At 60.7% G+C, this 56,281-nt stretch carries 57 protein-coding genes, 1 tRNA gene and 2 riboswitches (2 of these 60 running past the window's edge); of the genes, 24 read left to right on the forward strand and 34 right to left on the reverse strand.

All coding sequences use genetic code 11. The features are described 5' to 3' along the window. Window positions 1-524, forward strand: partial view of an aldehyde dehydrogenase gene (locus tag Q1A91_RS18750; protein WP_299881402.1) — the 3' end only. The gene continues 961 nt to the left of window position 1, outside the view; the window shows 524 of its 1,485 coding nt (coding positions 962-1,485); the start codon falls outside the window, past its left edge; it ends in the stop codon at window positions 522-524. A 21-nt stretch (window positions 525-545) separates the two neighbouring features. Next, entirely contained in the window at window positions 546-1,778 is a 1,233-nt protein-coding gene (locus tag Q1A91_RS18755) for a Tm-1-like ATP-binding domain-containing protein (RefSeq protein ID WP_299881216.1), read from the forward strand. Between the two features lie 29 nt (window positions 1,779-1,807). Here the strand turns inward: Q1A91_RS18755 and Q1A91_RS18760 are convergent. Continuing rightward, window positions 1,808-1,883 (reverse strand) — tRNA-Lys (locus Q1A91_RS18760). A gap of 107 nt (window positions 1,884-1,990) precedes the next feature. Here Q1A91_RS18760 and dapF point away from each other — a divergent pair. The 3 genes from dapF to Q1A91_RS18775 are packed head-to-tail and all read left to right on the forward strand — an operon-like array spanning window position 1,991 to window position 4,748. Beyond that, window positions 1,991-2,827: a diaminopimelate epimerase gene (dapF, locus tag Q1A91_RS18765; protein WP_299881219.1), complete on the forward strand. Its 837-nt coding sequence runs from the start codon at window positions 1,991-1,993 to the stop codon at window positions 2,825-2,827. Then, entirely contained in the window at window positions 2,824-4,077 is a 1,254-nt protein-coding gene (gene mtaB, locus Q1A91_RS18770; protein ID WP_299881223.1) for a tRNA (N(6)-L-threonylcarbamoyladenosine(37)-C(2))-methylthiotransferase MtaB, read from the forward strand. The genes dapF and mtaB overlap by 4 nt, the downstream gene beginning before the upstream one ends. A 5-nt stretch (window positions 4,078-4,082) precedes the next feature. Continuing rightward, a complete protein-coding gene (locus Q1A91_RS18775) occupies window positions 4,083-4,748 on the forward strand; it encodes a Crp/Fnr family transcriptional regulator (RefSeq protein ID WP_299881226.1) in 666 nt (221 codons plus the stop codon). A gap of 347 nt (window positions 4,749-5,095) precedes the next feature. Here the strand turns inward: Q1A91_RS18775 and Q1A91_RS18780 are convergent, their stop codons facing one another. The 5 genes from Q1A91_RS18780 to Q1A91_RS18800 all read right to left on the reverse strand — a co-directional run bounded on the left by Q1A91_RS18780 (window position 5,096) and on the right by Q1A91_RS18800 (window position 9,334). Continuing rightward, on the reverse strand, window positions 5,096-5,884 hold the full coding sequence (locus tag Q1A91_RS18780) for a cytochrome c1 (RefSeq protein ID WP_299881229.1): 789 nt from the start codon (window positions 5,882-5,884) through the stop codon (window positions 5,096-5,098). Between the two features lie 11 nt (window positions 5,885-5,895). Next, entirely contained in the window at window positions 5,896-7,239 is a 1,344-nt protein-coding gene (petB, locus tag Q1A91_RS18785; protein ID WP_299881232.1) for a cytochrome b, read from the reverse strand. Window positions 7,240-7,251: 12 nt separating this feature from the next. Further along, window positions 7,252-7,836 carry a ubiquinol-cytochrome c reductase iron-sulfur subunit gene (gene petA / locus Q1A91_RS18790; protein WP_299881235.1) on the reverse strand — a complete coding sequence of 195 codons (585 nt, stop codon included), beginning with the start codon at window positions 7,834-7,836 and terminating at the stop codon, window positions 7,252-7,254. 178 nt (window positions 7,837-8,014) lie between these two features. Next, window positions 8,015-8,626 carry a glutathione S-transferase gene (locus Q1A91_RS18795; RefSeq protein WP_299881237.1) on the reverse strand — a complete coding sequence of 204 codons (612 nt, stop codon included), beginning with the start codon at window positions 8,624-8,626 and terminating at the stop codon, window positions 8,015-8,017. Between the two features lie 78 nt (window positions 8,627-8,704). Continuing rightward, the gene (locus tag Q1A91_RS18800) at window positions 8,705-9,334 is read right to left on the reverse strand and encodes an FMN-binding negative transcriptional regulator (protein ID WP_299881239.1); all 630 of its coding nucleotides are present in this window, start codon (window positions 9,332-9,334) and stop codon (window positions 8,705-8,707) included. Between the two features lie 61 nt (window positions 9,335-9,395). Then, a riboswitch (FMN riboswitch) is annotated at window positions 9,396-9,539 on the forward strand. Window positions 9,540-9,627: 88 nt separating this feature from the next. On the opposite strand from Q1A91_RS18800, the gene Q1A91_RS18805 reads away from it, so the two are divergent. Next, window positions 9,628-10,062, forward strand: a complete 435-nt coding sequence (locus Q1A91_RS18805) for a 6,7-dimethyl-8-ribityllumazine synthase (protein WP_299881405.1) — start codon at window positions 9,628-9,630, stop codon at window positions 10,060-10,062. 51 nt (window positions 10,063-10,113) lie between these two features. Here the strand turns inward: Q1A91_RS18805 and Q1A91_RS18810 are convergent, their stop codons facing one another. The 4 genes from Q1A91_RS18810 to Q1A91_RS23720 form a co-directional block, all read right to left on the reverse strand. After that, window positions 10,114-10,806 (reverse strand): ATP-binding cassette domain-containing protein, encoded by a 693-nt coding sequence (locus tag Q1A91_RS18810; protein ID WP_299881242.1) that lies wholly within the window; start codon window positions 10,804-10,806, stop codon window positions 10,114-10,116. Next, window positions 10,793-12,349 (reverse strand): thiamine/thiamine pyrophosphate ABC transporter permease ThiP, encoded by a 1,557-nt coding sequence (locus Q1A91_RS18815; protein WP_299881244.1) that lies wholly within the window; start codon window positions 12,347-12,349, stop codon window positions 10,793-10,795. The genes Q1A91_RS18810 and Q1A91_RS18815 overlap by 14 nt, the downstream gene beginning before the upstream one ends. Further along, on the reverse strand, window positions 12,325-13,311 hold the full coding sequence (locus tag Q1A91_RS18820; protein ID WP_299881247.1) for a thiamine ABC transporter substrate binding subunit: 987 nt from the start codon (window positions 13,309-13,311) through the stop codon (window positions 12,325-12,327). The genes Q1A91_RS18815 and Q1A91_RS18820 overlap by 25 nt, the downstream gene beginning before the upstream one ends. A gap of 34 nt (window positions 13,312-13,345) precedes the next feature. Next, window positions 13,346-13,446: riboswitch (TPP riboswitch) on the reverse strand. Window positions 13,447-13,505: 59 nt separating this feature from the next. Further along, window positions 13,506-13,619 (reverse strand): SEC-C metal-binding domain-containing protein, encoded by a 114-nt coding sequence (locus Q1A91_RS23720; protein WP_367278698.1) that lies wholly within the window; start codon window positions 13,617-13,619, stop codon window positions 13,506-13,508. 261 nt (window positions 13,620-13,880) lie between these two features. Here Q1A91_RS23720 and aroC point away from each other — a divergent pair, with 261 nt between their 5' ends. Further along, window positions 13,881-14,984: a chorismate synthase gene (gene aroC, locus Q1A91_RS18825; protein ID WP_299881250.1), complete on the forward strand. Its 1,104-nt coding sequence runs from the start codon at window positions 13,881-13,883 to the stop codon at window positions 14,982-14,984. Between the two features lie 16 nt (window positions 14,985-15,000). Here aroC and Q1A91_RS18830 read toward each other — a convergent pair whose 3' ends face one another. Further along, window positions 15,001-15,594, reverse strand: coding sequence for a TetR/AcrR family transcriptional regulator (locus Q1A91_RS18830; RefSeq protein ID WP_299881253.1), 594 nt, complete (start codon window positions 15,592-15,594; stop codon window positions 15,001-15,003). A 146-nt stretch (window positions 15,595-15,740) separates the two neighbouring features. Between Q1A91_RS18830 and Q1A91_RS18835 the strand changes: the two genes are divergently transcribed. The 4 genes from Q1A91_RS18835 to Q1A91_RS18850 are packed head-to-tail and all read left to right on the forward strand — an operon-like array spanning window position 15,741 to window position 18,505. Next, window positions 15,741-16,121: a DM13 domain-containing protein gene (locus tag Q1A91_RS18835; RefSeq protein ID WP_299881256.1), complete on the forward strand. Its 381-nt coding sequence runs from the start codon at window positions 15,741-15,743 to the stop codon at window positions 16,119-16,121. A gap of 40 nt (window positions 16,122-16,161) precedes the next feature. After that, window positions 16,162-17,139, forward strand: a complete 978-nt coding sequence (locus Q1A91_RS18840; RefSeq protein WP_299881259.1) for a DMT family transporter — start codon at window positions 16,162-16,164, stop codon at window positions 17,137-17,139. An 11-nt stretch (window positions 17,140-17,150) separates the two neighbouring features. Then, window positions 17,151-17,750 (forward strand): cob(I)yrinic acid a,c-diamide adenosyltransferase, encoded by a 600-nt coding sequence (cobO, locus tag Q1A91_RS18845; RefSeq protein WP_299881262.1) that lies wholly within the window; start codon window positions 17,151-17,153, stop codon window positions 17,748-17,750. After that, window positions 17,750-18,505 carry an SDR family NAD(P)-dependent oxidoreductase gene (locus Q1A91_RS18850; RefSeq protein WP_299881265.1) on the forward strand — a complete coding sequence of 252 codons (756 nt, stop codon included), beginning with the start codon at window positions 17,750-17,752 and terminating at the stop codon, window positions 18,503-18,505. The genes cobO and Q1A91_RS18850 overlap by 1 nt, the downstream gene beginning before the upstream one ends. A gap of 573 nt (window positions 18,506-19,078) precedes the next feature. Here Q1A91_RS18850 and Q1A91_RS18855 read toward each other — a convergent pair. Further along, on the reverse strand, window positions 19,079-19,948 hold the full coding sequence (locus Q1A91_RS18855) for a branched-chain amino acid aminotransferase (RefSeq protein WP_299881268.1): 870 nt from the start codon (window positions 19,946-19,948) through the stop codon (window positions 19,079-19,081). 163 nt (window positions 19,949-20,111) lie between these two features. Between Q1A91_RS18855 and Q1A91_RS18860 the strand changes: the two genes are divergently transcribed. From Q1A91_RS18860 to dxs, 5 genes are all read left to right on the forward strand, one after another. Next, window positions 20,112-20,624: a MarR family transcriptional regulator gene (locus Q1A91_RS18860; protein ID WP_299881271.1), complete on the forward strand. Its 513-nt coding sequence runs from the start codon at window positions 20,112-20,114 to the stop codon at window positions 20,622-20,624. Beyond that, complete coding sequence (locus Q1A91_RS18865) at window positions 20,621-21,322, forward strand: response regulator (protein ID WP_299881274.1); 702 nt, start codon at window positions 20,621-20,623, stop codon at window positions 21,320-21,322. The genes Q1A91_RS18860 and Q1A91_RS18865 overlap by 4 nt, the downstream gene beginning before the upstream one ends. Before the next feature lie 109 nt (window positions 21,323-21,431). Beyond that, a complete protein-coding gene (locus tag Q1A91_RS18870) occupies window positions 21,432-21,674 on the forward strand; it encodes an exodeoxyribonuclease VII small subunit (protein ID WP_299881277.1) in 243 nt (80 codons plus the stop codon). Window position 21,675: 1 nt separating this feature from the next. Beyond that, a complete protein-coding gene (locus Q1A91_RS18875) occupies window positions 21,676-22,575 on the forward strand; it encodes a polyprenyl synthetase family protein (RefSeq protein ID WP_299881280.1) in 900 nt (299 codons plus the stop codon). Window positions 22,576-22,607: 32 nt separating this feature from the next. Continuing rightward, on the forward strand, window positions 22,608-24,536 hold the full coding sequence (gene dxs / locus Q1A91_RS18880) for a 1-deoxy-D-xylulose-5-phosphate synthase (protein ID WP_299881283.1): 1,929 nt from the start codon (window positions 22,608-22,610) through the stop codon (window positions 24,534-24,536). Here the strand turns inward: dxs and Q1A91_RS18885 are convergent, their stop codons facing one another. The 7 genes from Q1A91_RS18885 to Q1A91_RS18915 all read right to left on the reverse strand — a co-directional run bounded on the left by Q1A91_RS18885 (window position 24,537) and on the right by Q1A91_RS18915 (window position 32,905). After that, entirely contained in the window at window positions 24,537-25,322 is a 786-nt protein-coding gene (locus tag Q1A91_RS18885) for an ion transporter (protein WP_299881286.1), read from the reverse strand. 76 nt (window positions 25,323-25,398) lie between these two features. Next, on the reverse strand, window positions 25,399-26,253 hold the full coding sequence (locus tag Q1A91_RS18890; RefSeq protein WP_299881289.1) for an SDR family oxidoreductase: 855 nt from the start codon (window positions 26,251-26,253) through the stop codon (window positions 25,399-25,401). A 45-nt stretch (window positions 26,254-26,298) separates the two neighbouring features. Further along, window positions 26,299-26,991, reverse strand: a complete 693-nt coding sequence (locus tag Q1A91_RS18895; protein WP_299881292.1) for a YjbF family lipoprotein — start codon at window positions 26,989-26,991, stop codon at window positions 26,299-26,301. Further along, the gene (locus tag Q1A91_RS18900; protein WP_299881295.1) at window positions 26,988-29,189 is read right to left on the reverse strand and encodes a YjbH domain-containing protein; all 2,202 of its coding nucleotides are present in this window, start codon (window positions 29,187-29,189) and stop codon (window positions 26,988-26,990) included. Before Q1A91_RS18900 ends, Q1A91_RS18895 begins: the two co-directional genes overlap by 4 nt. 133 nt (window positions 29,190-29,322) lie before the next feature. Further along, window positions 29,323-31,218, reverse strand: coding sequence for a nucleoside-diphosphate sugar epimerase/dehydratase (locus Q1A91_RS18905; RefSeq protein ID WP_299881297.1), 1,896 nt, complete (start codon window positions 31,216-31,218; stop codon window positions 29,323-29,325). Between the two features lie 173 nt (window positions 31,219-31,391). Further along, window positions 31,392-32,048: a sugar transferase gene (locus tag Q1A91_RS18910; RefSeq protein WP_299881300.1), complete on the reverse strand. Its 657-nt coding sequence runs from the start codon at window positions 32,046-32,048 to the stop codon at window positions 31,392-31,394. Next, entirely contained in the window at window positions 32,045-32,905 is an 861-nt protein-coding gene (locus Q1A91_RS18915; RefSeq protein WP_299881303.1) for an NAD(P)-dependent oxidoreductase, read from the reverse strand. The genes Q1A91_RS18910 and Q1A91_RS18915 overlap by 4 nt, the downstream gene beginning before the upstream one ends. Before the next feature lie 131 nt (window positions 32,906-33,036). Here Q1A91_RS18915 and Q1A91_RS18920 point away from each other — a divergent pair, with 131 nt between their 5' ends. Further along, a complete protein-coding gene (locus tag Q1A91_RS18920; protein ID WP_299881306.1) occupies window positions 33,037-34,155 on the forward strand; it encodes a polysaccharide biosynthesis/export family protein in 1,119 nt (372 codons plus the stop codon). A gap of 11 nt (window positions 34,156-34,166) precedes the next feature. Here the strand turns inward: Q1A91_RS18920 and Q1A91_RS18925 are convergent, their stop codons facing one another. From Q1A91_RS18925 to Q1A91_RS18940, 4 genes are all read right to left on the reverse strand, one after another. After that, window positions 34,167-34,922, reverse strand: coding sequence for a class II aldolase and adducin N-terminal domain-containing protein (locus Q1A91_RS18925; protein ID WP_299881309.1), 756 nt, complete (start codon window positions 34,920-34,922; stop codon window positions 34,167-34,169). A 354-nt stretch (window positions 34,923-35,276) separates the two neighbouring features. Next, window positions 35,277-35,696 (reverse strand): VOC family protein, encoded by a 420-nt coding sequence (locus tag Q1A91_RS18930; RefSeq protein WP_299881312.1) that lies wholly within the window; start codon window positions 35,694-35,696, stop codon window positions 35,277-35,279. Between the two features lie 2 nt (window positions 35,697-35,698). Then, window positions 35,699-35,926: a BrnA antitoxin family protein gene (locus Q1A91_RS18935; RefSeq protein WP_299881315.1), complete on the reverse strand. Its 228-nt coding sequence runs from the start codon at window positions 35,924-35,926 to the stop codon at window positions 35,699-35,701. Continuing rightward, window positions 35,907-36,179, reverse strand: coding sequence for a BrnT family toxin (locus Q1A91_RS18940; protein ID WP_299881318.1), 273 nt, complete (start codon window positions 36,177-36,179; stop codon window positions 35,907-35,909). Before Q1A91_RS18940 ends, Q1A91_RS18935 begins: the two co-directional genes overlap by 20 nt. 74 nt (window positions 36,180-36,253) lie before the next feature. On the opposite strand from Q1A91_RS18940, the gene ade reads away from it, so the two are divergent. The 5 genes from ade (at window position 36,254) to Q1A91_RS18965 (ending at window position 41,569) form a co-directional block, all read left to right on the forward strand. Next, complete coding sequence (gene ade / locus Q1A91_RS18945; protein ID WP_299881322.1) at window positions 36,254-38,056, forward strand: adenine deaminase; 1,803 nt, start codon at window positions 36,254-36,256, stop codon at window positions 38,054-38,056. Further along, a complete protein-coding gene (locus Q1A91_RS18950; protein WP_299881325.1) occupies window positions 38,053-39,519 on the forward strand; it encodes an AMP nucleosidase in 1,467 nt (488 codons plus the stop codon). Before ade ends, Q1A91_RS18950 begins: the two co-directional genes overlap by 4 nt. A gap of 139 nt (window positions 39,520-39,658) precedes the next feature. After that, window positions 39,659-39,949, forward strand: a complete 291-nt coding sequence (locus Q1A91_RS18955; RefSeq protein WP_299881328.1) for an HU family DNA-binding protein — start codon at window positions 39,659-39,661, stop codon at window positions 39,947-39,949. Window positions 39,950-40,016: 67 nt separating this feature from the next. Further along, window positions 40,017-40,637: a cysteine hydrolase gene (locus Q1A91_RS18960; RefSeq protein WP_299881331.1), complete on the forward strand. Its 621-nt coding sequence runs from the start codon at window positions 40,017-40,019 to the stop codon at window positions 40,635-40,637. Between the two features lie 59 nt (window positions 40,638-40,696). Beyond that, window positions 40,697-41,569, forward strand: a complete 873-nt coding sequence (locus Q1A91_RS18965; RefSeq protein ID WP_299881334.1) for a DMT family transporter — start codon at window positions 40,697-40,699, stop codon at window positions 41,567-41,569. Window positions 41,570-41,652: 83 nt separating this feature from the next. Here Q1A91_RS18965 and Q1A91_RS18970 read toward each other — a convergent pair whose 3' ends face one another. Both Q1A91_RS18970 and Q1A91_RS18975 read right to left on the reverse strand, forming a co-directional pair. Continuing rightward, complete coding sequence (locus Q1A91_RS18970; protein WP_299881337.1) at window positions 41,653-42,294, reverse strand: class I SAM-dependent methyltransferase; 642 nt, start codon at window positions 42,292-42,294, stop codon at window positions 41,653-41,655. 24 nt (window positions 42,295-42,318) lie between these two features. Beyond that, window positions 42,319-42,843: a glutathione peroxidase gene (locus tag Q1A91_RS18975; RefSeq protein WP_299881340.1), complete on the reverse strand. Its 525-nt coding sequence runs from the start codon at window positions 42,841-42,843 to the stop codon at window positions 42,319-42,321. Between the two features lie 135 nt (window positions 42,844-42,978). Here Q1A91_RS18975 and msrB point away from each other — a divergent pair, with 135 nt between their 5' ends. Next, window positions 42,979-43,422 carry a peptide-methionine (R)-S-oxide reductase MsrB gene (gene msrB, locus Q1A91_RS18980; protein WP_299881343.1) on the forward strand — a complete coding sequence of 148 codons (444 nt, stop codon included), beginning with the start codon at window positions 42,979-42,981 and terminating at the stop codon, window positions 43,420-43,422. Further along, entirely contained in the window at window positions 43,419-43,931 is a 513-nt protein-coding gene (gene msrA / locus Q1A91_RS18985) for a peptide-methionine (S)-S-oxide reductase MsrA (RefSeq protein ID WP_299881346.1), read from the forward strand. Before msrB ends, msrA begins: the two co-directional genes overlap by 4 nt. Window positions 43,932-43,976: 45 nt before the next feature. On the opposite strand, the gene Q1A91_RS18990 is transcribed toward msrA, so the two are convergent. The 9 genes from Q1A91_RS18990 to Q1A91_RS19030 form a co-directional block, all read right to left on the reverse strand. Beyond that, entirely contained in the window at window positions 43,977-45,983 is a 2,007-nt protein-coding gene (locus Q1A91_RS18990; protein ID WP_299881349.1) for a hydantoinase/oxoprolinase family protein, read from the reverse strand. Window positions 45,984-46,022: 39 nt separating this feature from the next. Then, complete coding sequence (queG, locus tag Q1A91_RS18995; protein WP_299881351.1) at window positions 46,023-47,063, reverse strand: tRNA epoxyqueuosine(34) reductase QueG; 1,041 nt, start codon at window positions 47,061-47,063, stop codon at window positions 46,023-46,025. 70 nt (window positions 47,064-47,133) lie between these two features. Further along, window positions 47,134-47,799 carry a glutathione S-transferase family protein gene (locus Q1A91_RS19000; protein WP_299881354.1) on the reverse strand — a complete coding sequence of 222 codons (666 nt, stop codon included), beginning with the start codon at window positions 47,797-47,799 and terminating at the stop codon, window positions 47,134-47,136. A gap of 58 nt (window positions 47,800-47,857) precedes the next feature. Next, window positions 47,858-48,613, reverse strand: a complete 756-nt coding sequence (gene mtgA / locus Q1A91_RS19005; protein WP_299881357.1) for a monofunctional biosynthetic peptidoglycan transglycosylase — start codon at window positions 48,611-48,613, stop codon at window positions 47,858-47,860. Window positions 48,614-48,667: 54 nt separating this feature from the next. After that, window positions 48,668-49,585 (reverse strand): Hint domain-containing protein, encoded by a 918-nt coding sequence (locus Q1A91_RS19010; RefSeq protein ID WP_299881360.1) that lies wholly within the window; start codon window positions 49,583-49,585, stop codon window positions 48,668-48,670. 135 nt (window positions 49,586-49,720) lie between these two features. After that, window positions 49,721-54,250, reverse strand: coding sequence for a glutamate synthase large subunit (gene gltB, locus Q1A91_RS19015; protein ID WP_299881363.1), 4,530 nt, complete (start codon window positions 54,248-54,250; stop codon window positions 49,721-49,723). A 5-nt stretch (window positions 54,251-54,255) separates the two neighbouring features. Next, window positions 54,256-54,675 (reverse strand): GFA family protein, encoded by a 420-nt coding sequence (locus tag Q1A91_RS19020; protein WP_299881366.1) that lies wholly within the window; start codon window positions 54,673-54,675, stop codon window positions 54,256-54,258. Beyond that, a complete protein-coding gene (locus Q1A91_RS19025) occupies window positions 54,672-55,106 on the reverse strand; it encodes a GFA family protein (protein ID WP_299881369.1) in 435 nt (144 codons plus the stop codon). The genes Q1A91_RS19020 and Q1A91_RS19025 overlap by 4 nt, the downstream gene beginning before the upstream one ends. 126 nt (window positions 55,107-55,232) lie before the next feature. After that, window positions 55,233-56,281, reverse strand: partial view of an NAD(P)-dependent oxidoreductase gene (locus Q1A91_RS19030; RefSeq protein WP_299881371.1) — the 3' portion only. Its footprint extends 385 nt past the window's final position; 1,049 of the gene's 1,434 nt are visible here — the last part of the coding sequence; the start codon falls outside the window, past its right edge; its stop codon occupies window positions 55,233-55,235.

A 56,281-nucleotide genomic window follows, 5' to 3' on the forward strand; every position in this document is an offset into this window, starting at 1 on the left:
GAATCGCCGCTGGCATGCGGGTTGGCGATCCGCTGGACATGGACAGCCACATCGGAGCCGTACACTCCGAACAGCAGCTTTTGCAGAACCTCGGTTTCGTCGACACCGCCCAATCCGAAGGCGGCACACTGACCACAGGGGGCGACCGCCTGCTGAGCGAAACAGGCGGCTATTACATGGCCCCGACCGTTGTCACACATGTCACCCCGCAGGCCAGCCTGTCACAGCAGGAGGTCTTCGGCCCCATCCTCGCCGTGACACCGTTCACAAACGACGCCGAGGCCATCGGCATCGCGAATGCTACCCCTTACGGGCTGGCCGGCGGTGTCTGGACCTCCAACCTGTCCCGCGCACACCGCTTGGTGCGCGGCGTGCGCACGGGCGTGATGCACGTCAACACATACGGCGGTGCAGACGGCACGGTGCCCTTGGGCGGTGTCGGCCAATCCGGCAATGGTCATGACAAATCGCTGCATGCGCTGGACAAGTACATCAACCTCAAAACCGCCTGGATCAAACTCTGATCGCCACAACGGGAGCCCCTCATGTACGACAAGACCATTCTGATCATCGGAACCTATGACACCAAGGATGACGAGCTGACATTTATGGCGGATGTCATGCGTCAGCAGGGCGGGACGGTTGTCACGATGGATGTCTCCGTTCTGGGCGATCCTTCAGCCCCGACAGATTACAGCAAACATGACGTGGCCAGCGCGGGCGAAAGCTCCATTCAGGCGGCCATCGACAGCGGTGACGAAAATCACGCGATGCAGATCATGGCCAACGGCGCCGCCCTGCTGACAGCCCGGCTTTATGCTGAAGGACGTTTTGACGGGATGGTCGTTCTGGGCGGCACCATGGGCACGGATCTGGCGCTGGATGTCTGCGCGGCCCTGCCTCTGGGTGTGCCCAAGTACATCGTCTCCACCGTATCCTTTTCTCCCCTGATCCCGGCCGAGCGGCTGGCCGCAGACACGCAGATGATCCTCTGGGCAGGCGGGCTCTATGGATTGAACTCAGTCTGCAAAGCCTCCCTCAGCCAAGCCGCAGGCGCTGTGCTGGGTGCCGCCCGTGCGGTACAGGCCCCTGATCCCACCAAACCGCTGATCGGCATGACATCCCTGGGCAAATCAGCGCTCAAATATATGGTGACCCTGAAACCCGCCCTCGAAGAGCGTGGTTTCGAAGTGGCCGTCTTTCACGCCACCGGCATGGGCGGGCGCGCCTTTGAAAGCCTGGCAGCCCAGGGCGCGTTCGCTTGCGTCTTTGACTTTTGCACCCAAGAACTGGGCAATCATATCCACGGCTCCAACATCTCTGCCGGAGCGGACAGGTTGACCAACGCAGGCCGCAACGGCACGCCGCAATTGGTAGCGCCGGGATGCTATGATCTGGTCGACATCGTGGGGTGGAAACCGATCCCGGACAAATGGAAAGACCACCTCAGCCACGCCCACAACCGTTTGCTGACCTCCATCGTCCTGAACATCAAAGAGCGTAAAGCCGTCGCCCGCGCCCACGGCGCGCAGCTGGCCTCAGCAACCGGCCCGACAGCGCTTCTTTTGCCGCAGGACGGCCTTGGGGAATGGGACCGCGAAGGCGCGGATTTGCATGACAAAGCCGGTCTGGATGCCTTCCTGAGCGAGATGAGAACCGTCTGCCCACCTCAGGTCACCTGTCACGAGGTCGCGGGCCACATCAACGACGCGATCTTTGCCGAAACGGCACTGGCATTTTTTGACGATTGGTGTGCAACAGGGGTGGTGCAGGGGTAAGCACTGCTGGCGTATGTCGGGAAAGTCAGTGGTGAGCCGTGCAGGGTTCGAACCTGCGACCCACTGATTAAAAGTCAGTTGCTCTACCAACTGAGCTAACGGCCCACGAGGGGTGTATCTAGAAAGGAGTCCCATGGGGGTCAAGCCCCAAACGTCGGGAAATCTGCGCCGCCTTCTGGATAAGTATGACGCAGGCCGCTATATGCGCCAGAATGAGCAATTCATCGACCTCCGGGATGCCCTTCATGAAGATGCACGGGCTGGGCAACGACTTTGTCGTTGTTGATGCGCGTGCGCAGATGCAACCTGTGACATCCAAGCTGGCGCAAGCGGTGGGGCATCGGCACTTTGGCGTAGGATTCGATCAGCTTGCAGTGATCACCGCTGAGGGTGCGGGGGATGCGCATCTGACATTCTACAACGCAGATGGATCAAGGGCAGCGGCCTGTGGCAACGCGACGCGCTGTATCGCGCGCCATCTCATGGATGAAAGCGGCAAAACGGCTTTGCATCTGACCACCCAGCGCGGTGATCTGGCGGCGGAGGATCGGGGCAATGGCCTCACGGCTGTGAACATGGGTGCACCCCAACTTGCATGGCATGAAGTGCCACTGGCGCGGGAGATGGACACGCTGAGGCTGCCCATCGAAGGGGAACCAACGGCGACCGGCATGGGAAACCCCCATTGCACCTTCTTCGTAGAAGATCTCGCAGCGATTGATCTGGCGGCGCGCGGTGCGGCGCTGGAGCATCATCCGCTCTACCCTGAACGCACAAATGTGCAGTTTGCCCAGATCATTGGCCCGGATCACATCCGCATGCGGGTTTGGGAACGCGGCGTTGGGGTGACGCTTGCGTCCGGCTCCTCCTCCTGCGCGACCGCCGTTGCGGCGGCGCGGCGGGGTCTGACAGGCCGCAGCGTTCAGATTGATCTGGACGGTGGAACGCTTGAAATCGACTGGCGCGATGATGGCGTCTGGATGACCGGACCCAGCAGCCATGTCTTTACCGGCACCCTGACACCGGCCTTTCTGGACAGTATCGGATGAGCGCGCCTGTCTTCTCCAACCACGGCTGTCGTCTGAATGCCTATGAGGTTGAGGCGATGAAAGACCTCGCCGCGCAGTCCGGCCTGGGCGATGCTGTCGTGGTCAACACCTGTGCTGTCACCGCGGAAGCTGTGCGCAAGGCCAGACAGGACATTCGCAAGCTGCGCAAGACCCATCCAGACGCGCGCCTTATCGTCACCGGCTGCGCGGCGCAGACTGAACCCGAAACGTTCAGCGCCATGGCGGAAGTAGATGCCATCATCGGCAACACCGAAAAGATGTTGCCAGAGACATGGGCAGGGCTTGCAGCCGATTTCATCGGTGAGACGGAGCGCGTGCAGGTCGATGACATCATGTCCGTCAAGGAAACGGCAGGCCATTTGATTGATGGCTTTGGCACCCGTTCAAGAGCCTATGTGCAGGTCCAGAACGGTTGCGATCACCGATGCACCTTTTGCATCATCCCCTACGGCCGCGGGAATTCGCGATCCGTCCCGGCGGGTGTTGTGGTGGATCAGATCAAACGGCTGGTCGACAAAGGGTTCAACGAAGTTGTCCTGACGGGTGTTGACCTGACCTCCTGGGGGGCGGATCTGCCAGCGACGCCGCGGTTGGGGGATCTGGTGATGCGGATCCTGAAGCTCGTGCCGGATTTGCCCAGACTCAGGATCAGCTCCATCGACAGCATCGAAGTAGATGAAAACCTGATGCAGGCCATCGCGACCGAGCCTCGCCTGATGCCACATCTGCATCTGTCCCTCCAGCATGGGGACGACATGATCCTCAAACGGATGAAGCGCCGCCACCTGCGCGACGATGCAATCCGGTTCTGTGATGAGGCCCGCCGCCTGCGTCCCGATATGACCTTTGGCGCGGACATCATCGCCGGATTTCCGACAGAGACGGACGCAATGTTCGACAATGCGCTGGCGCTGGTGCGCGAATGTGACCTGACCTGGCTGCATGTCTTCCCCTACTCGGCGCGCAAAGGCACGCCTGCAGCAAGAATGCCCGCCGTGGATGGCAAGGCGATCAAAGCCCGTGCGGCGCAACTGCGGGCCGCAGGTGAGGCGCAGGTGCAGCGCCACCTGGCCCAACAGGTTGGGCGACAGCACGATGTCCTGATGGAAAGCCCACAGATGGGGCGCACCGCACAATTTGCCGAAGTCCGGTTTGACGCGCCACAACCTGTCGGGCAGATCGTGCGGGCAACGGTGCGCGCACATGCCCAACAGCACTTGGTCGTGTGATCCCGATGGCCAAGGACGCATTCAGCAAATCTGGTTTCCTCGCTTCCGCATCGGATGAATTGATCGATCTGATGCGCTCGGTCGCGACCCGCCGGATCCTCAAGACGGGCGATGTCCTGTTTGAGCAAGGTGACTTTGGCGATGCGCTCTATGCCATTGTATCGGGGGAGCTTGAGGTCAGCATTCTATCATCTGAGGGTCAGAAACTGAGCCTCAACATCCTCCAGAAAGGCGCCCTGGCGGGGGAGATTGCGCTGTTTTCTCCCGGCCCGCGCACCGCAACGCTGACAGCCCGTCAGCCGACGGAAGTCTGGGGCGTCAGCAATGTGAAGTTCCTCGCCGCGCTACAGGAAACGCCTGCCCTCTTTACGGACATGATGGAACTGGCGGGCCACCGGATGCGCTGGATGGCCGATCAATACGCCGACAGGGTGTTCCGCAACGTGACAAGTCGGCTCGCCCGGATCATCCTGCATCTGTCAGGGCCAGAGAATGAAGCGCTCCAGATGTCACACGCAGATCTTGCCAACTTCATTGGCGCCACCCGAGAGACGGTTTCAAAGACCCTGTCAGTCTGGAAACGAAGCGGGATCATTGAACTGGGCCGCGGCATGGTACAGGTGCGTGATCCCGAGGCCCTGCGCGACATTGAGGAAAACGAAGGAATTTAACCCTTTGTAATCCAGATTACAGACGCGCGGCGTAAATCCGCTCATCCTTAACATATCTAAGACATGGCTCCCTGCCGCACAACGGTTCGCATTCTCGATACCACGGGGAGCCTTTAGAACGATCAAGGGTCAGGCACGCGCGATGGGGGGCTAAGCCCTTCAGACCGGGGCAGTGAAAACTCGCTCGCCTTCTGACCTATTACTTAGCACTGATTTCCCAATCTCAGTGGGGCATTCCTCTTCCGACAGCCCCCGAGATCGACTGCCCCCCGCTACTGAAAAGAAGCGGGGGGCCATTTTCGTATATGACGCAAACCGAGAACCGGTTCGCGTCCAGGAGTATGTGCTTAGTGCTCTTTGCCCTTAACAGGCGCCCAGAGCCGCTTGTTGGTCAAGTAGAGCAACACGGACAGCAGAGTTAGGAAAAGCACACCTGCGAAACCGGCCTGTTTGCGGGCGCCCAATTTGGGTTCCGCTGTCCACATCAGAAACGCGGAGACGTCTTCCGCAATATGGTGCAGGTCGTTGTCATGCCCATCTGCGAAATCCACGTCTTCCCCATAGAGCGGGGGTGCCATGGAAATCCAGCCACCCGGAAAGGCGGTGTTTTCGTAGAATGTCGTGCCTGCCTGCTCTTTCTCTTCACCGGTGTAGCCGGTCAGGAGGGATGCAATATACTCAGGTCCGCCGATACCTTTGAAGAACTGGTTGATTCCCAGTCCGTAAGGGCCGTGGAAACCGGCACGCGCCTTTGCCATCAAGGACAGGTCCGGCGCATTCTCCAATGCAGACTCCGGGAAGTGATCCGTTGGCACGGCCTCCCGGAAGTCATCCAGATCGGCATCGAATACTTCAAACTGCTTGGCGTATTCGATCACCTGCTCTTCCGGCAGGCCGGGGCCGCCTTCATCGCCGATTGTGCGCAAGGGGACAAACTTCAGACCATGGCAGGAAGCGCAAATCTCAGTGTAGACCTGCAAGCCGCGCTGCAACTGGTTCACGTCATAGGTCCCAAACGGCCCTTCAAACGAGAAGTCGAAATCCTCGATATGCGAGTCGTATGCGCCGGCGGCAATCGCGCCGCCAGTGGTCAGACCAAAGGCTGCAAGCGCGGAGAGGGTAAGTTTCTTGATCATTGTCATCTCCGTCATTCTGCCGGGTTCACAGCGGGGCTGCCGCCGTCTGTCTTGGCAGGATAATGCGCCTCGAAATCTTCCTGAATGGTTGCCGGTGGTGTCATCGGCTTTTCGATCACACCCAAGAGCGGCAGGATCACAAGGAAGTAGGCAAACCAATAAGCGGATGCGATCAGGGAGAATGTCGCATAGGGCTCCTCCGCGGGCATCGCGCCCAGCCACATCAGGACGAAGAAATCGACCACCAGCAGCCAGAACCACCACTTGAACATCGGACGATACCGGCCGGACCGCACGCTGGATGTATCCAGCCAAGGCGCCAGCGCCATCACGGCAATCGCGCCAAACATCGCGAGCACGCCAAAGAACTTCGCGTCGATGATGCCGCCTGTCAGCGTCTCCGCGATGATCACGACCCAAACGTCAGAAGTGAAGGCACGCAGGATCGCGTAGAAGGGCAGGAAGTACCATTCCGGCACAATGTGTGCAGGCGTCGAAAGTGGGTTCGCCTCAATGTAGTTGTCAGGGTGACCAAGATAGTTCGGCATGAACCCGACGATCGCAAAGAAGACCAGCAGGATCACCGCAAGGGCGAACAGGTCCTTGATCACAAAATAGGGCCAGAAGGGCAGCGTGTCTTTCTCTGCATCTTCCTTGGAGGTGCGCCGCACCTCAACACCCGTGGGGTTGTTGTTGCCCGTGGTGTGGAAGGCCCAGATGTGAATGATCACAAGGCCCGCAATCACAAACGGGAACAGATAGTGCAGGCTGAAGAAACGGTTCAGCGTCGCATTGTCCACCGCTGGTCCACCCAGAAGCAACGTCTGCAGGCTTTCACCGACGAATGGGATCGCACCGAACAGGCCGGTGATCACGGTCGCACCCCAGAAGGACATCTGACCCCATGGCAGCACGTACCCCATGAAGGCTGTGCCCATCATCAGCAGGTAAATCAGCATGCCGATGATCCACGTAATCTCACGCGGGGCCTTGTAGGAGCCGTAATAGAGACCCCGGAAGATATGCGCATAAACGGCGACGAAGAACAGCGAGGCGCCGTTCTGGTGCATATACCGCAGCATATAGCCGCCATTGACGTTGCGCATGATATGCTCAACCGAGGCGAACGCGCTGTCCACATGCGGCGTGTAGTGCATCGCAAGAACGATACCAGTGATGATCTGAAGCGCCAGACAGAAAGTCAGCACGATACCCCAGATCCACATCCAGTTAAGGTTCTTGGGCGTCGGGATCATCAATGTGTCATACATCAAGCCAACGACAGGAAGGCGGCGGTGCAGCCACTTTTCGCTGTTCGACTTTGGTTCGTAATGGTCGTGAGGAATTCCACCCATCAGTTTTCTCCCTTAACCCAGTTTGATCGTTGTTTCGTCGACAAACTCTGCCGGTGGAACCGGCAGGTTGGTCGGCGCAGGCCCCTTACGGATGCGGCCCGACGTATCGTAGTGCGACCCGTGGCAGGGGCAGAACCAACCACCAAAGTCACCCGCATCGCCCAAAGGAACACAGCCGAGGTGCGTACAAACACCCATCATCACGAGCCATTCACCGGCAACCGCATCTTCTGAGCCAGCTGGCGGTGGCAAAAACCGGTTTCCATCGTCGCCATCAACACCGCTCGGAAGGTTCTCGTTGCGCGCGTCATTGTCGGGCAGGTCAGCAAGATCGACTGCCTGCGCCTCTGCGATTTCTTCCTCTGTCCGGCGCCGGATAAAGACGGGTTTGCCAAGCCATTTCACCGTCATTTGCGATCCGGGTGCCAGATCGCCCACATCCACACGGATGGAGGACAGCGCCAGAACGTCTGCGGATGGGTTCATCTGGTTAACAAGCGGCCAAACCGCTGCGCCGACGGCGACAGCGCCTGTGCCAGCGGTTGCGTAGTAGAGGAAATCCCTCCGGGTGCCTGCGTGATCTTCTGCGTTGGACACGGGTTAGCTCCTGTTTCTGGCCTGAACAGGCCACTGCAAAACGGCCCGGCACACGATAGCCGAGCCCCATTCTGGTGCGTATCTAGCGGGACGCAGCACGCCCGTCCAGATGTCAAAGTCGCGCAAAGGGTCGCAGTTGGGTACTTAATGAACCGTAAACGCGACCAAAATACCCGTTTTACTGTTGTGGTGGCGCTGTTGCCTGCATCGACGGACGCGAATCGAACGCCTCATACCAGCTTGCCAAAGCGTCATTCCCTTTCCGCCAGCCCCGCGCACCGTGGCGAAAATCGACATAGCCGAGCGCGCATCCCACCGCGATCTGCCCCATATCCAAAGAGCCAGACAAATGGCTGATCCATCGCGTGTTCAACGCGGCAATGCCCCGCGCCACCTTGCTCCATTGTGCCTCGACCCAGTCCGCCGAACGCTCGCTCTCCGCCCTCAGACGGCCCTCATAGACCATCAAAAGGGCCGCATCGAGGATCCCGTCCGCCGTTGCCTCCAACGTGCGGATGTCCCAATGGCGCGCCCCGCTGCCATAAAGCCCGGCCTTTGCCCGATCATCAAGAAAGGCGCAGATCACCCTGCTGTCATAAAGCGCGGGCCCCTCCGCACGTTCCAACGCAGGCACTTTGCCCAGCGGGTTTTGCGGCAACAACGCCGCTGCGGGATCCATCGGCGTGGTTGCAATGTCTGACAGGGTCACGTCATCCAGTTGTCCCGTCTCATGCAACAGCACCATGACCTTGCGCACATAGGGAGACGTTGGGGAATAGGCGAGCTTCATGGGGGACTCCTTCGGAAATAACGCATTGGACCTAGTATCACCGCCCGGCTCAGGCAGGGCAATCGCACAAATGTACCCTTACAATGAGCCCTTGCCCGCATTGCGCATCAGCGCCGCCATCAGGCTGGTTTCACTGCCAAATCCATGTGCCGCAACTTGATCTGCCGCGCGCATCCGCACGTCGTCCGGTTTGTTCTGGTTCAGCTTCCAGGTGCCATCCACACCCGCGATATCAAACGCACAAGGAACAATTGTCCGCATCATCCGTTCCATGATGTCCGGGGTCATTTTTTCGGTCTTCCAGGGCGGTTTGGGCAAAAGTCGTGTCTCATAAGCCGCCGATTGGCGGTCCAGCAGGTCGTGAAGCGCCTCCGTCGGCTGCATCCGAAGCTTTCCTTTCAGATGCACGGCAACGTAATTCCATGTCGGCACCTGATCGGGCACCTCGTACCAATCGGGTGAAACATAGGTATCTGGACCGGACACCGCGATTTTGGCAGGCAAAGGTGCAGACAACGCCCGCGCAATGGGGTTGGAGCGCAAAAGATGCAGTTCTGCCGTCTCCCCATCATCACTCAGCAGAAATGGGATATGCGCCATCAAAGGGCCACCCTCCGCACTCACCGCAAGAACGCCAAACCCGCGGTCACGGGCAAAACCAAGGTTCTTTACGGCATCCGCTGTGTGAAAAATGGGGTTCGGGTGCATGGCGGGTCCTTACGTCACATGTCCTTCCTCTTGCAGCTTTGCGCGAGAATTGGCAACGTGGCGTTATTCTCAGGGCGGGGCGAAATTCCCCACCGGCGGTATATGGGCCTGACCCATGAGCCCGCGAGCGGCCACTGCGGTGGTGCCAGCAGATCTGGTGAGACGCCAGAGCCGACGGTCATAGTCCGGATGGAAGAGAATGCGTGTGATCAGGGGCTTCGGCCTTTGGCTGCGCGTGATCGCCTTGGGTGGACGTGTCTGAACCAAAGGAGATCATTATGACACAAGGCAGCATTGCCCCCGCCCGTTTCGCCTTCATCAAAGCCCAGTGGCACGCGGATATCGTCGACCGCGCGCTTGATGGCTTTTGTGAGCTTATCCCCGCGGCACAGGTCGATGTCTTCGACGTGCCCGGCGCGTTTGAAATGCCGCTGATGGCGCAGGCGCTTGCCGCGCAAGGCCGCTACAACGCGATTGCCTGTGCGGCCTTTGTCGTGGATGGCGGGATCTACCGCCATGATTTTGTCGCCAGCGCCGTTGTGGACGGGCTGATGCGCGTGGGGCTGGACACCGGCGTGCCGGTGCTGTCCGTCTCGCTGACACCGCATCACTATCAGGAAACGGAGCATCACAACGCGATTTACCGGGAGCATTTCGTGACAAAAGGCCGGGAAGCTGCGCAAGCCGCCTTGCGGATCATTGATGTGAAAACCGCGGTCGCGGCATAATCGTTTTCTTTGAAAGAAAACGGTCGGAAATATTCAAAATTTCCGATTTTTCTAACCGAGGTATGCTCTCAATTCCGGCGGCGGGTTGTCCATCAACGCGGCCGCCGGTTGCGGTGCCTCCGCGCGCCCCTTTCCCACAAAAATCACCTGATCCGCGATTCGCCGCACATCTTCCGGCGCGTGAGTCACCATGATCAACCCCGCGCCCGTTTCTGCCACCAGATCCTGCACCAAATCCAGCATTTCATTCCTGAGCGCGGGCCCCAAAGCCGCAAAAGGCTCATCCAGCAACAACCAGGGCCGCGCCTGCACCAGCACCCGCGCCAGCGCCACGCGACTTTGTTGGCCGCCCGACAATCCCGCGGGCCGCTTGTCTGCATGATCCGCCAGCCCGACACGCCCCAGCGCATCCCGCACCCGGTCCAGATCTACTGCGGACAGCTTCATATCCGGACGCAGTCCAAGGCCCACATTCTGGGTCACGGTCAAATGCGGAAACAGGTTGTTGTCCTGAAACAACATCGTCATCGGCCGCGCGCCGGGCGGGGTATCAGTCATCTCGACCCCATCGGACAACAAACGCCCGGACACAAGCGGCAGAAACCCACATAATGCCGCCAGCAGGGTCGATTTGCCTGCCCCGGACGGACCAATAACCGCGTATTTCTGACCAATCTCCAGCGTCATCTCCGCACGCATTTCAAACCCGCCCTGCGCGATTCGCGCGTCCTCAAGCTTCAGCACCCCAACGCCCTCCCTTGTCGCAGATCCAAAACACCGCCAGCGCCAACGTGAGCAACAACAACGCCGCGCCCGCCGCCGCTTCCATCCGGTAGGCCCCCATCAGTCGGTACATCTGCAAAGGCAACGTCGCGCGATCCGGGTCTGCAAACAACGCGATCACCCCCAGATCGCCAATCGACAAGGCCCCCGTCAACCCGGCTGCAAACCCGATCTGAGGCCGCAGCCGTGGCAGGATCACCCAACGCCAGAGCGGCCAGCCGCGCATCGACAGGCTTTCGCTCAACCGTCCGAACTGTTGCAGCGTGTCACGCAAGCGTGGCACCATGATCCGCAACGCAAAGGGCAGCGCCATCAAGGCGTTGACCAAAGCCGTCACGGGCAGTGCGAGCGAAATTGGATCCACCACCGGGTTAAGCAGGATAAACCACCCCGTCCCGATCATCAGCGGAGAGAAGGACAGGCCAATCAACCCAATCGCCTCCACCCCGCCCGACCGCCGTTGTGCAATCCAGCCCGCCATCGGCAGCGCAATCAACAGCAGTACCACCACGCTCACCACAGCCACCTGCAAGGATATTCCCGCCGCTTGCCAGACCGTGCCCGGCATCTGCCCCAGACCCAACAATCCGCGCCCCACAACAGCGCCCAGCGGCAGCAGCAAGAACCCGGCTCCCAAGACAATCACCGCCATGTCACCCAGCCGTTGCAGCCCGCCGCGTGCATCCCACCTCTGGGCCACCCGGTCCAACCCGCCGCCCAGCACCACCTGCGGCATGATCGACAGCGCCAACACCGCCGCGCCGCCTGCCAGCACCAGCTGCACGCCCGACAGCATTGCCGCCCGCGCCAGATCAAAATCATACCGAAACGTCTGGTAGATCGCCAATTCGATGGTCGTCGACTTCGGCCCGCCGCCCAGCGTCAAAGCCACGGCAAAAGACGTCAGGCAAATCACAAAGATCAGCGCAAAAGCCCCCGGCACAATCTGTCGCAGGATCGGCCATTCAATTGTCCTTGCCACCGCGCGCGGCGTCAGTCCCAATTGCGCGGCCAATCGAAACCTCTCCGCAGGAACCGCTTGCCAGCCTTGCAGGATCAACCGTGTCGCCAGCGGCAGGTTAAAAAACACATGGGCCAGCACAACACCATGCAGCCCGTAAATCGACACCTCCGGCAGCCCCACTGCGCCCAGCGCCGCGTTCAGCCAGCCATTGCGTCCGAAGACAGCGAGCAACCCGATCACCGCCACAATCACCGGCAGGATGAACGGCACACCAAGGAACATGACCAGCAACCCATGCCCAAAGAACTGCCGACGCGCCAATGCGCGCGCCAATGGCACCCCCAGCAAGACAGAAACAAACGCAGACAACACCGCCTGCACCACGGTAAAGCGGATCGCACTCCAGTCGCCCGGACCAAACCCTGCCGTTACCTCCGCCCGCGTGGCGATCCCCACACAAGCGGCAAGAACCACCGCCACCGTCAATCCGGCAGCGGTGATTCCAATTTTGCGCGTTACTGCGTCAGGGCGGAGCGCCATGCCTCGATCGCTTTCTCCTGCACTGCGGCGGCTTCCGCCTCATCGTAGAACAGAACGGTTTCAGGCAGCGGCAGCTGATCCCAGCCTTCGGGCCACTGATCCTGCGGCAAAGCGGAGGGCAGCGACCAGTTCGCCGTCGGGATCTGGCTCTGGAAGGTCTCCGACATCACAAATGCCATGAAGGTGTCGGCAAGCTCTGACTGATCCGTGCCCGCAATCTTCGCCACGGTTTCCACCATGAAATAATGCCCCTCCGGGAAGATCGCCGCTTTCTTGGTGAAATCTTCCTCGGCAAACATGTGATAGGCAGGTGACGTGGTATAGCTCAGCACCATATCAGCCTCGCCATCGGTGAACATGCCGTAGGAGGAGGACCAATCCTTCGTCACCGTCAGGATCTTCGGCGCCAGTTTGCCCCAGGCCTCAGCCGCTTTGTCGCCATAGACTGCATCAACCCACAACACCAACGCCAATCCGGAAAGCGACGTGCGCGGGTCCTGAATGACGATCTTCACGTCATCGGGCATCTCCAGCAGTGCTTCAAAGCTGCTGGGCGGATTCTCCATCAGCGTCTCGTTGTAGATGAAGGCGGTATGGCCGTAATTGAAAGGCAGGAAGGTATCATCGCTCCATTCAATCGGCAGGGTCAAAGCGGCGTTATCCTGACCATGCGGCGCAAACAGATCCGTTGCGCGGGCTTTGGCGGTCAGGTCAGAGGTCAGCCCAAGCACCACATCCGCCTTGGTCCGTGTGCCTTCCAGCAGCAGACGCGGCAGCAGATCACCCGTGGACCATTGCAGATCACAATCGCAGACCTTCTCAAATTCGGTCTCAATGACGGGACCAGGTCCCCATTCAGATGTAAAATAATCCCCCGCATAGACGGTCAGAACGGGTGTATCCGCCCATACGGCCGTGGTTGTCAGGGTCGTTGTCAGTGCAGCAAGTGCAAGATGTCTCATGGCATCCTCCATTATGCGGCGTCAGAAAGTGTTGGATGGATGTCCAGACCTTCCCTCCGCCGGTGTTAACCGGTTCAGGTTCGACGGGTCAGCTTTCGCTATCTCAACTCCGATGGAGTCCCCCGAGGTATCGACACGTATAGGAGGGTGCCCACCAAACGGCAAGCACCCCCGGCAGGTGTTACTCGCGATCTCTAAAAGTAGTGATCCCGGCGGCTGCCGTCATATCGGCCACCTTTCAAACAACATTGTTTGAACCTGCGCCCTGAACCACAGGGGCAAGGATCATTCCGACCAAGTCTTTCCATCAGCTCCACATCGCCCGCGCACCATGCGCGGACCGGTCTTGACCCGTGTTTCTGAAGGGAAAGACTTTCTTCGTTTAGATGTGACCTCGAAAGGAGGGATGGTCGTCGGGGTGAACACGCTTTGCCATGTCAGCCTCCATCATTTGGTTGTGGGTATGCGTCTCTAAATAAAGATCATGGTTTCGGCAACGGATTTTCATTTAACTTGGATTCACGTCTGTCCCGGCGTATGTCGCACTGGACTTTTCTGGAGCATCGCACATGTCCATCAACAGCTTCGGCCACCTCTTTCGCGTCACCACCTGGGGCGAAAGCCACGGACCCGCCTTGGGTGCGACAGTTGACGGCTGCCCTCCCGGTGTGCCCATCGACGCAGAGATGATCCAGCACTGGCTCGACAAGCGCAAACCGGGGCAGAACAAATACACCACCCAGCGCCGCGAAGCGGACGCGGTGAAGATCCTCTCCGGCACATTTGAAGGCGTCACCACCGGCACACCGGTCCAGCTGATGATCGAAAACACCGATCAACGCTCCAAGGACTACGGTGACATCAAGGACAAGTTCCGCCCCGGCCATGCGGACATCACCTATTTCCAGAAATACGGCATCCGTGACTATCGCGGCGGCGGGCGGTCCTCCGCCCGCGAAACCGCTGCACGTGTGGCTGCCGGCGGGCTGGCGCGCGAGGCGATCAAGGCGCTGGCACCGGACATGCAGATCACCGGGTACATGGTCCAGATGGGGCCACACCAGATCGACCGTGACTCTTTCGACTGGGACCAGATCGACCAAAACCCCTTCTGGGTACCCGATGCAAAAGCCGCGACTGATTGGGCCACCTACCTCGATGGGCTGCGCAAATCCGGCAGCAGCGTTGGGGCCATCATCGAAGTGACCGCCCGCGGTGTACCCGCAGGCCTTGGCGCGCCGGTCTATGGCAAGCTCGACACCGATCTGGCTGCCGCGATGATGAGCATCAATGCCGTCAAAGGTGTGGAGATCGGCGAAGGCATGTCTGCCGCGATGCTGACCGGAGAGTTGAACGCCGATGAAATCTTCATGGGGAACGATGGGCAACCACGCTACTCCTCCAACCACGCCGGCGGCATCCTCGGCGGGATCAGCACCGGGCAGGACATCGTGGTGCGTTTTGCGGTCAAACCCACCTCCTCCATCCTCACCACACGCAAGACCATCACCAAATCCGGCGAAGAGACGGAGATCGTCACCAAAGGCCGCCATGACCCCTGCGTCGGCATCCGCGCGGTGCCGGTGGGGGAAGCGATGATGGCCTGTGTGTTGCTGGATCACCTGCTGTTGCATCGTGGACAGGTGGGTGGGAACCAGGGCGTGATCGGCTAGACACTCGGAAAATTCGCTAACCAGCCGCGCCGTTCAGAACATCCTCAACCGCTTGTACTGCATGGTCGAGCACACCCAGCGGCAATTGCGACCGCGCGATCATCCGCAAGCCAATATACTGCGTCAACAGCGTATCGGCGAGGCGCAGCCGCCGCGCGTCAGACAACCCCGCAAGGTCCGGCGCATCGGCCAGCGCCTGCGCAAACCCTGCCTGCATCCTGCTCAAACTGCCCTGCACCGCTTGGGCAATATCCGGGTCATTTGCCGCCGAACCCGCCGCCGCAGTGCACAGCAAACATCCACGATGGTCCCCCTCGGCAACCTTGGCGACCAGCCCGCGAAACATTTGCAGGACACGCTCCTTGCCATCAGGAATCTCCCCTCCGGTCAGCAGTGAAACCGCCGCATCGACAGCTTCAAGCTCATAGCGGTTCAGCACCAGCAGAAAGAGGTTCTTCTTGTCCTTGAAAGCCTTGTAAAGACTGCCCCTAGTCAAACCCATCCCCTCCAGCAGATCCGGCAAAGACGCTTCTTCATACCCATGCTGCCAGAAGACCTGCATGGCCTTCTCAATCACGTCATCCGCTTCAAACTCTCTGGGTCGTGCCATCTGTCTGCTCCTGTTTCTGCCGGAGATATAGTATGGAACCAACCGTTACACAACTCACGGACTCGTGTTTTGAACTGATTGGTTCCTAATGCTAACTGTTGCGCATCGAAACGAACAACCCAACACACACATCTCAGGAACACAGCATGAAAAACATCGTCAAAGCCGCTATCACCGCCTTCCTCATTGTCGGTCCCGTCACCGCCGCCTTCGCCGACACAACAGGCACCTTCACAGGTGCCAGCGATCACATCACCACTGGAGGGGTGACCATCACCAAAAACGCCGACGGCACCGCCACCGTGACCTTCGACGCCAGCTTCTCTCTGGATGGGGCGCCAGACCCGCGTGTGGGTTTCGGCAAGGATGGTGAGTTCATCAACGCCAGCGATCTGGGCGTGCTGAAGAACCTCAACGGCGCGCAAAGCTACATCGTGCCGGCATCGCTCAACATCGACGACTATAATGAGCTGTACATCTGGTGTCTGAAGTTCGCCGTGCCTCTCGGTGTCGCACAACTGAACTGACCCCATTGATCTTTGACAGCCACGGGCGCAAAAGGCGCCCATGGCCCCCAACATGACCCAACACCGCCCCGGCACCGCAATTGCGCTCAAGCTGGCGGCGGTGTTTCTGTTCATGGTGATGGCAGCGCTGATCAAAGCAGCCTCTGACGCCGTACCAGCAGGACAGGCAGTCTTCTTCCGGTCCCTGTTCGCGATGCCGATCATCATGCTCTGGCTCTGGCAACAAGGGCATCTGCACGATGGGCTGAAAGTGAACAACCTCTTCGGCCATGTCTGGCGCGGCCTCTTCGGCACGATGGCGATGGGTCTCACCTTCGCAGGCCTCGCCTTGCTGCCCCTGCCGGAAGTCACCGCCATCGGCTACGCCACACCGATGTTCACCGTCCTCTTCGCCGCCCTTTTTCTGGGCGAGCGGGTGCGCCTTTTCCGCCTGTCCGCAGTCGCCCTTGGCCTGATCGGTGTGATGATCGTCGTTGCCCCGCGCCTGTCCGTCGGCGCGGGCGGATACAGTCAGACCGCAACACTTGGCGCGCTTGCGGTCCTCGCTGCGTCGATCCTGCGCGCCATGGTGCAAATCCACGTCCGCCGCCTTGTCCAGACCGACAGCACGTCGGCCATCGTCTTCTACTTCTCTCTCACCGCCGTCTGCCTGTCCCTCCTGACTCTGCCCCTTGGCCTGATCTTCCCGATGAAAGGCCTCAGCTGGACCGCACCCGGCATTGTCCCGCTTGCCCTGATCATCTGCGCGGGCCTCATTGGTGGCGTGGCACAGATCATGGTAACGTCGTCCTACCGCTTCGGCACCGCATCCATGCTGGCGCCCTTCGACTATTCCTCGATGATTTTCGCCAGCGTCATCGGCTGGCTGGTCTTTTCAGAGGTGCCAACACCTGCCATCCTGCTGGGCGCGGCGCTTGTGATTGCGGGCGGCGTGCTGATCATCTGGCGGGAACGGCAGCTTGGCCTCGACCGCACCAAATCCAAGGGCAAAGGCCCGCCCTCCGTCACCCCCGGCTAAAGGACCCCGACATGACCGACGCCATACAACACAAAGAAAAGATGAAAAAACGCCAGTCAGAGCAGCGCGCCAAGGTGTCCGAACTGCGCGATCCCGACAAGGGGCTGGTGCTGATCCACACAGGGGCCGGCAAAGGCAAATCGTCCTCCGCCTTCGGCATGGTCGTGCGCGCCTTGGGGTGGAAACAAAAGGTCGGCGTGGTGCAGTTCATCAAGGGCAAATGGAAAACCGGCGAACGGCTGTTCTTTGACCGTCTGGGCGAAGTCACATGGCACACCATGGGCGAAGGTTTCACCTGGGACACACAAGACAAGGACCGCGACATTGCCGCCGCCCAGGCCGCCTTTGCCAAGGGACGTGAGATGATGGAAAGCGGCGACTATGATCTGATCGTGCTGGATGAGATCAACATCGCGATGCGCTATGATTATCTGTCGGTCGAGGATGTCATCGCGGGTCTGGACGCCCGCGACGCCCGCACGGGCGTGGTGCTGACGGGTCGCGACGCAAAACCGGGCCTGTGCGACTACGCCGATCTGGTCAGCGAAATCGTGGAGGTCAAACATCCCTTCAAGGCAGGCATCAAAGCCCAGCGAGGTGTGGACTACTGATGGCAGAGAAAGTCGCCCTGATCACCGGTGCCGCCCGCGGCATCGGCCTTGCCACCGCCAAGACACTGCTGGCCGAAGGCTGGCTGGTGGCACTGCTGGACCGCGACGGCGATGAATTGACCAAAGCCACGGCGGACCTCGGCCAGGCTGCAAGCGGCTTTGTCTATGACGTGTCAGACCCCGACGCCGTGACCGCAGCCCTCCCCGACATCCTGAACCGCTTCGGCCGCCTCGACGCGCTGATCAACAACGCCGGCGTCGCGGACTTCGGCCCTATTGAGGAAACCGATTTCACCCGCTGGCGCCGCGTGATGGCGACCAACCTTGATGGCGTGTTCCTGATGTCCCAGGCCGCCATTCCCGCGCTGCGCGAAACCAAAGGCGCCCTCGTCAACATCGCCTCCATCTCCGGCCTGCGCGCGTCAACCCTTCGGGTCGCCTACGGCACCTCCAAAGCTGCCGTGATCCAGCTGACGAAACAACAAGCCGCCGAACTGGGGGAGTACGGCATCCGCGCCAATTGCGTCTGTCCCGGCCCCGTGCGCACGAAATTGGCGATGGCCGTGCATACGCAGGACATCATCGACGCCTACCACGACGCGATCCCGCTGAACCGATACGGGTCAGAGCAGGAGATTGCCGAGGTGATCGCGTTCCTGTGCAGTGACAAAGCCAGCTACGTCACCGGGCAGGTGATCGCATCCGATGGTGGGTTTGAGAGTACGGGCGTGGGGCTGCCTGCGTTGCGAAAGTAGCGCAGGAAAGACCAGTGAAACGCAATTTGTTGCGAGGCATTGTTTAGCTGTCCCAACATATCGTTGTGTTACATAGGCTTGGGCTGGACTCGTTTTGTTCTGCTAGGTATAAAAACGGCGTTGGGGATTCACCCCAACGCCTAACCGCCGCATAACGACGATGTGCCTTCCGAGCACGCTCTAGGAATCTCATGATCGTGTAGCATCGTCAAGGTTAGGCTTCTCAAACGGCTAAAGCCGGAAAGACTATCCTATGGCAAATTTCATTGTCACATACGATCTTCACAAATTAGGTCAGAACTATAGCGACCTTATCGCACTCATAAAGAGCTACAGCTCATGGTGCCACCTTCAAGGGTCAGTCTGGATCATCGGGACGACGCAAAGTTCAGCGGAGATCCGAGATTATCTTGCTACTTCCCTAGATAGTAACGATTCCATTTTTGTCGCTGGACTTACTGGTGAAGCAGCGTGGCGTGGGTTGACCGACAGGCAAAGCGCCTGGATTAAGAAAGCTGCATAAAGTCGTGCTGGCCCAGTGCAACCACTGGGCCAGCAAGACATTTTTGAAACCTAGACCCGCACCAACTTCTCATAACTCTCCGACACATCCCGTGTCAGAGCGCCGACCTCGAAGTTGTAGTCCCCGATCTCACCCACCGGCGTGACCTCTGCCGCCGTGCCTGTCAGCCAGCACTGCTCGAACCCTTCCAGCTCTTCCGGCATGATCACCCGCTCATGCACGGTGATGCCCTTGTCCTTGAGCATCCCAATCACCGTCTGCCGGGTGATCCCGTTCAGGAAAGCATCTGCCGCAGGTGTATGCACCTCGCCATCCTTCACGAAGAAGATATTCGCACCCGTCGCCTCCGCCACATAACCGCGATAGTCGAACATCATCGCGTCAGAACAGCCTTTGGCCTCCGCTGCATGCTTTGACATCGTCGCAATCATATACAAACCAGCCGCCTTCGCCTGTGACGGTGCGGTCTCGGGCGAGGGGCGTTTCCACTTCGCGATGTCGAGCTTGGCACCCTTCATCTTGGCATCGCCATAATAATTGCCCCATTCCCACACAGCGACCGCCATATGTACCGGGTTGCGGGCCGATGCCACGCCCATGTCTTCGCCCGCACCACGCCACGCGACGGCACGCACATAAGCATCTGTCAGGCCATTGGCCTTCAACGCAGCCTCTTTCGCCGCTTCGATTTCATCGACGGAATAGGGAATGTCGAAATCAATCAGCTTGCCCGATTGGATCAACCGCTCCGAATGCTCCCGGCTCTTGAAGATCTTGCCGGAGTAACACCGCTCCCCTTCAAACACCGAAGACGCATAATGCATCGCATGGGTCAGGATATGCACATTGGCATCCCGCCAGTCGATCAATTTACCATCCATCCAGATGGAACCGTCCCGATCATGATACCCAGCTGACATCCGTCTCTCCCTCAAATCCAAGGTCATTTTTTCGAAAGTTGCGCAAAATAGGCCCGATACGGACATATCCTGTCGCCAAAGCTGCGATTCACTAGCCTTTCGCTCTTGGAGTGTCAACAAGGCTGACGTATTGTAACCGTCACCAAACACAATGGGGACCACCATGGCAGACGGCCGCAGCACTTCCTCCGTATCAGGCGAGAGCCTGCTGTTTCTGACCGATGAACAGTTGCGGCAGGGGATCGAAGCGATGTTCTTTGCCTATCGCGGGTTCACGGCCGATCCGGACCGCATTCTTGATGACATGGCCTATGGCCGCGCCCACCACCGCGCGATCCATTTCATCAACCGCGCACCCGGCACCACGGTGAACAACCTGCTGGCCATCCTTGGTGTCACCAAACAATCGCTCAACCGCGTTTTGCGCACTTTGATCGCCGATGGGCTGGTCGAAAGCCGCGTGGGCCGAAACGACAAACGCGAGCGCCACCTGCACCTGACCGATGCCGGCAAAGCGCTTGAACAAACCCTGTCAGACGCCCAGCGGACGCGCATGCGCGCGGCCTACCGCACCGCGGGCCCCGAAGCCGTCTCAGGCTTCCGCACGGTCCTCGAAGCGATGATGGACCAGGAGATGCGCACCAGCTACATTCGCCTGAAGGAGACAGGCGCATGAGTGATATGGAAGCCCACCTGCTGATTGTCGATGATGATGAACGTATCCGGACCCTGTTGCAGAAGTTCCTGATGCGCAACGGCTTTCTGGTGACCGCCGCCCGCGATGCAGCCCATGCGCGGCGCATTCTGTCCGGGCTGGATTTCGACCTCATCGTGCTGGACGTGATGATGCCGGGCGAAGATGGCCTCGCCCTGACCCGCGCACTGCGCGAAACCATGCAAACGCCAATCCTGCTGCTGACAGCCAATTCCGAAACCGAAGACCGGATCGAAGGGTTGGAAGCGGGAGCCGATGATTATCTGGCCAAGCCGTTTGAGCCAAAGGAACTGCTGTTGCGCATCAACGCGATCCTGCGGCGGGTGCCCGACACCAGCGCACAGGATGCCGCACCCAAAGTGCTGACACTGGGCACCATCCGCTATGACATGGACCGGGGGGAGATGTGGCAGGAGGACACGCTGGTCCGGCTGACCGCAACCGAAATCCAACTGATGAAAATCTTCTCCGCCCAACCCGGCGAAGCCCTCAGCCGCGCCAAACTGGTCGAAGAACTGGGCCGCGACCGGGGACAGGCGCAGGAACGCGCCGTCGATGTGCAAATCACCCGATTGCGCCGCAAGATCGAGGACAACCCAAAACAACCCCGCTATCTGCAAACGGTACGGGGTGCGGGGTACATGTTGGCCCCGGACTAAGCCGCGCCGTACCTGTCCGACCTATGCCACAAGCGCGCAAAAGCGCCTCTGGTGAAGGCAGCGCTTACCAATTAGTGTGGCGCCGATTGAGAGCGAAAAGGCACCTGAAATGACCGATACATCCGTGGATGAAATGAGCTTTGAAACCGCCATGGCAGAGCTTGAAAAGGTGCTGGGCCAGCTGGAGCGCGGCGACGTTGCGCTGGAAGAGAGCATTGCGCTCTATGAACGCGGTGCTGCCTTGAAGAAGCGCTGCGAAGCGAAGCTGAAAGAAGCCGAAGAAAAGGTCGCGGCCATCACGCTGGATGGCGATGGCAACCCTACGGGCCTCAAACCGGTCGAGGGCGCGTAATATGGACCTGATCCGCCACACGGGCTTGCTGGACCCGTTGCCGCTGGCCGACGCGATGGAGCGTGCTCAGGCAGGTATTACTGCCCGCTTCACCGAAGTCACCCCTGATCCGGACCGGCTGGGCAAGGCCATGGGTCACGCACTGATCGGTGGCAAGATGCTGCGCGGGTTCCTTGTGCTCGAATCCTGCCGCCTGCATGGGATTGATGCCGCATTGTCCGTTGATCCGGCACTCGCCATTGAATGTATGCACGCCTATTCGCTGGTGCATGACGATCTGCCCTGCATGGACGACGACGACATGCGCCGGGGCAGACCCACCGTGCACAAACAATGGGACGAAGCCACCGCCGTGCTGGCCGGCGACGCCCTGCAATCGCTGGCGTTTGAACTGATCTCCCACAGCAAGTTCGGCATGAAAGGCCAGATGCTGGTCAAGATGCTCGCCCGTCTCGGCGGCCGCTACGGCATGGTGCGCGGACAGATGCAGGACATCGCGGCAGAGACGATGACAACCCCGCTGACCCTGGGACAGATTTCAGAACTTCAGCGCAACAAGACCGGCAAGCTGATCCTCTGGGCCTGCACTGCGGGTCCCATGCTTGCAGGTGACAGCCCCAAGGATCACCCGATGCAAACCTACGCGCAGGCCATCGGGCTGGCATTCCAGATCGCCGATGACATCCTTGACGTCGAAGGGGATGCAGCCACCGTGGGCAAAGCGACAGGCAAGGACGCCAATGCCGGCAAAGCCACCTTTGTCTCCCTGATGGGGCTGGATGAGGCCAAACGCCGCGCCGATGAACTGGTGCAATCTGCCTGCGATGCGCTCAGTGTCTACGGAGACGAAGCGGCCACCTTGCAGGAAGCCGCGCGTTTTATCGTGGACCGCAAAAGCTGACCCCCAAAGGCTGACCTCAGACGAGACCTGACATGACCAACCGACCAAACACCCCGTTGCTGGATCAAGTGACGCGCCCTGCCGATATGAAAGGGCTGAGCGACGCCGAACTGACCCAACTCGCCCATGAAGTCCGGGCAGAGACGATTTCTGCCGTCTCTGAGACCGGGGGTCACCTTGGCGCGGGTCTGGGTGTCGTCGAGCTGACCGTTGCCCTGCACGCGGTTTTTGACACCCCGCGTGACAAGCTGATCTGGGACGTGGGCCACCAATGTTACCCGCATAAAATCCTGACCGAACGCCGCGACCGCATCCGGACCCTGCGCCAGAAGGACGGGCTCAGTGGTTTCACCAAGCGCAGCGAATCCCCCTATGATCCTTTCGGCGCGGCGCATAGTTCCACCTCCATCTCTGCCGCCCTTGGCTTTGCCACGGCCCGCGATCTGGGCGGCGTGATCCCCGAAGGATCGGGCGACGCCATTGCTGTGATCGGGGACGGTGCGATGTCTGCCGGCATGGCCTATGAAGCGATGAACAACGCCGGTCACCTGGGCAAACGCCTGATCGTGATCCTGAATGACAACGAGATGTCCATCGCCCCTCCTGTTGGTGCGATGTCCAGCTACCTCAGCCGCCTTTATGCCGAAGAGCCGTTTCAGGAATTCAAAGCCGCCGCGAAAGGGGCAGTCAGCCTGCTGCCCGAACCCTTCCGCGAAGGGGCCAAGCGCGCCAAGGATATGCTCAAAGGCATGGCTGTTGGCGGCACCCTGTTCGAACAACTCGGCTTTTCCTACCTCGGCCCCATCGACGGCCACGACATGGACCAGTTGCTGCCCGTCCTGCGCACGGTCAAGGCCCGCGCCACAGGGCCGATCCTGATCCACGTGCTGACCAAAAAGGGCAAAGGATATGCCCCCGCCGAAGCCGCGCGCGACAAGGGCCATGGCGTATCGAAGTTCAACGTGGTGACAGGGGAGCAATCCAAAGCCCCTTCAAACGCGCCCAGCTACACTTCCGTCTTTGCCGACGCCCTGCTGGATCACGCCGCCAAGGACGACAAGATCTGCGCCATCACCGCCGCCATGCCTGACGGCACCGGGCTCAAGCTCTTTGCGGAACGCTACCCCTCCCGGTGCTTTGACGTCGGTATCGCCGAACAGCATGGCGTCACCTTCAGCGCAGGCCTCGCGGCAGGGGGCATGAAACCCTTCTGCGCCATCTATTCGACCTTCCTGCAACGGGGCTATGATCAGGTCGTGCACGACGTTGCGATCCAGCGCCTGCCCGTGCGTTTTGCCATCGACCGCGCGGGACTGGTGGGCGCGGACGGCGCGACCCACGCCGGTGCCTTTGATACGGCCTTCCTCGCCAACCTGCCGGGATTTGTGGTGATGGCCGCAGCGGATGAAGCCGAACTCAAACACATGGTCGCCACCGCCGTGGCCCATGACGACGGCCCCATAGCCTTCCGTTTCCCGCGTGGTTCCGGCACCGGCGTTGATCTGCCGGAAACCGGCTCACCGCTGGAGATTGGCAGAGGGCGTATCATCTCCAGAGGCAGTCGCGTGGCACTCCTGTCATTCGGCACCCGTCTTGAAGAAGTGGAAAAAGCCGCCGAAGCGCTCACGGCCAAGGGGATCACCCCCACCATCGCGGACGCACGCTTTGCCAAGCCGCTGGACCGTGACCTGATCCTCTCCCTCGCGGCCGATCACGAGGCGCTGATCACCGTTGAGGAAGGCGCCGTCGGCGGTTTTGGCAGCCATGTCGCACAGCTGCTGGCCGAGGAAGGCGTGTTTGACCACGGTCTGAAATTCCGCTCCATGGTGCTGCCGGACATCTTCATTGATCAGGCGTCGCCAGCGGACATGTATGCTGTCGCAGGGATGAACGCAGCACAGATCGAAGCGAAAGTGCTGGGCGTGCTCGGCGTTGCCAGCCTGAACGCGGAACGCGCCTGATCACTTCTTTCCCTGCTGCTCCAGCAACCGGTCCAGACGGTCCTCAATGGATTGAAGCCGCGCGTTCACATTGTCACGGTAGCTGGTCGTCTCCGCATTGCTTTCCTCCGCATGCGCGTCCTGCATGGAGTTCACGATCAGACCCACCAGCAGGTTCACCACCGCAAAGGTCGTTACCATGATGAACGGCACAAAGAACATCCACGCCAGCGGATAAACCTCCATCACCGGCCGCACGATGCCCATCGACCAACTTTCCAGCGTCATGATCTGGAACAGGGAATACGCGCTCTGCCCCAATGTGCCGAACCAATCTGGAAAACTGGCTGCAAACAACTTCGTCGAAATCACCGCCGCGATGTAAAAGATCAGCGCCATCAGCAGGAACACCGACGCCATACCCGGCAGCGCCGTCACAAACCCCTCCACCACGCGCCGCAACCGCGGCGCGGTGGAGATCAGCCGCAGCACCCGCAGGATCCGCAGCGCCCGCAAGGCAGAGAACCCTTCCGCCGCCGGGGCGAGCGAAATGGCGACAATTGCAAAATCAAACAGGTTCCAGCCATCGCGGAAGAACCGGGTGCGGTAGACGATCAGCTTTGCCGCCAGTTCCACCACAAAGATCGCCAGACAAATCCGGTCCAGCGTCAGGATCAAATCTCCGGCAAACGCCATGATCGGCTTTGACGTCTCCATCCCCAGCAGGATCGCATTGAAAATGATCACCCCCATGATGAAATTGCCAAACCGTGGCGTTTCCAAAAGGGATTGAATGCGTGCTGTCATGGGTCTGCCTCTGCCTGTTCGGGCCTATATGGCGGCAGGGTGACGCATGGACAAGATGCGCCGCGCGCTCAATGCCTCACGGGTCTTGGGCCAGCATCGCCGCCAGACCGCTGCGGTAGTCGGGATAGGCAGGTTTCCAGCCCAAATCGCGCTTTATCCGGTCGTTGCGCACCTTCTTGCTCTCCGCATAAAAACTACGCGCCATTGGAGACATCTCGGCCGTTTCGAAATCTTCCGCAGGCGGCAGTGGCAGACCCAACAGTTCAGCGGCATGGCCAATCACATCCTGTGGCGGGGCAGGATCATCATCACACAGGTTGTAGACAGCGCCCGGATCAGGCCGTGCAATGGACAGCTCCAACGCCTGAGCAATGTCCTCGACATGGATGCGGGAGAACACTTGGCCCTCCTTGATGATCCGCCGCGCGGTGCCCGCACGTACCTTGGCAAAGGGTCCCCGACCGGGTCCGTAGATCCCCGCCAGCCTGAAGATATGCAGCGGCAGATCCGGGATCGCCTGCCATGCCGATTCCGCTTCAACCCGCGCCTGTCCGCGCTTGGTGGCGGGTGTCAGCGCGGTTCCCTCATCCACCCAAGCGCCCTTGTGGTCGCCGTAAACACCCGTGGTCGACAGATAGCCCACCCAACGCAGCCTTGGCGCGGCGGATATGATTTGGTCTTCCAACTCCCTCAGCACCGGATCGCCATCGGCACCGGGCGCGGCGGACAGTAACACATGATCCACCTCCCCCAGCAACGGGGACACATCCGTGCCGGGCCAGACAACCGGTTCAACCCCTGTGGCGGCAATGCCCGCACATTTGTCTGCGCTGCGCGTGGTGCCGATGATGCGCCATCCCTGCGGCACAAGCCGCGCCGCCATGGCCCGTGCACTGAACCCATGTCCGAATGAAAGAAGTGTTCTGTTCATGGATGTTAGCCTGCCCGCCAGAGGGCAGCACAACAAGGGGGGAGATCAGTTTTTCAGCCGCTCAAACGCGATATATCCAAAACCCGGACTGACCCACTGACGCGACTTGCGCATCCGGCCGCTTGAAGTCTCTACCCAATACTCATTGGTAAAGGTCGTCCCGCCATAGGCACAGGTTTCCTGCATGCGGTACGTCGAGACGCGCTGATCCACAATCTGAATCGTGTCGCGTCCCATCTGGGTCATGTCACAGGCAAATTCCACGCGCTGCGCGGAGTCATTGCCCCGCGCGAGGGTGATCAGCCGCGCGCCGCCGCCCCCTTGACCGTCAAACCCTGCCAGTGTCGCCCCCGCCTGCGCAGAGCGCATGTCAGGCCCCAACCCCTTGGTGCCGACCAAAACACCATCGCGCAGGATAAACTGGATGTTGTCAGAGGACTGCCAGACTTCCACCACCCCCGGTCCATCGTCCCGGCGCTGCGCGATCAGGCGCAGAAAGTCCTGCAATCCGGTCCTGTCCGGGATCGCTTGCATGACCTGACCGGGCGTTTGATCCAACAATGCACGGGTCACGACAACCGGCTGCGGCGCAGGCTGCCCCCAGCTGTCATACACCGCCTTGGCCGAAGTGAAGAGCGTCGTCAGCGTGGAATCCTGCTTTTGCCCGCTGCCGCCTGAACAGGCGGCAAGCGCGAATGCTGCGCCGATCAGTGCAAAAACCGTCCTCCGGCGCATCATTCCCAAACCCTATCCCAGTTGTCCGTCACTGCGTTTCTGTGCCCTTGGCGCACCTGCTCATAAAGCCGCCCCGGCACGTCAAGCCGCGCACCACCATCGCGCTGAATGGGCCGGATCGTGGTCGACAATGTACGCTTGCCCGGCGTGCCAAGGAACCAATCCAGCGGCACGGTCAGGTTGATACCCTTGTCAAACGACCCTTCCCCGAAATCGGCAGATGACACATCCGTCAGTGTGAAGAACCCACCAACCCGCCAGCCGTTCTTGAACTCCCGCGTCAGCGTCACCGTGGCACCCAGATCACCCGCCAGATAGCGACCCACATCGACCTGCCCCAGATATCCCCTGCCAAATTCGTAATAGGCCGAAGCATGGCCAGTGGCCACGCTATAATCCTGAAATCCTAGACCGGAGAAGTCACGCTGCTGGACGTAGTTTGCTTCCGCACCCAGCGCCAGACGGCTGCCCACGGGTTTCCACAGCACCTCACCCGATACCCCGCCGAACATCCGCTCAAGATACCCGGCGGTGACACGCGCGTAGATGTCGTTCCCCGGTTTCCACTGGCGGCTGACATACAGAGTGTCGAGAACCGTATCACTGCCTCGCGCGTAGAGGATACTATCTGTCCGCACCCGCGGCAGCACGGAGTTGCTGGTCCGCGTCGAATCCGAAAACGTATCCACCAGACGGTGCTTCAGACGCCCGCCCAGTTCCCAGCCGGGCGCGGGACTGTAATTCAGTTCGAATTTGATGCCCCCTTCAAAGCGTACCGGCTCATCAGGATCAAAATAGTTCGGCTCAAGATAGGGCGCGATGGTCCAGGCATAGTCAGGGTAAAGCGTATCGCTGTAGACCGCGTTCTCCAGCATTGGCGCAGCTTCGCCAATGCCTGTGACAGCCAGCAGCGCATCGGCGGCCTGACTGTCAAATTCCAGCGCTTCCAGATCAGACCGCCGGATGGTCACCGCAGATTGGGCAAGCCCGTTGTGCATCGTCACCAGACGGAACGTCTCCACCGAGGCGGGCATGACCTGGGCCATGGCCCGCGCGGCGCGCCCCACCGCAACCGATGTCGCCCGGTAGCGCGTGTTCCGGAACCGCAGTTCCGCCCTGTTGGCACTGACCTGCAACGCTTCCAGCTTGAGCCCACTTGCCGCCAGAACCGGCGTCAGTTGATCCCGCAGGGTCAGCGGTGCCTGTGCACTTTCCGACCAATCAGTGCTCCACGCCTCCGGGGAGACAGCGCGATCAGGGCGCGGTTCAATCGGCCCGGTGGGCCGCACGCTCAACGGGGTCAGCGGCGCGTTGGGGTTCAGCTGGACCTGAACGTTCACACCAAACTCGGACCCATAAAGGTAATAGGCCCCCAGCCGTATCCGGTTGGAAAGCTGATACTCCGTGCCGAAATTCAGCCGGGATTTCCGAACAAGAACGCCATTGCCTGTTTCCGCGTCATAGGCGTCAGAGCTGTATTCCGCCTTCACGCCCCAGCGGTCGTTGATCTGCCATTCCACCCCGCCAAACGGGGCGGCGGGTCCACGAAACCACTGATCCACTGATGGGCTGCCACCGGTCCCGGCGGGATCGAATGCCGGGCGCGTGCCGCCAAACGGCGTGCCAATCGCACCCGATGACGCCAGCCGACCCCAACCGAGGCCAGCGGTCACCTTGACCCGGCCGGGCAGCCGCGCACCCCCCTCGAAGGTCTTGGTCGCCACCACATATTCACCCGCGTAAATGCCTGTCCCGGCGAAATCCTGAAGGCCAACAGTCACCGCAGGCAGGGTCCGCCGCTCTTTCAGAACCTGATAGTGCAGATCAAAGCTGCGGTCGCGGTAGGTGTCAAAGCCGTTGGCGTTCCAGTCCTGAATACCCACGTAGCGGAAACTGGCAGACAACCGCGGTGTCGCCTGAAAGGTCAGTGTTGTCCGGGTGGTGCCGCCGAAGTGCGACACGCCAATGGCAAAGGTGCCATCCGGCAGGGACTCCGCCGTTGGCATATCCACAAGGCCCGGAGACCCGTAGAAATTCAATGTCGGGCGGTCCGGCACATCAAAGATGTCCGCATCCTGCGCGCTGGCTTGCGTCGCACAGACAACGGCAAAAACCGTGCCAATTACACGGATCTTCCGGACCTCTCCGGTCACGATACGGGTTGGTTTGATCACCTGCTGCACGGCTCCGCCCTTTGCCATTCGGCATTCTTGCATCAGGTGTGCACCCGAAGCACGCGAAAAATCAACACCTGCACACCTTCAGGATCAAGAACAGACCCGCGCCGCGACATTCATACCGCAGTGGCCCTACCAGGTCCGGCATAACACCCGCTCAGGACAGCTTTCGCTCCAGATCCTCACCGATCGACATCTGTCCGAACCCTTCAACCCAACTCATGATCACGGCGCGTGCCATTTCTTCGCTGCTGGCAACCATCGCTTCACGCAGCCGCCGCAGCGCGCGGGCCACTTCCATCTCCGAAAGCCCCTCTTCGCGGGTGGCAAAAATCTTGGGATTGCTGGTACTGACCAATTCCCCGGACAGGGACAGCTCTTCGCTCATCTTTTCGCCAGGGCGCAGGCCGGTGAAGGCAATCTCGATATCGCCATTGGGGTTGTCATCATCGCGCAGGGTATATCCCGCACTCTCGATCACTTGTTTGGCCAGTTGATAGATCGGCACCGGCTTGCCCATATCAAGAACAAACACCTCACCACCTTCGGCCATGGCGCCCGCTTGCAGAACCAGCCGCACCGCTTCCTGCACTGTCATGAAGTACCGCTCAACCGCTGGATCGGTCACCGTCAATGGCCCGCCCCGGCGCAGCTGATCCTGAAAGAGCGGCACCACCGACCCCGATGACCCCAACACATTGCCGAACCGCACCATGGAGAAGATCGTCCCCCCCTGCGCACCGCGCTTGAGTGCCAGATCCTGAATGACCAGTTCCGCAAGCCGCTTGGAGGCCCCCATCACATTCGTCGGTCGCACCGCCTTGTCGGATGAAATCAGAATGAACCGTTCAACCCCGGCCTGTAGCGCCTGTTCGGCGAGCGTCTGGGTGCCAAAGACGTTGTTGACCAGCCCTGCCAGCGGATTGGCTTCGACCAGTGGTACGTGTTTGTAGGCGGCGGCGTGCAGAATGATATCAACCTGATGCTCCATCAGAACCTTCCGCACCTGACGCGAATCCGTGATGGAGCCCAGCACCGGCACAATCTCAATCGACGATCCGTCCGTGACCTGCCGCAGTTCCATGTCCGCGTTGTACAACGCAAGCTCGCTCAGTTCGAACAGGACCAGTTTCGTCGGACGGCAATCCAGAACCTGACGGCTTAGTTCCGACCCGATCGACCCGCCAGCGCCAGACACCAGAACGACCTTTTCGGCGTAACAGGCCAACTCCTCGCTCAGCCCCTGATCTACTTCGTCGCGGTTCAGGAAACTATGGGCATTCAGCGGCTTGAACTTGTCCAACAGCTCCTCTTCGCCAATCAACTGGGCAAAGGACGGCAGTGCCTGAACTTCCAGCCCCATTTCCTCCAGCCGCCGGGCAATCTGCGCCTGTTTCGGCAGGTTCAGCGATGGAATGGCCAGCAACACCCGGTCAATCTGCTTTTCCTCGACAACTTCGGAAATCCGCAACGGGTTGTAGACAGGCAGCCCCGACACGCTCAACCCCTGGATCGCCGCGTTGTCATCGACAAAGGCCACCGGCTCGATACTCTCATGCCGCCGCAGGGCCGAGACGATCTGCGTGCCCGTCGTCCCCGCCCCATAGATCAGCACGCGACAGCGCGACGACGACCGACGGTAGATGGCCAAAACCACCTGCAACATCACCGTGCGGGTGATGACAACCATCGAAAAGAACGCCGCGCCAAAGACAACATGCACCGATGCCGGCAGGTCGATCCCGACAATCAGCGCCACCATCATCGACGTGGTCACAAGACACAGCGCAAACAGCCCCGTCACCCCGATGGCCGCCCCTTCATAGGAATTCAGCTGCGTCGTGCAGACGCCCAACCACATGGACACACCCGCCCCAACGATCAGAACGTAAGGCAGGACCGTCATGTAATCGATCAAATGCGGAAGAACGCCCCCCTCAAGCCCCTGTGCCGACAGGGCGAAGACCACCGCAAGCACAATGAGGACAGAGTCCAGCAAAAGCATGATGGCGCGTTTTTGACGCTTCGAAAGCGATTTGAGGATGTTTAACATGATCGACTGGAAACCTTTAAAAACGTGCCACCTGAAACTGACGTGGGACGCTTGTGCGGCGATAAACGATCCTACCGCTTCGACCATCCCCCGAGAGTCGTATCAAAACTCTTAAAAATTACGCCATCTGCTACGACTACTTCAAACCTCTTTCGTCATATGCCTCTGATTCCTCAACCTGTGGGTGAAGAATCGGGTGAATTGGGCGGTTTTTGGCCTGCGCGTCGGCGAAAAAGGTTCCCAATTGTCTGAAACACTAAATCAAAATCGTAACACGTAGACTGATTCCGTTGATAGATCAGATCAAGCCGCGCCTTTCTGGGCACACAGATTCGGGTGTAGATCCGATCCGTTTCCTCCGGTGTGCGGCATCGCGCCAGCAATCGGTCTTCGTGCTTGTGGAACCGGATTGTCGCCAGTCCCGTCACACCCGGCCGCGATTTCAGCACATCCGCGTACAGATCCGGAAACCGCTCCACATACTCGCGCAAGGGTGGGCGCGGGCCGACAAAGCTCAAATCGCCCCGCAGAATGTTCCAAAGCTGCGGAAACTCATCCAGCCGCTTGGCGCGCAACCATGCGCCTGTCTCCGTAATCCGGTCGGTCTTGTCCCCACCCGAAACCCCGCGATCAGCCGCAGCCGTCTTCATCGTGCGCAGTTTCCACAGTTTGAAGGGCACATCAGGCGCTTTCATCCGCTCGGCCACATAGAACAACGGCCGACCTTCCTTGATCAGCAACCAGATCAGCAACCAGATCAGCACCGGACCCAGAATGACCACCAACAGGCTTGCGAAAAACAAATCAAAGATCCGTTTGCGCCATGTCATCGCTCTTTGCCCTCAAACAGCCGCCACTCAGCGACCAACCCCGCCGGTGTCGCCTTCCGCAAAGAGGCATAGCGCGACAGCAATCGGGTAGAAAGCGAAACCTCCGCGATCACGCCCTCCGGCGCGGGCCGCGCCTTCCAGGGCAATTGCGCGGCATCCAAAAGGGCGCCCATCTCGATCATACCGGGCTGTGCGATGTTCAGAACGGCCGGGACATCCGCCCGTGTCGCCAGATCCTGAAGCACGCAGGTGAGGCTCTGCAAGCCAATGTAGCTGCGCGCAGGGGTACAGCCGCTTGGCAATTGATCAACCGCCATTTCCGCGTGCCATCCCCCAAGGATCGCATCAACACCCGCCACGTTCCCGATCCGCAGGACCGTCACAGGCTGGCCAAGCTTCTTGCCCAGCGCCAGACCCGCCTGCTCCATCTCACATTTTGCATGGCCATAGGCCGTGAGCGGGGCCAGAACCGCAGCCTCCGCCAGATCCCCGCTTTGACGTCCGTAAACCGCAGCCGATGACGCCAGAAAAACCCGGCCCGCCCCCGCCAGATGCGCCGCTTCAATCGCAGCCAGTGCAAGATCAACGTTGTCAGACATGGCCGCCCCCGCCAGAACGGCGGCATCAGTCACCCCTGCCATGCAAAGGACCGCCCCCTGACCGACAAGCACATCACGCAGCCCAGCCGCATCCGCGCGCATATCAACCCGGTGCACACCCGGACCGGCCTTGCGCGCAACGCGCACCAGCGCGTCACCGGACCAGAACGCGCCAATCGCCTGCCCAAGACGACCATTGGCGCCAAGCAACACTGTGCTGCGATTTTCCGCCACCTTGTCCGAAACGATTGACGTCATACCCGTTGCCAGTATCTTGCGCAGCAGAAAATGCCAACCTGCGCGGGCGCGAATACCCGTCAATGGATTGAAATAAATAAGTAATTTTCGCCCCATCCACAGGCGGCGCGCAACACAGATCGGCAGTCTCAATGGCTTTGTCTCTCAAACATCTACTCTGGATCACGCTCAGCCTCGCCCTGGCGGCCTGTGGCAACCTGCCCCGTGGTGCCGCGGTCGAGAAAGAGATCCTGGCCTCCGCCGATGATCCCGAGCCCGATATCGCCGTCTACCCGGTCACCCGCGCTTTCCTGCCCAGCGTCGCCAAATGGCCCCGCAACGGGTCACGCTCCTACAGCTGGATCGGTCACAGCCACGGCTCAACGGCCCAGGTGATCCGTCCCGGCGACAGCCTCAGCCTGATGATCTGGGATTCGGGTGAGAATTCCCTGCTCACCAGCCCCGAACAGCGTGTCGCTGACCTGCCCAACATGCGTGTCACCTCCGCTGGTACGATCTTTGTGCCCTATGTGGGCAAAGTGCAGGTCTCTGGCCGCACACCTGACAGCGCCCGCCAACTGGTGCAGCGCCGACTGGAAGAGATCGTCCCCTCCGCCCAGGTGCAACTGTCTATGGCCGAAGGGCGGGGCAACTCCATCGATCTGGTCGGCGGCGTGAATACCCCCGGCAACATCGTGATGCCGGATCAGGATTTCTCCGTCCTCGCCGCGATTTCGGCGGGCGGCGGTGTCGATCCTTCGATGGACAATCCACAGGTCAAACTGGTGCGCGGACATAATATTTACGCGACATCCGTCAGCGATCTGTATGACAACCCCCGGCTCGACACGCGCCTGCACGGCGGTGACAAGGTCATTGTCGAAAATGACCGCCGCTACTTCCTGTCCCTTGGTGCGGCAGGACGCGAGGCGCAGCATCCCTTCAACCGCAATGACGTCTCTGCTCTGGATGCACTGGCGATCATTGGCGGCGTCAACGACAGCCGTGCCGATCCCGAAGGCATCCTGATCCTGCGTGAATACCCCGCCAGCGCCGTCAGTGCCGGCACCCGCGGGCCGCGCAACACCCGCGTGGTCTTCACCATTGATCTGACGACATCCGACGGCCTGTTCTCCGCCCGGAACTTCCATATCCAGTCCGGAGATCTGGTGCTTGCTACAGAAACACCTCTGACAGACACCCGCACAATCCTGTCCCTGATCGGATCGGGCTTCGGGCTTCTGGGCGCAGCAACAAGCGTGTCTGACTGATCAGCCGTCTGCTATTGCGCGTAATCTGACCCTTCGGCGTCCAGCAGAGCCTTCAGTTCTGCCAGATGCCGCGCGTCCTGCTCTGGATATTCCTCCAGTTCCCGCGCGGTCTTCTCCGCAATCTCATCCGAGATGCGCCTGAGCGGCATACCCGTCTGCAACGCCCTGATGTAGGTCTCCGCCGCCCGCTCGAAATAATAGAGCCTGTTAAAGGTATCCGCGACCGTGTCGCCAATCACCAGCACCCCATGGCTGCCCATGACCATCACCTTCTGCTTTGGATCGGTCAGCAGTGCCGCACAGCGCGCGCCCTCATCCTCAAACGCCAGCCCGCCGTAATCCTCATCAATCACCACACGGTTGAAGAAGGTACAGCAGTTCTGATCAATCGGCGGCAGGCGGCTGTCCTGCAAACAGGCCAGCACCGTCGCGTGGATCGAATGCACATGCATCACGCAGCGTGCGTGCGGACAGGCGCGATGCACCCCGCCATGCAGCCCCCAGGCGGTAGGGTCCGGCGCATTCGGCCCTTCCAGCGTGGCAGGATCATTGGCGTCGATCATCAGCATCTCGCTGGCCTTGATCCGCGCGAAATGCGCCTGATTGGGGTTCATCAGGAACTGCGTGCCATCGTCATTCACCGCCAGAGAGAAATGGTTCGCCACCCCCTCATGCATATTCAGCCGCGCCGTCCAGCGAAAGGCCGCAGCCAGATCGACCCGCTCCTGCCAGTGGTTCATGTTGGATTTCATTTGCGTGACGGTCATGGTGGGGCTCCTGCGACTCTCGATTTAGCCTGCACCACACATCGCGCGCCCGCTACCCAAAAAGCTACTGTTAGCGTCCTCACTCTACCATTTGGGTACAAGAGAAATTGAGAAACCAGGTTCCAGCTAAGCCATATGGCCCGGAGTAGGCTATGTCAGACGATGGCTGTTCGCAAAAGCGCGCAGCTTTCCGTAACATACGCGCCTTCGGCACAGCGTCATTGTTTGCGTACCAAAATGTTTGAGCGACAAATTGGGGCGTCGGTACGCGATCAAAGGGTCGCTCCGCTGGAACGACCGATACGCCGCAGCCCGCAACGGCACAAATGATCAATGATGTAATAAGCAAACGTTTCACAAAGCCCGGCTCACCACCCAGGCATAGCCATTCTCACACAGAATATACGCCTCCCTTAACCCATGCGGCTTGTCCGTCGCTTCCTGCAAGATCGTCCCGCCCAGCGCCTCCGCCCGTGCGCAGGTCTCATCGGGGTCGGTATCATACAACCTGATCTCGATCCCTGCCCCCCTCGGCGGGCTTTCGGGCAGCAGCCCCAGCAACGGGTTCGAATGATATGTCCCGTCCACATGCAGCTGAAAAACGTCCTCACCATAGGTCATGATGGCGAAATCCTCCGTTGGCTGAAACGCCTTCATGCCAAACAGCCCCTCCAGAAACGCCACCTGCCGCCCCACATCGCGCACCAGCAGGTTCAAACCGATCCCGCGCAAACTCGCGCCGAAATCCTCGGCTGAGACATCATTGTAATCCACGCCTACAACCCCAACGCCTTGCGCAGCAGGCGATTGGCCTCAGCGCTCATCACACCGCGTTCTTTCAGCGCCTCCACGACAGCAGGATCCAACATCAGATTGACCCGCTTCTTGCGCGCATCCTGCGGCAGCGGCGGGCGGCCCCGGCGGGCGTGTTTCAGGTCCTCTGCTGTAATCTCACGCACCTCTCCGTCTGCATCGATCAGCGGTTCACGCTTCAAAGCTGTCATAGACTTTCCTTTCTCGACTGTTCGCCTTGCGCATGGAAATCACCCGCACAGCGTCCTCTCTCATTGTAAAGGCGACAACGATCAAACGCCCTTTCAAAATCCCCATCATGGTTTCCCGCCGCTCCCCATAGTCACGGCGCGTGTCCGGGATGAAGATGGCCCCCTCCCAATCCACCAATCCCACATCCGCAAAATCCAACCCACGCTCCCGCAGCGTCCTTTGCCGTTTGTCCTCATCCCACTCGATCTTCATATAATAAACATACACATGTTAAATCAAGAGCCAACCCCGCTTGAACCCGCCCCAACCCTGTGAAACACTACGCCATGACGCAAGACACTTTCCCCTCATGGCCCGATGTGGCCGCTCAATTGGTCAACACCGCCGCAGGCCGTGCGCCTGCTGATACGATCATCACTGGCGGCATCTGGGTCAACGTTCACACCCGCGAAATCCTGCCCGCCCATGACATTGCCATCACCGCCGGCCGCATCGCTTTTGTCGGCCCGTCAGCGGATCATTGCCGTGGCCCCGACACGCAAATCATCGACGCCCGCGACCGCTACATGATCCCCGGCTTGTGCGACGGGCACATGCACATCGAGAGCGGCATGCTCACCCCCGCCGAATTCGCCCGCGCGGTGATCCCTCATGGCACGACCTCCATGTTCACAGACCCGCACGAAATCGCCAATGTGCTGGGTTTGGAAGGCGTCCGCATGATGCACGACGAAGCGCTGATGCAGCCCATCAACATATTCACCCAGATGCCGTCCTGCGCCCCCTCCGCACCGGGGATGGAAACAACAGGGTTTGAGATCACCGCCGAAGACGTGGCAGAGGCCATGTCATGGCCCGGCATCATCGGGCTGGGGGAGATGATGAACTTCCCCGGTGTCAGCAACGCGGATCCGCAAATGCTCGCCGAAATGGCCGCCACCCAACAGGCAGGTAAGACCGTCGGCGGCCACTACGCCTCCCCCGACCTCGGCCCCGCCTTTGCTGCCTATGTCGCGGGCGGCCCTGCCGATGATCACGAAGGCACCTGCGAAGAAGACGCCATCGCACGCATGCGCCAAGGCATGCGGTCGATGATCCGCCTCGGCTCCGCCTGGTACGACGTCGAATCCCAGATCACCGCGATCACGGAACGCGGCCTCGACCCGCGCAACATGATCCTGTGCACGGATGATTGTCACTCCGGCACGCTGGTGAACGACGGCCACATGAACCGCGTCGTGCGCCATGCCATCGCCTGCGGCTGTGACCCGCTCATCGCTTTGCAGATGGCCACGATCAACACCGCAACGCACTTCGGGCTGGAGCGGGAAATCGGCTCCCTCACCCCCGGCCGCCGCGCCGATGTGATTCTGACCTCCGACCTCAAGACCCTTCCCATCGACACCGTCATGGCCCGTGGCAAAATCGTCGCGCAAAACGGCACCTGCCTCGCAGAATGCCCCCACTACGACTGGCCCAAACACGCGCGCCAGACCGTCAACATGGCCCGCGACCTCTCTGCCTCAGACTTCAACATCCCGGCGCCCGCTGGTGCCAACGCCGTCTCCGCCAATGTCATCGGCGTGGTCGAAAACCAAGCCCCCACCCGCGCGCTGAAATTCGAACTTCCCGTCACCGAAGGCCGTGTGCAAGCCACCGGCGACGTTGCCCAAATCGCCCTTGTCGAACGCCACCGCGCCACGGGCGGCGTGGTCAACGCCTTCGTCTCCGGCTTTGGCTACGAAGGCGACATGGCCATGGCTTCCACCGTCGCCCACGACAGCCACCATATGATCGTCGTCGGCACAAACGCCGATCACATGGCCCTCGCCGCCAACCACCTGCGCGGGCTTGGCGGGGGCATCACCCTCTTCAAAGACGGCACCGAACTGGCCACCATCGACCTGCCCATCGCAGGCCTGATGTCGGATAGCCCCGCCGCCTCCGTCGCCGCCAAGACCGACCAGATGATGCAAGCCATGCGGGACTGCGGCTGCACCCTCAACAACGCCTACATGCAGCACTCCCTGCTGGCGCTTGTGGTCATCCCCGAACTGCGCATCTCCGACCTCGGCCTTGTCGATGTCCGCACCTTTGATTTCATAGACGTGATTGAACCCCTCGCATGACCCGAATTCAGACCCCAGACACCCCCGCCGCGGAAATCTTCAACGATGCCACGGCCGCCGTCGACCGGCTCACCGAACTCTACACACAAGCCACCAGCTTCCTGCGCGACGCCTTTGCCGAAGCGCTTGTCTCCCCACCAACCGACATCCGCCAGCGCGCCTTCTACCCCGAAGTGCGCTTCCAGACCTCCAGCTATGCCCAGGTCGACAGCCGCCTCAGCTTCGGCCATGTCTCTTCTCCCGGCACCTTCGCCGCGACGATCACCCGGCCCGACCTCTTCCGGCACTACCTGATCCAGCAGATCGGGCTGCTCATCGAAAACCACGGCCAGCCTGTGACCATCGGCCCCTCCGCCACGCCGATCCCGCTGCACTTTGCCATGACCGGCGATTCCGCCGCCGCCAGTATCCCGCAGGACGGTGCGGCCGATTTCACCCTGCGCGACATCTTCGATGTGCCGGACCTGTCGACCACCAATGACGATATCGTCAACGGCACCTACACCCCCGTCGATGACATCCGCCCCCTCGCGCCCTTCACGGCACAGCGCGTGGACTACTCCCTGGCGCGCCTCTCGCACTACACCGCAACAGATGCCGAACACTTCCAGTGCCATGTCCTCTTCACCAACTACCAGTTCTACGTGACCGAGTTTGAGGAATACGCCCGCACCCAACTCAATGACCCCAACAGCGGCTACACCTCCTTTGTCTCCACCGGCAACGTGGAGATCACGTCTGGCGATACCCCGATCCCGCCAACGCCAAAGATGCCGCAAATGCCAACCTACCACCTCAAACGAGCGGACGGCTCTGGCATCACGCTGGTCAACATCGGCGTGGGTCCTTCCAACGCCAAAACCGCCACCGACCACATCGCCGTCCTGCGCCCCCATGCCTGGCTGATGGTGGGTCACTGCGCAGGCCTGCGCAATTCACAGGCCCTGGGGGACTTCGTCCTCGCCCACGCCTACCTGCGCGAAGACCACGTGCTGGATGATGACCTGCCGGTGTGGACCCCGATCCCCGCGCTCGCCGAAATCCAGATCGCGCTGGAAACCGCCGTTGCTGACGTCACCCAACTCGAAGGGTATGAGCTCAAACGCATCATGCGCACCGGCACCGTCGCCACCATCGACAACCGCAACTGGGAACTGCGCGACCAATCGGGTCCTGTGCAACGCCTCAGCCAATCCCGCTCCGTCGCGCTCGACATGGAAAGCGCCACAATCGCCGCCAACGGCTACCGCTTCCGCGTCCCCTACGGCACGCTCCTGTGTGTCTCTGACAAGCCGCTGCACGGCGAACTCAAGCTCCCCGGCATGGCCACAGACTTCTACACAACACAGGTTTCCCGCCATTTGATGATTGGAATCCGCGCCATGGAGCTCTTGCGCAGCACGCCTTTGGAACGTATCCACAGCCGGAAATTACGCTCTTTTGACGAAACGGCCTTCCTCTGAAGGGGTCAAACAGCGAAAAACCCCTAAAAAACTGCCAAAAACCGCATATTCTGCGCCACTATTCGTTGTGTTCCACCACAACATACCGCTACATTCCGCCCATGAGGCCCTAAACCGGGCGGTCTAAGGAGATAACAACATGGCAACCAAACCAATGACAAAGACTCAGCTCGTCGCCGCACTGGCAGATGAAATGGGCACAGACAAGAAATCCGCAGGCGGCGCGCTCGAAGCGGTCTGCAATCTGATCACACGCGAAGTGTCCGGCGGCGGCGCCGTCACACTCCCCGGCGTTGGCAAGATCTACTGCCGTGAACGTCCAGAACGTATGGTCCGCAACCCTGCAACGGGTGAGCAGTTCAAGAAAGACGCCGACAAGGTGGTCAAGATGACCATCGCGAAGGCCCTCAAGGACAGCGTGAACGGCTAAGCCGTCCGCACTTGATCGAACCGGAAAGGGTCGCCTGCGGGCGGCCCTTTTTCGTAAAGGACATCCCATGACCACGTCCCAAAAGCGCAATCTGATCGAAGGCCGCGCCGCCCTGATCGTCATCGACATCCAGGCCAGCACCTTCATCGACCACAGTGACAACCGCGCCATTCCCAACATGCCCGACTATGCCGCCCGCATGTTGCTGGCCCGGCAAGCCATCGACACCGCCCGCGCCAACGGCATCCCGGTCATCTTCGTGCAGGAAGTCCACCACCCTTCCCTCGTCGACTTTGGTCGCGAGCTGGACGGAGAGGAGGACATTCACTGCCTCGAAGACGCCCCCGGCACCGCCATCGCCGCCGAACAGATGGATTTCCGGCCCGATGACTACCTCATTCGCAAACGCCGCTATTCGGCCTTCTTCGGCACCGATCTTGAGATCCTGCTCAAAGGCCTGAAAGTCGACACGCTGATCCTGGTCGGCGGTCTCACAGATGTCTGCGTGCACTACACCTTCGTGGACGGCCATCAACATGACTACTTCTGCCGGGTGATCGAAGACTGTGTCGCAGGCGGCAGCAACGCGGCGCATGACGCCGCACTCAAAGCCATGGAATACCTCCAGACCGGCGCTATCCGCTCCTTGCCCGATGTCCTGAACGCAATGGAAAACAGCGCAGGCTAATCCCTTGCCTCTTCCGCCCCGGTGCGAAAAGGTCCGGGCAAACAACACGAGCAGTCTCCATGGATTTCCGCGCAATACTGATGGGCATCGCATTCGCGATCATGTGGTCCTCCGCCTTTACCTCGGCGCGGATCATCGTTGCCGATGCCTCCCCGCTGCTGGCACTCTCCGCACGCTACCTTGTCTCCGGCCTGCTGGGCGTTGGCATCGCGCTGGCACTGGGGCAAAGCTGGCGGCTGACGCCCGCGCAATGGCGCGCGACAATCATCTTCGGCATCCTGCAAAACGCAGTCTATCTGGGCTTCAACTTCGTGGCGATGCAAACCGTGCAGGCCTCCATGGCCTCCATCATCGCCTCCACCATGCCCTTGTTGGTGGCCTTCGCCAGCTGGGTGATCTTCCGGGAGAAACTCAGACCGCTGGCCATCGCCGGACTGATCGCTGGCCTGATCGGCGTTACCCTGATCATGGCCGCCCGCATCAGCGGCGGTGTGGACCTCACGGGCGTGTTCTACTGCCTTATCGGCCTCCTCGCCCTGACCGCCGCCACACTCATGGTGCGCGGTGCCACGTCAGGGGGCAACTTCCTGATGGTTGTCGGCCTGCAAATGTTCGCCGGATTTGTGGTGCTGGCCATCGCAACCGCCATACTGGAAACCCCCCGCATCAACCCGACGCTCTCCCTGGCCCTCGCCTTCGCCTACACCTGCCTCGTGCCGGGCCTGCTGGCGACGTTCGTCTGGTTCTGGCTGGTCAACCGCGTCGGTGCCACCCGCGCAGCCACCTTCCACTTTATCAACCCCTTCTTCGGCGTCGCCATCGCTGCCCTGCTCCTGTCAGAACCACTCGGCAGCCGCGACATCCTCGGCGTGACCATCATCGCCCTCGGCATCCTCGCCGTGCAACTTTCCCGACAAAAGAAGCGCACCTAACCTCACGCCCCCTCTTTTCTCCATAAATATCCCGGGGTCCGGGGCTGGCCCCGAAAGGCACAACACAAGCAAATCGCAGACCGTCAACTGATATCACGCACCCGAAACACCAAAACCCGCGCTTTGTCCTGCGCATGCGCCGGATCCGCCCCCGCGCCATAGATATCGACAATCTCATGGCGCAGCCCGGTGATGCGCCCGCCCAGCGCTGCCATCTTCGCCGCAAACCCCTGCCCTTCGTAATGCGCATCATTCACCGACAACACAAACAAGGCCCCCGGTGCTGCAACCGCCAGCAGCGGATCAATCGCATCCGGCCCCAAATGCCCATGGGTAAATGTCCCTGAGGAGATCACCGCGTCATACGCACCCGCAGGCAGCTCCAGCCCCGCCGTCAGATCCCCCTCAAAACAGTCTCTATACAGCCGTTTCTCCCGCGCCATCGCCAGCATCTCCGCCGAGATGTCGAGCGCATCAATCACCAGCCCAGATCCCAAAGCCTCCGCCACCAATCCGGTCCCCGCACCCACATCCAGCACCGGCCCCTTGCCCGCATAACAGCGCGCAAAAACCCCTGCCACCTGCTGCGGCAGGATGTAGTCCATCTGAACCGCAAAACCGCTGTCATAGGTATCGGCCCAATCGGCATAGAGCCTGACATTGTCCTCCGGCGTCTCCAGCGCATAGGCCGCATCAAGATCGGGTCCGTCTTTCTTCTCCGCCATCCGCACGCTCCTCCACGCGCCAGTCTAGCTGCCCGCGAGCAATGGCTCAATTGCGCGGATGATGGTCCTTGATCCCGGCTTCACCCGCGAATCCCACGCATCCACCACCGCACCGTCCGGTCCGATGAGCACCTTGTTGAAATTCCAGCGCGGCACAAACCCGGTCTCCGCCTTCACCGCCTTGTAGAAGGGATGCGCCTTTGGCCCCTTCACATGGGTGATATCCGTCATCGGCAAATCCAGACCAAAGTTCACCTCGCAGAATTCCTTCACCTCCGCCGCCGATCCCAGCTCCTGCCGGAAATCATCCGATGGCACCGCCAGCACCACCAACCCACGCGCCTTGTAGGTGTCATACAGCGCCTGCAACCCGGCATATTGCCCGGTAAATCCACATTCCGACGCGGTGTTCACCACCAGCACAGGCTGCCCCGCCCATGTGCTGAAATCATGCTGCCCGCCGTCGATATTGCTGAACACAACATCCCGCGGCGCCGCCCAAGCCGCCACTGCAACAACACTCAAAAAGATCGCAAGAAGATACCGCATCGCTGAACTCCCGTTTCTCCTGATACGAATTTGATCCGCCTCCGGGGCATTTCAAGGCAATGTCGCGCCCGAAACCCTTTGAAATTTCCACATCGGCCCCATCTAATAGAACAACCCAAAACCACGGAGGACCACATGGCCCAATACGAAAAACGCCCCGAAGCAGTGGCGGCCCTCTCTCCCGAAGAATACTACGTCACCCAGGAATCCGGCACCGAACGCCCCGGCACCGGCAAACTCTTGGGCAACAAGGAACCCGGCATCTACGTCGATATCGTCTCAGGCGAGCCTCTTTTTGCCTCCGCCGACAAATATGAAAGCGGCTGCGGCTGGCCCAGCTTCACCAAACCCATCGACAACGTGACCGAACACCGCGATGCCTCCCTCGGCATGGTCCGCGTCGAAGTCCGCTCCAAACACGGCGACAGCCATCTCGGCCACGTGTTCCCCGACGGTCCCGCCGACCGGGGCGGCATGCGCTATTGCATCAATTCCGCCTCCCTCCGCTTCATCCACCGCGATGATATGGAGACCGAAGGCTACGCCAAATACATCGACCAAGTGGAGGACGCAGCATGAGCACGACAGAACGCGCAGTACTGGCCGGAGGATGCTTCTGGGGCATGCAGGATCTGATCCGCAAACGCCCCGGCGTGATCTCCACCCGTGTCGGCTACACCGGCGGCGATGTCCCCAACGCCACCTACCGCAACCACGGCACCCACGCCGAAGGCATCGAGGTGATCTTCGACCCCGCAGTCACATCTTTCCGCGAACAGCTGGAGTTCTTCTTCCAGATCCACGACCCCACGACGCTGAACCGCCAGGGCAACGACCGCGGGATGAGCTACCGTTCCGCCATCTACTACGTGGACGAAGCCCAGAAACAGACCGCGTTAGAGACGATTGCCGACGTCGAAGCCTCCGGCCTCTGGCCCGGCAAAGTGGTGACCGAAGTGGAACCGGTGAGCGATTTCTGGGAAGCCGAGCCGGAGCATCAGGACTACCTCGAACGCATCCCCCACGGCTACACCTGCCACTTCCCCCGCGCGGATTGGGTCCTGCCCAAACGCGCCGCGGCGGAGTAACCGTAGGGTGGGAGCAATCCCACCTTACCCCCAAACCTACAGCAACTACCCCTCCGCGACCCGAGGCCGCCCCACCGCCTCAACCGTGACCGTCGCCTCCACAAACACCTCACGTGCCTCAACCCCTGCCGTCCGCACGTCCCGCACGACAGACACCTGAATGTCCTCCGCCCCCGCTGCCAAAGCCTCCGCCTCGGCCTGCCCGCGCAACACATCCTCCAGCGCCGCCATCGCCGCCTCCGCATCCCCGAAATCGCGTGGCCCCTCGACAAGATGCACCCGGAACACACCATCGCTGGGCGCGGTCACAACACCGCTCTGCCGCATGGTGATCCGCCCGACCACCGCACCAATCGCATTCGCCACACCCGCGTATTCCGGCAGGATCATCTGGCAGCCCAGCTGCGCGCCCACGGCCGGGTAATAACACGCAGCCGAGGCGCCCAGCCCCACAACAGGCACGTCCAGCCCCGTGCGCAACCGCACCAGCCCATCATGCCCCGCCATCCCACGCTGCATCAACACATGCCGCGCCAAGACCTCCGGGGCGGCACCAAACGCGACCTCTTCCTCGGCAAAAGCAGTCTCTAACAAGGCCAATGCGGTCTGATGCGTCAACTGATCGACGATCATCTGCGCCACATCATCTTCCCACGTCGACAGCACCGTACCCGACCCCGTCCGCCGCCGCCCAAACAACAGCAACGCCTTGCGCGCGGCACTTGCATCCCACTCCATCACCCGTCTCAGCACATGGCTCGCATCCGACGGCGTGACGCCTGCCACCTGCACCAACCCGCGATCCACCAGCTTCTTCAACGCACCATGTTCCATCCGGGTCTTCAGCACCGCACCCATCGGCTGCACATTGTCCCCGATCCGCGCCAGAACCTCTGCCTCCCGCGGGCCCAGCCCCTCGGCACGCAACCCCGGCACCGCGCGCACAAACCGCGCGTCATGCTCTCCGGGCGTGGTGCTGCGCAGCTGCGCATCCAACGCCTCATGCACCACCTCCGGCGCTTCTACGGCCACCAAAGACACCGGCAGCACCCGCCGTGGGCCTAACGTCACGCCGCCTTGCAACCCTTCGGCCACAAAATGCACCTCACTGTCCCCGCCCAGACCCGTGGTCCGCATCGCCACCGCTTCAACCATCGTCCGGTACGGCCCGACCTGCGCGCCTGCGGGGTCAATCTTGGGCCGCCCGTCGCGCAGCACCGCCACATCGGTCGTTGTCCCGCCAATGTCACTGACCAGCGCCAGATCCGCCCCCGTCAACCACCGCGCGCCCACGATCGACGCCGCAGGCCCGCTCAGGATCGTCTCGATCGGCCGTTCCCGCGCCTGCGCCGCCGAAATCAGCGCTCCATCCCCCCGCACCACCATCATCGGTGCCGTAATCCCGACATCACGCAACACGCCTTCGGCCCGCCCGATCAGCCGGTCAATCATCCCGATCAACCGCGCATTCAACACCGCCGTCATCGCCCGCTTGGGGCCATTCAGCTTGGCCGACAACTGATGCGACGCCGACACCGGCCGCCCCGTGATCTCCGCCACCAAAGCCGCCGCGCGCAGCTCATGCGCAGGGTTCCGCGTGGCAAACTGGCTGGCCACGGCAAAGCCGCTCACATCATGCTTATGTGTCTCTAAAAAGGCGATGATGGCATCTTCATCCAGCGCTGCCGCCTCCCCTCCCGCATGGGTATGCCCCCCGGCAACCACCAGACAGGGGTCGCCCTTCAGCGCATCCGCCAATCCATGCACCTCAACATCGCGCGCCTTGAACCCGATGAAGATCAGCGCCACGCGCCCGCCCTGCCCTTCAACCAGCGCATTGGTTGCCAGCGTCGTCGACAGCGACGCCAGCACAATCTGCTCGGCAGGGATCCCGCTCAGCGCCAGCACCTCACCCACCGCATTGCCCACGCCAATCGCCAGATCCTCCCGCGTGGTCAGCGCCTTGGCCGACGCGAGGATATCCACCTCGTCCCGGATCAACACCGCATCGGTATAGGTCCCGCCCGTATCGACGCCCAACAGCACTGCCATCTGAAAATCCCTCACTTTGACGGTGCAAGGTCTACCGTGTCAGCCGCCCGCGTCCAGCCCGTTTAAACGCGCCACCGCCCAGCGCGCCGCATCCGCCACAGCCGTATCCGCATCCTCCGCCAAGGCTTGCGCCACCGGCCGCAAGGCAGGCCGCCCGGAATTGCCAATCGCATAAAGCACATTGCGCACAAACCGGTCCCGCCCGATCCGCTTGACCGGCGCCCCGGAAAACCGCGCCCGAAACGCCGCATCGTCCAGCCCGGCCAATTCCGCCAGATCCGCCGCGTCAACATGCGGCCCGTGATAGCGCATGTCGCTCGCCGCCACGGCAAATTTGTTCCACGGACAGATCGCCAGACAATCATCGCAGCCATAAATCCGGTTGCCCATCAGCGCCCGCAAAGCTTCGTCCACCGGGCCCTTATGCTCAATCGTCAGATAGGAAATGCACCGCCGCGCATCCAACCGGTAGGGTGCGGGAAAGGCATCCGTCGGGCAGATGTCCTGACAGGCCGTGCAGGACCCGCAATGATCCACTTCCGGCGCATCCGGCGTCAGGTCCAGCGTGGTAAAAACAGACCCTAAAAAGGCCCAATTGCCCCAATCGCGGCTCAGCACATTGGTGTGCTTTCCCTGCCAGCCCAGCCCTGACGCCTGCGCCAAAGCCTTCTCCGGCACCGGTGCAGTATCCACGAAAACCTTCACCTCACAGGGTTCCTGTTCAATCAGCCACCGCGCCAGCCGTTTGAGCCGTTTCTTGACGATGTCATGGTAATCGCGGCCCTGCGCATAAACGGAAATCGCGGCCTTCTCCGGATGCTCCAACACCGCCAACGGATCATGCTTGGGCGCGTAACTCTCCGCCAGCATGATCACCGACCGCGCTTCGGGCCACAGCGCCGCCGGGTTGCCGCGCCATTCCATGCGCTCCGCCATCCAGCCCATCTGCCCGTGAAAACCGTCTCTGACAAAGGCTTCCAGCCGCGCTGGCACCTCCGGCACATCCCACGGCCTGCACAGCCGACATGCAACAAATCCCTCCGCCTGCGCCTGACGCACCAACCGTGCTTTCAGATCCATGCTCTTTTTGGCCTTAAATATCCTGGAACAATCCCCACCTCATATCCAACAGCGCAAACCGGACGCAGCATCAGAAATCCAGATCATTGTAATGCCGCGGCGGGGGAAAGCCGGACACCTGATCCGCCAGCAGCGACCGGAACGCCGGGCGGGACTTGATCTTGGCATACCAGTCCTTCACCCCCTCATTGCGGTTCCAATCCACATCCGAGATGTAATCCAGCGCCGACAAATGCGCTGCTGCCGCGAAATCCGCAAGCGTCATCACATCCCCCGCCAGCCAGCGTCGATGGTCCAGCAGCCACGCCATGTAATCCAGATGATACTTGATCGCCTTGGCCCCGGCTTTGACATTGGTGCTGTCCGGATAGCCCGCTTTCATCACCTTCTTGTTCACCCGCTCATAGAGCAGCTTGGAGGTCACCTCCTGATGAAACTTGTCGTCAAACCAGCTGACCAGCCTGCGCACTTCCAGCCGCTCTGCGGGGTCCTTGGGCAGCAGGCTCGGCTCGGGTCGTGTCTCTTCGATGTATTCGCAAATCGCCGTGCTCTCTGCCATGACGATCCCGTCCAGCCGCAAAACAGGCACTTTCCCCGCCGGGTTGCGCCGCATGAAATCGGGGTCTTCTTCCCAGTATTTCTCCTCCACCAGTTCCACCTCGATCTTCTTTTCGGCAAGGCTCAAACGAACCTTGCGGCAAAAGGGAGAGAGAGGGACATGAAACAAGCGGGCCATGACGTGCGTCCAGACTAAAAGAGCGGGTTCCCTTCCATGCCCCTAAAACAGGTGGTTTTCAACTCTGGAAACAATCCGCCCGGCCGTCTCTGCCGATTGTCGCTGCCCCGTCGCGCACCTGCCGGGCGCGTTTGCGCACAAAACTGCTGGGTTGGGAGGCAGAGCGTTTCTTGGGACTGGGCAGGATCGCTGCAAGCCGTGCGGCTTGCGTGGCATTCAGCTCCGCTGCCGATACACCGAAGTAATGGCGCGCGGCGGCTTCCACACCAAAGACACCTTCGTCAAACTCCGCGATGTTCAGATACACTTCCAATATCCGCCGCTTGGTCCAGACAGCCTCCACCAGCGGCGTAAGCATCGCCTCCATCGCCTTGCGCACCCAACTGCGCCCCTGCCAGAGATAGACGTTCTTCACCGTCTGCTGCGAAATCGTCGAAGCGCCCCGCGAAGACCCCTCCTCAATCGCCTTGCGGATCGCGACCATGTCGAACCCCCAATGCGCGCAATAATTCGCATCCTCCGCCGCCACGGCAGAGCGCGCCATCACGGGGGCAATCTGCGCCATCGGCACCCAGGTCTGTTTGACCGGGCCCAGCCGCGTGCCTTCGGAATACATGTAGACATTGGTCGGCGGGTTCACGAAAGCGCCCAAAACGACCAACCCCGCAACCACCAGAAACGCCACTGCCACGCTGCGCCACAACCACCGCCGCAACCGCTGCGCGAAGCTGACACCGGGCAGCGCCTTGCGCGACCGGGTTTTGGGCGCCTTGGCGGGTTTGGAAGGTTTCGATGTCGAACGCGAACGGGCCATCACCCTCGTATAGGGGTCAGATGGCGACTTGTGAACGCCCAAGCCCGCCATGACTTAACAGACCAATACCGCCGCTTCTGTTCGTCCAAGAACCGGACGCACAAACGGCATCCGATCGACAGCCAGTGCTTTATGCTTGGGGAACAGCCTTGCCAATTCGGCAACGGCATCGCTCTGCGCGCCTGTCTCCAGATGCGCCGGGTAACAGCTTTCTGACGGAACGCCCTGCCCAAAAACCATCTGATGTTGATCAAACAGCAAATGAATGTACCGCACCATACCGCCGCCCACTTGCCGAATGGTATCGCCATTCACCAGATGGACTGCCGCAACCAGCACCTCTTCCTGACCATAGAAAAACTCGGCCCGCCAGCCACTGATAAGCACCCGATGCTGCGGAGACACCACAAGCGGCGCGTCGTTTCCAATCGCGCCTTTGGTAAAATGCACCGGCGCCAGATGGCCCGCTGCGCGGAATGTACCATCCAGGATCATCCGAATGGGCTGGGCGCCTGCATCCACGGTCTGAACCAGATCACCCTCCGCAAGCGTCTCTATCGCGCGGGGGCCATCTGGTGTCCCGATCATCATGCCAGGCGTGAAACAGGTCGGCCCGAAATCCGTCACCGGTGTTTCGGTCGCTGTCGTGACAAAGGTTGAACTGACAAAGGTCCCGTCCTGCAACACCTGCCCGTCCGTGGGCGTGAAAACAGGCGGGTCGCCATTGACGAAATAGAACGTCACCCCGGTATAGGTCACATCCCCCACACCCGGCACGTTCACGGTGATGGTATCGCCCTGCCAGACCTGCCCAACCTCATTGCCGCCCCAGGTATCTCCGGAGTTTGTGCGGATATCGCCATCATCATCCTCGTCGATGAATTCTTCGCGAATGAACGTCAGCGGCGTGCCGAACCCAGGCGGGTTGCCTGGGTCTATGACAAAGAACTGATCTGAAACTGCCGTGGGCATCGCGAGACCTTGATTGACGAACAATCAGGGTATTGATGATCAATTGGTTCGATTTACGGCAAAACTTGTATCAATTGGGGCAGGTAGTCGCCCGGAAGTGCACCTGACCGGGTTGTCCCCGGTCAGGTCATTGCGTCACTCCGCCGGAACGGCAGTTTCCTCATCACTCAACGGCGCTTGCAGATGGGGCAACATCTCTTTCGGGCAGATTTGCAAGAAGCTGTGCTTTTCACTGTCCCAATGCTGCATGATCTCCGCAGCCTTGCGGCTCCCGGTCTCTGCCAGATGCTGCTCGATCAGCGTTTCCAACTCATCCAGCCAATGGGCGTGGGTCACCGGGCAGGTCACAACCGTTTCCTTGTTCATCAAGGACATCGCCACCCCCTCAGGATCATAGAGATACGCCATCCCCCCCGTCATCCCGGCGGCAAAGTTCGCGCCGATGCTGCCAAGGATCACAGCCACACCACCGGTCATATACTCACACCCGTTGCTGCCGCAGCCCTCGATCACCACCTTCGCGCCGGAGTTCCGAACGGCAAACCGCTCCCCTGCGCGCCCGGCGGCGAACAGGTAGCCGTCCGTTGCGCCATAAAGAACCGTGTTGCCGATGATGGTATTCTCCGCCGCGACAATCGGGCTGGCCATCGGCGGCCGCACGACAATCGTGCCCCCCGACAGACCCTTGCCCACATAGTCATTGGCGTCACCCGACACTTCCAGCTTCAAACCCGGTGCCGCAAAGGCGCCCAGCGATTGCCCGGCAGACCCCGTCAGCTTCACCGTCAAATGGTTCGGCTGCAACGAATTGCGCATCCCGAACCGTTTCACGATATGGCTGGAAATCCGCGTGCCAACGGTCCGGTGCGTGTTCTGCACCGCATAGCCCAACTGCATCTTCTCCCCGTCTTCAAGGAACCGATGCGCATCCTGCACGATCTGTGCATCCAGCGTATCAGGCACCACGTTGCGCGGCTTGTTGCGGTCATAAACCGTCTCTCGCGCACCATCGACAGTGATCAGCAGCGGGTTCAGATCCAGATCATCCAGATGCGCGGACCCGCGCGACACCTGCGTCAGCAGATCCGCCCGCCCGACCACCTCATCCAGACTACGCGCCCCGATGGAAGCAAGGATTTCCCGCACCTCAGTGGCATAGAAGGTAATCAGGTTGACCACCTTGTCCGCGTTCCCGGTGAACTTCTCCCGCAGGCTTTCGTCCTGCGTACAGACACCAACGGGACAGGTATTGCTCTGGCACTGACGCACCATGATGCAGCCCATGGCGATCAACGCCGCCGTGCCGATCCCGTATTCCTCCGCACCCAGCATCGCCGCCATGACAATGTCACGCCCGGTGCGCAAACCACCGTCCGTGCGCAGCGTCACCCGGTCCCGCAGGTTGTTCATGCTCAGAACCTGATGCGCCTCAGTCAGGCCCATCTCCCACGGTAGACCCGCATATTTGATCGACGTCGCCGGAGACGCCCCCGTGCCACCGTTGTGACCCGAGATCAGAATGATGTCCGCCTTCGCCTTCGCCACACCCGCCGCAATCGTTCCCACACCGGAGGATGCAACCAGTTTCACCGTCACCTTGCAGCGTGGATTGATCTGTTTCAGGTCATAGATCAGCTGCGCGAGGTCTTCGATGGAGTAGATATCATGGTGCGGCGGCGGAGAGATCAGCGTCACCCCCTTCGTGGAGTGCCGCAGCCGCGCGATCAGGTCCGTGACCTTCATCCCCGGCAACTGCCCGCCTTCACCCGGCTTGGCACCCTGCGCAACCTTGATCTCCAGCTCTTCACACTGGTTCAGATACTCTGCCGTGACGCCAAAACGCCCCGACGCGACCTGCTTGATCTTCGCACTTGGGTTATCCCCATTCGGCTCCGGCACGAAATGCGCGGGATCTTCCCCGCCTTCACCACTGTCCGACTTCGCCCCGATCCGGTTCATCGCCACGTTCAACGTCTTGTGCGCCTCCGGGCTCAACGCGCCCAGGCTCATCCCCGGCGTCACAAACCGCTTCCGGATGGCGGTAATGCTCTCCACCTCTTCCAGCGCAATCGCCTTGCCCAGCGGCTTGATGTCCAGCAAATCGCGCAGATGAATAGGCGGGTTCGACTGCATCTTGGCCGAATACTGCTTCCACATGTCATAAGACGCCCGGTTGCAGGCCATCTGCATCATGTGCATCGACGAGGCTTCCCACGCGTGGGTCTCTCCTGACTGCCGCGCCTTGTAGAAACCGCCGATCGGCATCACCACATCATCACCGCGCCAGCCCTTGGCATGCACCTCTTCCGCCTTGCGCTGAATGCCGGTGACACCAATGCCCGAAATCCGGCTGGTCATGCCGGGGAAATACTCCGCGCACATCGCGCGGCTCAGGCCCACAGCTTCAAAGTTCAGCCCACCACGGTACGAGGAAATCACCGAAATCCCCATCTTCGCCATGATCTTGAGCAGACCCTGATCAATCGCCTCACGATAGCGCTGAATCGCCTGTGTTAGGGTCACATCCAGCAGCCCGCGCTGGATCCGGTCATTCAGTGAATCCTCCGCCAGATAGGCGTTCACCACCGTCGCGCCGCAGCCGATCAGCACTGCAAAGTAATGCGGGTCCACACATTCCGCCGACCGCACGTTCAGCGAACAGAACGTGCGCAAGCCATTGCGCGTCAGATGCGAATGCACCGCACTCGTCGCAAGGATCATCGGCATCGCGACCTTGCCATCCGCGCTCATATGATCCGTCAGCACGATATGCCCCGCGCCGGACCGCACAGCATCCTCCGCTTCGGCTCTGATACGGGCCAATTCGGCATTCAGGTCCCCCCCGGCAGGGAAGGTACAATCAATCGTCACCACGTCCGAATTGAAGTGCTTGAACAGCTCATCAAACTGCGCATTGCCCACAAACGGGCTGTCCAGCACCAGAATCTCCGTCTGGCTACTGTCCTCATCCAGCACGTTCTTGAGGTTCCCGAACCGCGTCTTCAGGCTCATCACCCGGAACTCCCGCAGGCTGTCAATCGGCGGGTTCGTCACCTGGCTAAAGTTCTGCCGGAAGAAATGGCTCAACGGCCGGTACTGCTTGGACAGCACCGCCGACGGCGTATCGTCCCCCATCGACGCCAGCGTTTCCTTCCCGTCCTCCGCCATCGGCGCCAGGATCTGCTCCAGTTCCTCAATCGAATAGCCCGCCGCCACCTGACGCCTGCGCAATTCGTTGCCTTCAAACAGCGGCGCTTCCTCTACCGCGGCCAGCGGCTCATCCAACTCGACAATCTTGCCAACCCATTCGCCAAATGGCAGGGCGGCAGACATCTTGTCCTTCAACTCCTGATCGTGCAGCAGGATGCCTTTCTTCATATGCACCCCGATCATCTGACCGGGGCCCAGCGCACCCTTCTCCACCACATTCGCCTCATCCAGCGGCACCATGCCCGCCTCGGACCCCGCGATCAGCATCCCGTCACCCGTCACCACATAGCGCATGGGCCGCAGCCCGTTCCGGTCCAGCCCGGCACAAACCCAGCGCCCGTCGGTCATCGCCAAAGCGGCAGGCCCATCCCAGGGCTCCATCACGGAGTTGCAATAGGAATACATGTCCCGCCAGGGCTGCGGCAGTTCCACCGCCTGCTTGGACCACGACTCCGGCACCAGCATGGTCTTCGCCATCGGGGCCGACCGCCCCGCGCGCACCAGAACCTCAAAAACAGAGTCTAATGCAGCCGAATCCGACGATCCCGCCGCTACAATCGGCTTGATGTCCTCGGCCATATCGCCAAAGGCCGAGGACGCCATGCGGATCTCATGGCTCTTCATCCAGTTCATGTTGCCCTTGAGGGTGTTGATCTCCCCGTTATGGGCGAGCATCCGGAACGGCTGCGCCAGCCACCACTGCGGGAAGGTGTTGGTGGAATACCGCTGGTGATAAATCGCAAAGGCGCTTTCAAACCGGTCGTCCTGCAAATCGGGATAGAACTCCGCCACCTGCTCGGCCAGCATCATGCCTTTGTAGATAATCGACCGGCACGACATCGACGCAATATACAGCGTCGGCACCTGTGCCGCGATCGCCGCTTTCTCGATCCGCCGCCGGATCACATAAAGCTCTCGCTCAAACGTGTCCTCATCCACGCCCTTGGAGTTGGAGATCAGGATCTGCTCAATCTCGGGCCGGGTCGCATTCGCCTTCTCCCCCAGCATGGAGATATCGACCGGCACATGCCGCCAGCCGTAAATGTAATACCCCATGCGCAGCACTTCCGTCTCCACGATGGTCCGGCAAATCTCCTGCGCGCCGAAATCCGTGCGCGGCAGAAACACCTGCCCCACGGCCAGCAGTTCATCGGTCTTGGGATGATGCCCCGTACGCCGCACCTGATCGTAGAAGAAATTCGCAGGGATCTGCACATGGATGCCCGCGCCGTCACCGGTCTTGCCGTCCGCATCCACCGCACCCCGGTGCCAGATCGCCTTCAGCGCCTTGATGCCGTTTTCCACAACCGACCGGCTGCGTGTCCCGTCGATGTTCACCACCAAACCAACCCCGCAAGAGGAATGCTCCTCCTCCGGCGCGTACAAACCCGTCTCGGCCATCATCGCCCGTTTGGCTTCTTCGCGCGCTACCCATGCGTCATCATATTTGGTCATTGGGTTTACTCCTCAGCTGGCGCAAACAGCGCGATTGTCTCTGTCGTGGTCATTTTGCGGTGATCGCCCGCAATGGCGTATCCCTGCGGGCACTGATCGGCGAAAAACTCCACCTTCAGCACCCCGCCGCCCGCGTTGGGAAACAGCCCCGCCGCAAGGTTCTTGGCATCGTCGTGTTTCGTCCCATACCAAAGCGTCGATCCACAGGTGCCGCAGAACGCGCGGGTCGCCCAGTCAGATGAATCGTAGACCTTGACCGGGCCTTCAACCGTGATGCTCCCCGGCACCGTCTCAAGGGAAAAGAACGCGCCTGACGTGTGCTGCCGACACATGTCGCAATGACAGGCACGCAAACGCGGGTTGTCCACTTCTGCGGTGATCTGAACCGCACCGCACAGGCATTGGCCGTTGATTTTCTTTGTCATGACGGTTCCTTCACAAAGGGATGTCTGGCCTCGTATTCGGCCTTGCTCACCCGTTCCACATCGCCGGCCAACGCATAGCCGTCCGGGTGCCGGTCGGCATAGACGATCCGCACCAGCTTCGCGCCGCCCGCGTTCTCGAACAGCCCCGGCGCCAACTCGAAATACCCCGCATCCGGCCCTTCGGGATACCGGAACCACACAGCAGACCCGCAGGTGTCACACCATGCCCGCTCCCCGATAGCCGAAGACCGATGCGTCTTCACGGGTCCTGTGATCTTGACCCGCTCCTGCGGCACCCCGATGCCCATCTGAACAGAACCGCTCCACCGCGTGCACATCTCGCAATGGCAGGCGGAAATGTCGCCCAACGGACCGGTCACCGTGACACGGCATGCACCACACAGGCAGTGGCCCTTGATCTCTTCAGACATTTTTAACGTCCTCCGGCATTTGCATCAGTGTCTCTGACCTAACGAGTTACTGTTTGGTAAAGGGAGCGTGCGTTAACGGTGTACAGGTTGTGTACAGCCTGTGTACGGGCCGTGCCCCCCTCGTGCTCACTCCGCCGCCACCGAAGCGGCAGCGTTGAACCCCTCCAAAATCGCCTCTGCGCAGTCCCGGCCATCCTTGATCGCCCAGACCACCAAAGACGCACCGCGCACGATGTCACCCACAGCATAAACGCCATCGGCTTCGGTCCGGCCCGATACGTATTCGGCTTTGATCGTGCCCCAGCGGTTGACCGGCAGATCAGGGCAATCCCACAGCGTCGGCAGGTCTTCGGCCTCGAAACCCAGCGCCATGATCACCAGATCCGCGTCCTCGACATAATCCGCGCCGTCAATCACCTCCGGTGCCTGACGCCCCGTGGCATCAGGTGCGCCCAGACGCATCTTCTGCACCATCACACCGCTTATCGGATCACCGGTGAACCCTTTGGGCGCGCTCAGCCACTCAAAGACCACGCCTTCTTCCTCGGCGTTCTGCACTTCGCGCTGGCTGCCCGGCATATTCGCCCGGTCACGGCGGTACAGACACTTCACGCTTGTCGCCCCCTGCCGCACGGATGTCCGCACACAATCCATCGCAGTGTCACCACCGCCGATGACCACAACGCGCTTGCCATCGGCATTCAGGCTGCCATCGTCAAAGGCGGGCACATCATCGCCAAAACTTTTCTTGTTGCTGACGGTCAGGAAATCAATCGCCCGCACCAGCCCCTGCGCACCCACGCCGGGGGCCTGCAAGTCCCTGCTTTTATAGACACCTGTGGCGATAATCACCGCATCATGCGCCTCGCGGATCGCCTCGAAGGAGATGTCTTCGCCGACGTTGCAGTTCAGCTTGAAGGTCACCCCGCCCTGCTCAAGCTGTTCATTGCGCCGCATCACCACGTCTTTCTCCAGCTTGAAGCCGGGAATGCCATAGGTCAGCAACCCGCCTGCGCGGTCGTAGCGGTCATACACCGTGACCTGCACCCCCTGCCGCCGCAGCACATCCGCCGCCGCCAGCCCGCCGGGACCTGCACCAATGATGCCCACGCTTTCGGTGCGCTCCGCTGCGGGTTTGATCGGCTTGACCCAGCCTTCTTCCCACGCCGTATCGG

It is taken from the genome of uncultured Sulfitobacter sp., from assembly GCF_947500075.1.
Classification (GTDB): domain Bacteria; phylum Pseudomonadota; class Alphaproteobacteria; order Rhodobacterales; family Rhodobacteraceae; genus Sulfitobacter.

Bases quoted from the DNA above. Each gene is read 5' to 3' on its own strand.
- Q1A91_RS18755 (WP_299881216.1), top strand. From the start codon at position 546: ATGTACGACAAGACCATTCTGATCATCGGAACCTATGACACCAAGGAT.
- dapF (WP_299881219.1), top strand. From the start codon at position 1,991: ATGAGCAATTCATCGACCTCCGGGATGCCCTTCATGAAGATGCACGGG.
- mtaB (WP_299881223.1), top strand. From the start codon at position 2,824: ATGAGCGCGCCTGTCTTCTCCAACCACGGCTGTCGTCTGAATGCCTAT.
- Q1A91_RS18775 (WP_299881226.1), top strand. From the start codon at position 4,083: ATGGCCAAGGACGCATTCAGCAAATCTGGTTTCCTCGCTTCCGCATCG.
- Q1A91_RS18780 (WP_299881229.1), bottom strand. From the start codon at position 5,884: ATGATCAAGAAACTTACCCTCTCCGCGCTTGCAGCCTTTGGTCTGACC.
- petB (WP_299881232.1), bottom strand. From the start codon at position 7,239: ATGGGTGGAATTCCTCACGACCATTACGAACCAAAGTCGAACAGCGAA.
- Q1A91_RS18795 (WP_299881237.1), bottom strand. From the start codon at position 8,626: ATGAAGCTCGCCTATTCCCCAACGTCTCCCTATGTGCGCAAGGTCATG.
- Q1A91_RS18800 (WP_299881239.1), bottom strand. From the start codon at position 9,334: ATGCACCCGAACCCCATTTTTCACACAGCGGATGCCGTAAAGAACCTT.
- Q1A91_RS18815 (WP_299881244.1), bottom strand. From the start codon at position 12,349: ATGGCGCTCCGCCCTGACGCAGTAACGCGCAAAATTGGAATCACCGCT.
- Q1A91_RS18820 (WP_299881247.1), bottom strand. From the start codon at position 13,311: ATGAGACATCTTGCACTTGCTGCACTGACAACGACCCTGACAACCACG.
- Q1A91_RS23720 (WP_367278698.1), bottom strand. From the start codon at position 13,619: ATGGAAAGACTTGGTCGGAATGATCCTTGCCCCTGTGGTTCAGGGCGC.
- aroC (WP_299881250.1), top strand. From the start codon at position 13,881: ATGTCCATCAACAGCTTCGGCCACCTCTTTCGCGTCACCACCTGGGGC.
- Q1A91_RS18830 (WP_299881253.1), bottom strand. From the start codon at position 15,594: ATGGCACGACCCAGAGAGTTTGAAGCGGATGACGTGATTGAGAAGGCC.
- Q1A91_RS18835 (WP_299881256.1), top strand. From the start codon at position 15,741: ATGAAAAACATCGTCAAAGCCGCTATCACCGCCTTCCTCATTGTCGGT.
- Q1A91_RS18840 (WP_299881259.1), top strand. From the start codon at position 16,162: ATGGCCCCCAACATGACCCAACACCGCCCCGGCACCGCAATTGCGCTC.
- cobO (WP_299881262.1), top strand. From the start codon at position 17,151: ATGACCGACGCCATACAACACAAAGAAAAGATGAAAAAACGCCAGTCA.
- Q1A91_RS18850 (WP_299881265.1), top strand. From the start codon at position 17,750: ATGGCAGAGAAAGTCGCCCTGATCACCGGTGCCGCCCGCGGCATCGGC.
- Q1A91_RS18855 (WP_299881268.1), bottom strand. From the start codon at position 19,948: ATGTCAGCTGGGTATCATGATCGGGACGGTTCCATCTGGATGGATGGT.
- Q1A91_RS18860 (WP_299881271.1), top strand. From the start codon at position 20,112: ATGGCAGACGGCCGCAGCACTTCCTCCGTATCAGGCGAGAGCCTGCTG.
- Q1A91_RS18865 (WP_299881274.1), top strand. From the start codon at position 20,621: ATGAGTGATATGGAAGCCCACCTGCTGATTGTCGATGATGATGAACGT.
- Q1A91_RS18870 (WP_299881277.1), top strand. From the start codon at position 21,432: ATGACCGATACATCCGTGGATGAAATGAGCTTTGAAACCGCCATGGCA.
- Q1A91_RS18875 (WP_299881280.1), top strand. From the start codon at position 21,676: ATGGACCTGATCCGCCACACGGGCTTGCTGGACCCGTTGCCGCTGGCC.
- dxs (WP_299881283.1), top strand. From the start codon at position 22,608: ATGACCAACCGACCAAACACCCCGTTGCTGGATCAAGTGACGCGCCCT.
- Q1A91_RS18885 (WP_299881286.1), bottom strand. From the start codon at position 25,322: ATGACAGCACGCATTCAATCCCTTTTGGAAACGCCACGGTTTGGCAAT.
- Q1A91_RS18890 (WP_299881289.1), bottom strand. From the start codon at position 26,253: ATGAACAGAACACTTCTTTCATTCGGACATGGGTTCAGTGCACGGGCC.
- Q1A91_RS18895 (WP_299881292.1), bottom strand. From the start codon at position 26,991: ATGATGCGCCGGAGGACGGTTTTTGCACTGATCGGCGCAGCATTCGCG.
- Q1A91_RS18900 (WP_299881295.1), bottom strand. From the start codon at position 29,189: ATGGCAAAGGGCGGAGCCGTGCAGCAGGTGATCAAACCAACCCGTATC.
- Q1A91_RS18905 (WP_299881297.1), bottom strand. From the start codon at position 31,218: ATGTTAAACATCCTCAAATCGCTTTCGAAGCGTCAAAAACGCGCCATC.
- Q1A91_RS18910 (WP_299881300.1), bottom strand. From the start codon at position 32,048: ATGACATGGCGCAAACGGATCTTTGATTTGTTTTTCGCAAGCCTGTTG.
- Q1A91_RS18915 (WP_299881303.1), bottom strand. From the start codon at position 32,905: ATGACGTCAATCGTTTCGGACAAGGTGGCGGAAAATCGCAGCACAGTG.
- Q1A91_RS18920 (WP_299881306.1), top strand. From the start codon at position 33,037: ATGGCTTTGTCTCTCAAACATCTACTCTGGATCACGCTCAGCCTCGCC.
- Q1A91_RS18925 (WP_299881309.1), bottom strand. From the start codon at position 34,922: ATGACCGTCACGCAAATGAAATCCAACATGAACCACTGGCAGGAGCGG.
- Q1A91_RS18935 (WP_299881315.1), bottom strand. From the start codon at position 35,926: ATGACAGCTTTGAAGCGTGAACCGCTGATCGATGCAGACGGAGAGGTG.
- Q1A91_RS18940 (WP_299881318.1), bottom strand. From the start codon at position 36,179: ATGAAGATCGAGTGGGATGAGGACAAACGGCAAAGGACGCTGCGGGAG.
- ade (WP_299881322.1), top strand. From the start codon at position 36,254: ATGACGCAAGACACTTTCCCCTCATGGCCCGATGTGGCCGCTCAATTG.
- Q1A91_RS18950 (WP_299881325.1), top strand. From the start codon at position 38,053: ATGACCCGAATTCAGACCCCAGACACCCCCGCCGCGGAAATCTTCAAC.
- Q1A91_RS18955 (WP_299881328.1), top strand. From the start codon at position 39,659: ATGGCAACCAAACCAATGACAAAGACTCAGCTCGTCGCCGCACTGGCA.
- Q1A91_RS18960 (WP_299881331.1), top strand. From the start codon at position 40,017: ATGACCACGTCCCAAAAGCGCAATCTGATCGAAGGCCGCGCCGCCCTG.
- Q1A91_RS18965 (WP_299881334.1), top strand. From the start codon at position 40,697: ATGGATTTCCGCGCAATACTGATGGGCATCGCATTCGCGATCATGTGG.
- Q1A91_RS18970 (WP_299881337.1), bottom strand. From the start codon at position 42,294: ATGGCGGAGAAGAAAGACGGACCCGATCTTGATGCGGCCTATGCGCTG.
- Q1A91_RS18975 (WP_299881340.1), bottom strand. From the start codon at position 42,843: ATGCGGTATCTTCTTGCGATCTTTTTGAGTGTTGTTGCAGTGGCGGCT.
- msrB (WP_299881343.1), top strand. From the start codon at position 42,979: ATGGCCCAATACGAAAAACGCCCCGAAGCAGTGGCGGCCCTCTCTCCC.
- msrA (WP_299881346.1), top strand. From the start codon at position 43,419: ATGAGCACGACAGAACGCGCAGTACTGGCCGGAGGATGCTTCTGGGGC.
- Q1A91_RS18990 (WP_299881349.1), bottom strand. From the start codon at position 45,983: ATGGCAGTGCTGTTGGGCGTCGATACGGGCGGGACCTATACCGATGCG.
- queG (WP_299881351.1), bottom strand. From the start codon at position 47,063: ATGGATCTGAAAGCACGGTTGGTGCGTCAGGCGCAGGCGGAGGGATTT.
- Q1A91_RS19000 (WP_299881354.1), bottom strand. From the start codon at position 47,799: ATGGCCCGCTTGTTTCATGTCCCTCTCTCTCCCTTTTGCCGCAAGGTT.
- mtgA (WP_299881357.1), bottom strand. From the start codon at position 48,613: ATGGCCCGTTCGCGTTCGACATCGAAACCTTCCAAACCCGCCAAGGCG.
- Q1A91_RS19010 (WP_299881360.1), bottom strand. From the start codon at position 49,585: ATGCCCACGGCAGTTTCAGATCAGTTCTTTGTCATAGACCCAGGCAAC.
- gltB (WP_299881363.1), bottom strand. From the start codon at position 54,250: ATGACCAAATATGATGACGCATGGGTAGCGCGCGAAGAAGCCAAACGG.
- Q1A91_RS19020 (WP_299881366.1), bottom strand. From the start codon at position 54,675: ATGACAAAGAAAATCAACGGCCAATGCCTGTGCGGTGCGGTTCAGATC.
- Q1A91_RS19025 (WP_299881369.1), bottom strand. From the start codon at position 55,106: ATGTCTGAAGAGATCAAGGGCCACTGCCTGTGTGGTGCATGCCGTGTC.